Source organism: Streptomyces sp. NPDC006385 (assembly GCF_040612485.1).
Lineage (GTDB): Bacteria > Actinomycetota > Actinomycetes > Streptomycetales > Streptomycetaceae > Streptomyces.
In genome coordinates this window covers 170749-221902 of the sequence record NZ_JBEXQG010000007.1, presented here as the reverse complement: position 1 = coordinate 221902, position 51154 = coordinate 170749, and the positions used below count along the sequence as shown (strand labels likewise).

At 71.0% G+C, this 51154-nt stretch carries 43 protein-coding genes, 1 tRNA gene and 1 pseudogene; 17 read left to right on the top strand and 28 right to left on the bottom strand.

Translation table 11 applies throughout. From position 1 onward, the window contains the following. Positions 1–143: 143 nt before the first annotated feature. Positions 144–1466: an ABC transporter substrate-binding protein gene (locus ABZ078_RS08235; protein WP_356572838.1), complete on the bottom strand. Its 1323-nt coding sequence runs from the start codon at positions 1464–1466 to the stop codon at positions 144–146. 380 nt (positions 1467–1846) lie between these two features. On the opposite strand from ABZ078_RS08235, the gene ABZ078_RS08230 reads away from it, so the two are divergent. From ABZ078_RS08230 to ABZ078_RS08220, 3 genes are all read left to right on the top strand, one after another. Then, a complete protein-coding gene (locus tag ABZ078_RS08230; RefSeq protein ID WP_356572836.1) occupies positions 1847–2902 on the top strand; it encodes a LacI family DNA-binding transcriptional regulator in 1056 nt (351 codons plus the stop codon). 474 nt (positions 2903–3376) lie between these two features. After that, positions 3377–3922 (top strand): hypothetical protein, encoded by a 546-nt coding sequence (locus ABZ078_RS08225; RefSeq protein ID WP_356572834.1) that lies wholly within the window; start codon positions 3377–3379, stop codon positions 3920–3922. Further along, positions 3910–4185 carry an alpha/beta hydrolase gene (locus ABZ078_RS08220; RefSeq protein WP_356572832.1) on the top strand — a complete coding sequence of 92 codons (276 nt, stop codon included), beginning with the start codon at positions 3910–3912 and terminating at the stop codon, positions 4183–4185. The genes ABZ078_RS08225 and ABZ078_RS08220 overlap by 13 nt, the downstream gene beginning before the upstream one ends. A gap of 33 nt (positions 4186–4218) precedes the next feature. On the opposite strand, the gene ABZ078_RS08215 is transcribed toward ABZ078_RS08220, so the two are convergent. From ABZ078_RS08215 to ABZ078_RS08200, 4 genes are all read right to left on the bottom strand, one after another. Continuing rightward, positions 4219–4291 (bottom strand) — tRNA-His (locus ABZ078_RS08215). Positions 4292–4407: 116 nt separating this feature from the next. Further along, the gene (gene orn, locus ABZ078_RS08210) at positions 4408–5010 is read right to left on the bottom strand and encodes an oligoribonuclease (RefSeq protein WP_356572830.1); all 603 of its coding nucleotides are present in this window, start codon (positions 5008–5010) and stop codon (positions 4408–4410) included. A gap of 153 nt (positions 5011–5163) precedes the next feature. Next, positions 5164–6405: a helix-turn-helix domain-containing protein gene (locus ABZ078_RS08205; protein ID WP_356572828.1), complete on the bottom strand. Its 1242-nt coding sequence runs from the start codon at positions 6403–6405 to the stop codon at positions 5164–5166. A gap of 377 nt (positions 6406–6782) precedes the next feature. Beyond that, positions 6783–7097: a hypothetical protein gene (locus ABZ078_RS08200; protein WP_356572826.1), complete on the bottom strand. Its 315-nt coding sequence runs from the start codon at positions 7095–7097 to the stop codon at positions 6783–6785. A gap of 360 nt (positions 7098–7457) precedes the next feature. Between ABZ078_RS08200 and ABZ078_RS08195 the strand changes: the two genes are divergently transcribed. Together ABZ078_RS08195 and ABZ078_RS08190 are read left to right on the top strand one after the other, a co-directional pair. Then, positions 7458–7985 (top strand): universal stress protein, encoded by a 528-nt coding sequence (locus ABZ078_RS08195; RefSeq protein ID WP_356572824.1) that lies wholly within the window; start codon positions 7458–7460, stop codon positions 7983–7985. A 150-nt stretch (positions 7986–8135) separates the two neighbouring features. After that, positions 8136–8696, top strand: a complete 561-nt coding sequence (locus tag ABZ078_RS08190; protein ID WP_356572822.1) for a GPR1/FUN34/YaaH family transporter — start codon at positions 8136–8138, stop codon at positions 8694–8696. Between the two features lie 150 nt (positions 8697–8846). On the opposite strand, the gene glmS is transcribed toward ABZ078_RS08190, so the two are convergent. Beyond that, positions 8847–10664 carry a glutamine--fructose-6-phosphate transaminase (isomerizing) gene (glmS, locus tag ABZ078_RS08185; protein WP_356572820.1) on the bottom strand — a complete coding sequence of 606 codons (1818 nt, stop codon included), beginning with the start codon at positions 10662–10664 and terminating at the stop codon, positions 8847–8849. Positions 10665–10676: 12 nt separating this feature from the next. After that, on the bottom strand, positions 10677–10934 hold the full coding sequence (locus tag ABZ078_RS08180) for a hypothetical protein (protein ID WP_037673904.1): 258 nt from the start codon (positions 10932–10934) through the stop codon (positions 10677–10679). Positions 10935–11120: 186 nt separating this feature from the next. Between ABZ078_RS08180 and ABZ078_RS08175 the strand changes: the two genes are divergently transcribed. Continuing rightward, positions 11121–12686, top strand: coding sequence for a metallophosphoesterase family protein (locus ABZ078_RS08175; protein WP_356572818.1), 1566 nt, complete (start codon positions 11121–11123; stop codon positions 12684–12686). A gap of 13 nt (positions 12687–12699) precedes the next feature. On the opposite strand, the gene ABZ078_RS08170 is transcribed toward ABZ078_RS08175, so the two are convergent. Continuing rightward, positions 12700–13599, bottom strand: a complete 900-nt coding sequence (locus tag ABZ078_RS08170) for a DUF4429 domain-containing protein (RefSeq protein WP_356572816.1) — start codon at positions 13597–13599, stop codon at positions 12700–12702. A gap of 95 nt (positions 13600–13694) precedes the next feature. Between ABZ078_RS08170 and ABZ078_RS08165 the strand changes: the two genes are divergently transcribed. After that, entirely contained in the window at positions 13695–15284 is a 1590-nt protein-coding gene (locus ABZ078_RS08165) for a beta-N-acetylhexosaminidase (protein ID WP_356572857.1), read from the top strand. A gap of 63 nt (positions 15285–15347) precedes the next feature. Here the strand turns inward: ABZ078_RS08165 and ABZ078_RS08160 are convergent, their stop codons facing one another. The 10 genes from ABZ078_RS08160 to ABZ078_RS08115 form a co-directional block, all read right to left on the bottom strand. Further along, positions 15348–17120 carry an IucA/IucC family siderophore biosynthesis protein gene (locus ABZ078_RS08160; protein ID WP_356572814.1) on the bottom strand — a complete coding sequence of 591 codons (1773 nt, stop codon included), beginning with the start codon at positions 17118–17120 and terminating at the stop codon, positions 15348–15350. After that, on the bottom strand, positions 17117–17689 hold the full coding sequence (locus tag ABZ078_RS08155) for a GNAT family N-acetyltransferase (protein WP_356572812.1): 573 nt from the start codon (positions 17687–17689) through the stop codon (positions 17117–17119). Before ABZ078_RS08155 ends, ABZ078_RS08160 begins: the two co-directional genes overlap by 4 nt. Then, entirely contained in the window at positions 17686–18933 is a 1248-nt protein-coding gene (locus ABZ078_RS08150) for a SidA/IucD/PvdA family monooxygenase (protein ID WP_356572810.1), read from the bottom strand. The genes ABZ078_RS08155 and ABZ078_RS08150 overlap by 4 nt, the downstream gene beginning before the upstream one ends. 22 nt (positions 18934–18955) lie before the next feature. Beyond that, a complete protein-coding gene (gene desA, locus ABZ078_RS08145) occupies positions 18956–20398 on the bottom strand; it encodes a lysine decarboxylase DesA (RefSeq protein WP_356572808.1) in 1443 nt (480 codons plus the stop codon). 153 nt (positions 20399–20551) lie between these two features. Then, on the bottom strand, positions 20552–21361 hold the full coding sequence (locus tag ABZ078_RS08140; protein ID WP_356572806.1) for a siderophore-interacting protein: 810 nt from the start codon (positions 21359–21361) through the stop codon (positions 20552–20554). A 48-nt stretch (positions 21362–21409) separates the two neighbouring features. Continuing rightward, positions 21410–22450 carry an ABC transporter substrate-binding protein gene (locus tag ABZ078_RS08135; RefSeq protein WP_356572805.1) on the bottom strand — a complete coding sequence of 347 codons (1041 nt, stop codon included), beginning with the start codon at positions 22448–22450 and terminating at the stop codon, positions 21410–21412. Between the two features lie 257 nt (positions 22451–22707). Beyond that, positions 22708–23868, bottom strand: a complete 1161-nt coding sequence (locus ABZ078_RS08130; protein WP_356572803.1) for an acyl-CoA dehydrogenase family protein — start codon at positions 23866–23868, stop codon at positions 22708–22710. A 6-nt stretch (positions 23869–23874) separates the two neighbouring features. Continuing rightward, on the bottom strand, positions 23875–24810 hold the full coding sequence (locus ABZ078_RS08125; RefSeq protein WP_356572801.1) for a hydroxymethylglutaryl-CoA lyase: 936 nt from the start codon (positions 24808–24810) through the stop codon (positions 23875–23877). Continuing rightward, positions 24807–26735 (bottom strand): acetyl/propionyl/methylcrotonyl-CoA carboxylase subunit alpha, encoded by a 1929-nt coding sequence (locus ABZ078_RS08120; protein ID WP_356572799.1) that lies wholly within the window; start codon positions 26733–26735, stop codon positions 24807–24809. Before ABZ078_RS08120 ends, ABZ078_RS08125 begins: the two co-directional genes overlap by 4 nt. A gap of 14 nt (positions 26736–26749) precedes the next feature. Then, complete coding sequence (locus ABZ078_RS08115) at positions 26750–28366, bottom strand: carboxyl transferase domain-containing protein (RefSeq protein ID WP_356572797.1); 1617 nt, start codon at positions 28364–28366, stop codon at positions 26750–26752. A 95-nt stretch (positions 28367–28461) separates the two neighbouring features. Between ABZ078_RS08115 and ABZ078_RS08110 the strand changes: the two genes are divergently transcribed. The 4 genes and pseudogenes from ABZ078_RS08110 (at position 28462) to tesB (ending at position 31386) form a co-directional block, all read left to right on the top strand. Next, the gene (locus ABZ078_RS08110) at positions 28462–29055 is read left to right on the top strand and encodes a TetR/AcrR family transcriptional regulator (RefSeq protein WP_356572795.1); all 594 of its coding nucleotides are present in this window, start codon (positions 28462–28464) and stop codon (positions 29053–29055) included. Next, a pseudogene (locus ABZ078_RS08105) lies at positions 29055–29198 on the top strand (Uma2 family endonuclease); the annotation flags it as partial. The gene ABZ078_RS08110 and the pseudogene ABZ078_RS08105, both read left to right, overlap by 1 nt. Positions 29199–29295: 97 nt before the next feature. After that, a complete protein-coding gene (locus ABZ078_RS08100) occupies positions 29296–30453 on the top strand; it encodes an acyl-CoA dehydrogenase family protein (protein WP_356572793.1) in 1158 nt (385 codons plus the stop codon). A gap of 66 nt (positions 30454–30519) precedes the next feature. Continuing rightward, complete coding sequence (gene tesB, locus ABZ078_RS08095) at positions 30520–31386, top strand: acyl-CoA thioesterase II (protein ID WP_356572791.1); 867 nt, start codon at positions 30520–30522, stop codon at positions 31384–31386. A gap of 126 nt (positions 31387–31512) precedes the next feature. Here tesB and ABZ078_RS08090 read toward each other — a convergent pair whose 3' ends face one another. The 3 genes from ABZ078_RS08090 to ABZ078_RS08080 form a co-directional block, all read right to left on the bottom strand. After that, positions 31513–32163 (bottom strand): DedA family protein, encoded by a 651-nt coding sequence (locus ABZ078_RS08090; RefSeq protein WP_356572855.1) that lies wholly within the window; start codon positions 32161–32163, stop codon positions 31513–31515. Positions 32164–32281: 118 nt separating this feature from the next. Beyond that, entirely contained in the window at positions 32282–33070 is a 789-nt protein-coding gene (locus ABZ078_RS08085; protein ID WP_356572789.1) for a phosphatase, read from the bottom strand. Positions 33071–33132: 62 nt separating this feature from the next. Continuing rightward, complete coding sequence (locus tag ABZ078_RS08080; RefSeq protein WP_356572787.1) at positions 33133–34980, bottom strand: PucR family transcriptional regulator ligand-binding domain-containing protein; 1848 nt, start codon at positions 34978–34980, stop codon at positions 33133–33135. A gap of 152 nt (positions 34981–35132) precedes the next feature. Between ABZ078_RS08080 and speB the strand changes: the two genes are divergently transcribed. Beyond that, positions 35133–36113 carry an agmatinase gene (speB, locus tag ABZ078_RS08075; protein ID WP_356572785.1) on the top strand — a complete coding sequence of 327 codons (981 nt, stop codon included), beginning with the start codon at positions 35133–35135 and terminating at the stop codon, positions 36111–36113. Further along, positions 36110–37798 (top strand): thiamine pyrophosphate-binding protein, encoded by a 1689-nt coding sequence (locus ABZ078_RS08070; protein WP_356572783.1) that lies wholly within the window; start codon positions 36110–36112, stop codon positions 37796–37798. Before speB ends, ABZ078_RS08070 begins: the two co-directional genes overlap by 4 nt. Before the next feature lie 12 nt (positions 37799–37810). Here ABZ078_RS08070 and ABZ078_RS08065 read toward each other — a convergent pair whose 3' ends face one another. Both ABZ078_RS08065 and ABZ078_RS08060 read right to left on the bottom strand, forming a co-directional pair. Continuing rightward, positions 37811–38059: a hypothetical protein gene (locus ABZ078_RS08065; protein WP_356572781.1), complete on the bottom strand. Its 249-nt coding sequence runs from the start codon at positions 38057–38059 to the stop codon at positions 37811–37813. A 119-nt stretch (positions 38060–38178) separates the two neighbouring features. Then, positions 38179–38985 carry an endonuclease gene (locus ABZ078_RS08060; protein WP_356572780.1) on the bottom strand — a complete coding sequence of 269 codons (807 nt, stop codon included), beginning with the start codon at positions 38983–38985 and terminating at the stop codon, positions 38179–38181. Between the two features lie 361 nt (positions 38986–39346). Between ABZ078_RS08060 and ABZ078_RS08055 the strand changes: the two genes are divergently transcribed. The 4 genes from ABZ078_RS08055 to ABZ078_RS08040 all read left to right on the top strand — a co-directional run bounded on the left by ABZ078_RS08055 (position 39347) and on the right by ABZ078_RS08040 (position 45579). Continuing rightward, a complete protein-coding gene (locus ABZ078_RS08055) occupies positions 39347–40171 on the top strand; it encodes a serine hydrolase (RefSeq protein WP_356572853.1) in 825 nt (274 codons plus the stop codon). Positions 40172–40224: 53 nt separating this feature from the next. Next, entirely contained in the window at positions 40225–41259 is a 1035-nt protein-coding gene (locus tag ABZ078_RS08050; protein ID WP_356572778.1) for an esterase-like activity of phytase family protein, read from the top strand. A gap of 107 nt (positions 41260–41366) precedes the next feature. Beyond that, positions 41367–45098, top strand: coding sequence for an ABC transporter ATP-binding protein (locus tag ABZ078_RS08045; RefSeq protein ID WP_356572776.1), 3732 nt, complete (start codon positions 41367–41369; stop codon positions 45096–45098). Positions 45099–45189: 91 nt separating this feature from the next. Next, positions 45190–45579 carry a hypothetical protein gene (locus tag ABZ078_RS08040; protein ID WP_356572774.1) on the top strand — a complete coding sequence of 130 codons (390 nt, stop codon included), beginning with the start codon at positions 45190–45192 and terminating at the stop codon, positions 45577–45579. 19 nt (positions 45580–45598) lie between these two features. Here ABZ078_RS08040 and ABZ078_RS08035 read toward each other — a convergent pair whose 3' ends face one another. From ABZ078_RS08035 to ABZ078_RS08015, 5 genes are all read right to left on the bottom strand, one after another. Continuing rightward, entirely contained in the window at positions 45599–46243 is a 645-nt protein-coding gene (locus tag ABZ078_RS08035) for a hypothetical protein (protein ID WP_356572772.1), read from the bottom strand. Positions 46244–46384: 141 nt separating this feature from the next. Beyond that, positions 46385–48238 carry a glycoside hydrolase family 3 protein gene (locus ABZ078_RS08030; protein ID WP_356572770.1) on the bottom strand — a complete coding sequence of 618 codons (1854 nt, stop codon included), beginning with the start codon at positions 48236–48238 and terminating at the stop codon, positions 46385–46387. Positions 48239–48691: 453 nt separating this feature from the next. After that, positions 48692–49558, bottom strand: coding sequence for a GNAT family N-acetyltransferase (locus ABZ078_RS08025; RefSeq protein ID WP_356572768.1), 867 nt, complete (start codon positions 49556–49558; stop codon positions 48692–48694). Between the two features lie 247 nt (positions 49559–49805). After that, positions 49806–50390, bottom strand: coding sequence for a sigma-70 family RNA polymerase sigma factor (locus ABZ078_RS08020; RefSeq protein ID WP_356572766.1), 585 nt, complete (start codon positions 50388–50390; stop codon positions 49806–49808). Between the two features lie 159 nt (positions 50391–50549). Continuing rightward, the gene (locus ABZ078_RS08015; protein WP_356572764.1) at positions 50550–51104 is read right to left on the bottom strand and encodes a DUF4232 domain-containing protein; all 555 of its coding nucleotides are present in this window, start codon (positions 51102–51104) and stop codon (positions 50550–50552) included. Positions 51105–51154: the final 50 nt, after the last annotated feature.

Genomic DNA, 51154 nt, shown 5'->3' with positions numbered 1-51154 from the left:
CCGTCCGCCCGACGGCGAACCCCTATCTTGCCCGCGCTCTCGCCTAGGGGGACCATGACCTCACCCAAAGGCGGTACGTCCACGGGCACCGGGCGCGGCGTCGGCGCTCGACGCGGAGTGCGCGAGGGCCTGCTTGGGGCTGGTCACTGGCCGAGCACGTCCTTGATCTCCTCGGCGGCCGCGTCCCAGCCCTCGTCAGGGCTCTTGCCCTTCTGCTCGACCTGGAGGATGCCGACGTCGGTCAGCGCGGTGTTGATCGGCTGGTCCTTGATGCCGAAGTACTGGGTCGGGATGGTCTTCGCGGAGCCGGAGAATATCTCCGTGATCGGCGCGTTCGAGAAGTACTCCATGGTGGCCGCCGCCGGCTTCAGGGTCGGGTACGCCGACGGGGTCGACGGGAAGCTCGCCTGCTTGGCGAACACCTTCGCCTGCTGCTCGGGTGCGGTCAGCCACTTCGCCAGCGCGATGGCCTCCTTCTGGTGCTTGCTCGCCGTCGGCACGCCTATGAACGAGCCGCCCCAGTTGGCCGCGGTCGGCGCCGCCGCCACATCCCACTTGCCCTTGCCCGAGTCACCGGACTTCTCCAGGATGTAGCCCATCATCCACGCCGGGCAGGCCACCGTGGCGAAGGTGCCGTTCGCGTACCCCTGGTCCCACGGCTTGTCGAACTGCTTCAGCTTCGCCGACATGTCGCTGGTCGCCACGTCCATGGCGACGTCCCAGGCCTTCTTGACGCTCGCCGACTCGTCCCAGACGACGGTGCCGTCCGTCTTGTAGTAGCGCTCGGGCTCGCCGCCGAGGGCCGCGTTGTAGACCGAGGAGGCGGAGTCCACGAACTTGGTGCCGCTGGGCGCCTTCTTCATGTACTCCTTGCCCAGGTCGACGTACTTGCCCCAGTCGCCCTTCCACTGCGCGGCGAGCTTGGTGCGGTCGGTCTCCAGGCCGGCCTTCTCGAACAGGTCCTTGCGGTAGCAGATCGCCATCGGGCCGATGTCGGTGCCGAGCCCGATCAGCTTGCCGTCCTCCGTGGTGGCCTGGGCGTTCTTCCAGTCCAGCCACTGGGACTTGTCGACCTCCTTGCCGAGGTCCACGAACTTGTCGGCCTGCGTCTGCACGGCCTCGGTGATGTTCATGACCTCGATGGCCTGGATGTCGTCGGTACCGGCGCCGGCCTGCAGACGGGTGAGGACCTTGGGCCAGTAGACGTCGGTGCGGGTGGTGACGTTCTCCTTGATGGTGATGTCGGGGTTGAGCTTCATGTACTCGTCGTAGAGGCCGGCCTGCTTGTAGCCGAAGGTGCCGAAGGTGCCGACGGTGAGGGTGGTCTTGCCGCCGCCGTTGCCACCGCCCTCGTCCGCAGAGCCGTCGTCCGAGTCCTCGGCGCAGCCGGCGAGCAGCCCTGTCGTCAGCGCGGCCGCGGCCGCGAGGGCCACCAGCCGACGGGACCCGCGGGTACTCGTGCGCATTGCGTCCTCCTGTTGCCTGACGTGCCGACCCCCCGGCCAACGGCTTTGTTGGGCCCGTTGAAACGTCATCTTGCATCGCTGCGGCTCGGGCGGGGAACGTGCGGGATGTGTATGTGTCAGGTACCGTGGGAGCGCTCCCACATGTGATGTGTTGAAGGTTCGCCGGTCCGAGCGGGGGTGTCAAGGGAGTCGACGCGGAGAGATGCGTTCAGTTATCGGGCCGTTAGCTGGACCCACTTGAGCCCGTCCGGCGCTTGAGGGCGAGGCCGTCGAGGCCGGGGCGGGACCTGGGGGCGGCTGTCCCCAGGGGCGGTCACTCTCCCTGACGGGACTGTTAAATTCCAGGCCAGCGTGAAGACAACGGCGGAAGGCGGAGCCCAATGGCAAGCCACGGAGCGCGGGGCCGAAGCGGCGGCCGGCCCACCCTCGAAGAGGTGGCGGCCCGCGCGGGCGTCGGCCGCGGCACCGTCTCCCGGGTGATCAACGGTTCGCCACGGGTCAGTGACGCCACGCGCGCGGCGGTGCAAGCGGCGGTGGCGGAACTCGGCTACGTCCCGAACACGGCGGCCCGGGCCCTCGCGGCGAACCGCACGGACGCGATCGCGCTGGTCGTCCCCGAGCCGGAGACCCGTTTCTTCGCGGAGCCGTACTTCTCGGACATGCTCAAGGGCGTCGGCGCCGAACTCGCCGAGACCGAGATGCAGCTTCTGCTGATCTTCGCGGGCAGCGACCGGGAACGGCGCCGGCTGGCCCAGTACCTGGCGGCGCACCGCGTCGACGGAGTGCTCCTGGTCTCGGTGCACGCGGACGACCCCCTTCCCGACCTGCTGGCCCAGCTGGAGATCCCGGCGGTGATCAGCGGCCCCAGATCGGCCAGGGAGACCCTGACCTCGGTCGACTCGGACAACTACGGCGGCGCCCGCTCGGCCGTCGAGCACCTGCTGTCCCGCGGTCGCACCCGCATCGCCCACATCACCGGCCGCCTCGACGTCTACGGCGCCCAGCGCCGCGTCGACGGCTACCGCGACGCGCTGAGCGACTCCGGGTACGGCGTGGACGAGCGGCTGATCGAGGCGGGCGACTTCACGGAGGAGGGCGGCGTCCGGGCGATGGCGGCCCTCCTGGAGCGCTGCCCCGACCTGGACGCGGTCTTCGCGGCCTCCGACGTGACGGCGGCGGGCGCCCGCCAGGCCCTGCGCGAGGCGGGCCGCCGCATCCCCGACGACGTGGCCCTCGTCGGCTACGACGACTCGGCCATAGCCCGCCACATGGACCCGCCCCTCACCAGCGTCCGCCAGCCCATCGAGGACATGGGCCGCCGGATGCTGGACCTCCTCCTCGGGGAGATCGCCGACCGCCGCCCCGCGGTCGCCCGGGTCCTGGAGCGCCCGCAGGTGGTACTGGCCACGGAGCTGGTGACGCGGGCGTCGTCGTGACGAGGGCGTGCCCGAGGGGCCGTGCTCGTCACGTGCTCCGAGCGGCGCGGGCATGCCGTCTCCCGCATCGAGGCCCGGGACAAGCGGCACTGCCGTGGCGTCCTGCTCTCCAATCCGGGCGGCCCGGGCGGCACCGGTCTCGCCAGTACCCTCGCGCTGCGCCCGACCCTGGGGGGAGACGGCCGACCGGTACGACCTGATCGGCTTCGACCCGAGATACCTCGGTGCGAGCACCCCCGTGCGCTGCCTCCCGGCCGGTCCGCGGCCCTCCCCCGGCGAGTCGACGTCGCCCCGGCAGGACTTCGAGGCGTCCGTGCGCTCCGCCCGGGATCTCGCCGAGCGCTGCCGACCGGCGGCCGCCTTCCTCCCGCACGCGACCACGCGCAACGTGGCCCGTGACACGTCATCCGCGCCGCGCTGGGCGAGCGCAGGCTGTCGTACTACGGCGTCTCCTGCGGCGCGGACCTGGGCGCCGTGTACACCCAGCGCTTTCCCCGGCGCGTCGACCGCATGGTCATCGACTCCTCGACGGACCCGGCGCGCACCCAGTACGACCTGTTCCGCAGCGCGGGCGCGGCTCTGGAGGCGGGGCTCGACGAATGGGCCGTCCCGGCCGCCCGGGAGCACGCCCGCTACGGGCTCGGCCGCACGGCCCGTGAGGTGCGCGCCACCGTGCGGGGCATGCTCGCCGAGGCCGAGCGGCGTCCTCTCCGGGTCGCGGGCGGCCGTCTGAACGCCCCCGTCCTGCGTCTGCTGCTCCGTCAGCTGATCCAGCATCAGGAGTACGATGCCGCCCTCGCGTCCGTGGTCCGCGACCTGTCCGCCGCGGCGGCCGGCGACCTGACCGAACCCGGCCCGGACCTGTCCGCCCTGCTGGATCTGCTGTCCTCCCCGGAGCCGGCGGACAGCATGGTCGGCGGGGCGCTGTTCATGTGCGGTGACGGGGCTGGCCGGCCGGCGGCTGGCCCACCGCTCCGCGCGAGCCGGGGACCGCCGTCGCCAACTCCGTGCCCGTCCTGACGGTGCAGGCCCGTCGTGACAACAACGTCCCCTACGCCGGAGCGCTGGAGCTGCATCGCCGGCTCGCCGGGTCCCGTCTGGTCACGGCCGACATCCGTGCGCACGGGGTCTACGGCCGTGGGGCGGAAGGGCTGACTCCGGTGCCATGTGTCGACCGGCACGTCAACGACTTCCTGAGGACAGGGCGGCTCCCCGCCGACGACGTCCTGTGCGCGGCGCGAGACCGGGGTGTTCCCAACGGTGGGCACATGACTGAGGGCTGACCCGTTCGCACGGACCAGCCCTCAGTCGTTCAGGGTGAGTGACGGGACTCGAACCCGCGACATCCTGGACCACAACCAGGTGCTCTACCAGCTGAGCTACACCCACCATGACCGGTGATCGACTTTTGTGGAGTCCCCGACCGGCCGAGAAAAAGTGTACAGGGTCCGAAGGGGTGCTCGCGCACGGCTTTCGCGGCGCCCCCACGCGAGCCCCTCGCGCGCCTACTGAGCAGGCAGAACGTGCTTCGCGGCGATCGACTTCGCGGTCTCCGAGTCCGGCCCGGGCTGCGGTACGAAGACGGCCTCGCGGTAGTAGCGGAGTTCGGCGATGGACTCGCGGATGTCGGCGAGGGCGCGGTGGTTGCCGTTCTTCTCCGGGCTGTTGAAGTAGGCACGCGGGTACCAGCGGCGGGCCAGCTCCTTGATCGACGAGACGTCGACGATCCGGTAGTGGAGGTAGTCCTCCAGCGTCGGCATGTCGCGCAGCAGGAAGCCGCGGTCGGTGCCGACGGAGTTGCCGCACAGCGGGGCCTTGCCCGGCTCCTTCACGTGCTCGCGCACGTACGCCAGGACCTGCTCCTCGGCGTCCGCCAGCGTCGTGCCGCCGGGGAGCTCGGCGAGCAGTCCGGACGCGGTGTGCATCTGACGCACCACCTCCGGCATCGTCTCCAGCGCCGACTCGGGCGGGCGGATGACGATGTCCACGCCCTCGCCGAGGATGTTCAGCTCGGAGTCGGTGACGAGGGCGGCAACCTCGATGAGCGCGTCGTCGGACAGCGAGAGGCCGGTCATCTCGCAGTCGATCCACACCATGCGATCGTTCATGCGACCACCCTAAAGCTGACGTCCGCTTTTGGGATGCCCGGTGTCGCAGGCGGCGTACCAGGAGGCGCTGTCCCCCTGAACCCCCGCTTCGGCCTGAAGGGCCTCGTCCTCGAACGCCGGACGGGCCGCATACACCCGCCCGGCGTCACAAGGTCACGACCCGCTGCGCTGGCCCGGCAGGCTGGCCCTGCCCGTCGCGTACGCCTCGCGGCCGTTGTCCGACGCCACCGACAGGGGCGCGGAGCCGCCCACGGGTGCCGGGGAGCGGCGGGTCTGGAACGGGACCGGGCCGCCCTCCGGGTACGGGGACGGCGGCGGGCCCGACGGTGCCGCGGTCTGGCCCACCATGGACTCCGCGTCCGTCTGCCGCTCGCCCTGGGGGCGCCGTGCCCGGTACGCCGCCCGGTACGCGGCAGGCGACGAGCCGAGCTGGCGGCGGAAGTGGCCGCGCAGCGCCACCGGCGAACGGAAGCCGCAGCGGCCCGCGACCTCGTCCACCGAGTAGTCCGACGTCTCCAGCAGGCGCTGCGCCTGCAGCACCCGCTGGGTGATCAGCCACTGGAGCGGGGCGCTGCCCGTCAGCGAGCGGAATCTGCGGTCGAACGTACGGCGGCTCATGTAGGCGCGTGCCGCCAGCGTCTCCACGTCGAACTGCTCGTGGAGGTGCTCCAGCGCCCAGGCGACGACCTCGGCCAGCGGGTCGGCGCCGATCTCCTCCGGTAAAGATCGATCGAGGTAGCGCTCCTGACCGCCGGAGCGGCGCGGCGGGACCACCAGACGGCGGGCCAGGGCCCCCGCCGCCTCGTTGCCGTGGTCCGTCCGCACGATGTGGAGACAGAGATCGATTCCGGCCGCCGTACCCGCCGATGTGAGTACGTCGCCGTCGTCCACGAAGAGTTCCCGTGGATCCACGTGCACCGACGGGTAGCGCTTGGCCAGCGTCGGTGCGTACATCCAGTGCGTCGTCGCGGGTCGGCCGTCCAGCAGGCCGGCCGCGGCGAGGACGAAGGCGCCGGTGCACAGTCCGACGATGCGGGCGCCTTCCTCGTGCGCCCGGCGCAGTGCGTCGAGCGCGTCCTCGGGCGGCGGTGAGGTGATCGAACGCCAGGCCGGCACGACGACCGTGCCCGCCCGCGCGATCGCCTCCAGGCCATGTGGCGCGGTGAGTTCCAGGCCCCCTGTGGTCCGCAGCGGGCCGTCCTCGCCCGCGCACACCAGAAGGCGGTAGCGCGGCACGCCGGCGTCCTGGCGGTCGATCCCGAACACCGACAACGGTATGGAACTCTCGAAGATGGGACCGCCGCTGAACAGCAGCACCGCGACGATCTCCTTGCGGCGTCGCCCGGAAAGCTTCCGGGCCGCGGCTTCCGGCGCGGCAGTGGAGTCGTGGCTCATACTGCTAAGCCCCCCTCGGTGGTCGCGGCTCCTCGGTTGTGTCGCTCCTGCACGTTTCCCCTCGGTCCTGCACGAGTCCCCCGCCGTAGACAGTCAAGATCGAATCTACTGTGTCGCGTCGCGCCGCAGTGGCCGGTTCGGCACTCGGCACATTGTCGACTTGGCAACTTGGCGTGAAGCATTCGATCACGAAGCGTTGCACTCCCAGGCCGTGCAGGGAAGTGCGCCTTGTCGCAGTGGCCAAACCACGTAGGGTGCGCAGCACCCCGGGGACCCTTTCCGTGCAGGTGGAACGGGGGTTGGGGGGTGTCCTGAGGGGGTGGTGCGGGCACGGCGGAAGTTGGCTGAAAAGCAGCGTTCCTGTGCGCGGAAACCGGTCAACCGGCCGGTGTATTTCCCCCAGTGTGACGTCCGCCTCTATGCGCTCCGGTTCCGGTCCTGTGGTGACGGCCGCGGCGCGACGTCGACTGGGTGGCGCGATCCTCGTCCCTCATCCGCGCCGCACCGCGTTCCGACTCGCGCAGCAGCACACGGCAGACCGCCGTCACGGCCGCGAGGCCGAGGGCCGTGCCCGTGGCGCCGGCCAGGGAGGTGCCGTACCAAAGGAGGACCACCGGGACCAGGACACAGCTGAAGACCGCCCACCGGACCACGGTGGCGCTGTCCTCGGAGGGGGTGCGGGGTCCGGTCATGGATGCGTGCTCCTGGGCTCCCTGGGGGGTGGATCACGGGGATCAACGCCGGTTCGGGCGGTCGGTCACTGGTGCGGGGCCGTACCGGTGGCGGTCATGACCGTAGCGGTGAGTGAATCCTGTGCAAACCGCCTGTACACCGCAGCAACCATTGCGTTACGGGCGTCCCCTCGTGCATGCTCCCTGGAACCCGCAGCGACCGTGAGCGGGGATCTGGGTTTAAGGAGGCGTGCCGCCGTACCCTTGGGGTATGGGGTTGGGAAGACCATTCCCGGACACAGCTCCGCCGCACACTGCTGGATCCGTCAGCGAGCTCCGCTCGCGGGCCCACCCATAAAGGATCACTACGCCGAGACAGCCATGGCCGGTCACGAATTCTTCGAACCCGCGGACCGCAAGCGGCCGGTCGCCGACCCCACGGCGGCCGATCCCCTGGCGGCGGAAGAGGCACGCCAGTCCTGCGACCCCGCTTTCAAGCACGGCGTAGTCGTCGGCTTCGACGGCTCCACCTCCAGTGAGCGCGCCCTGGCGTACGCCATCGGCATGGCTCATCGCTCCGGGTCGGGCCTGATCATCGTCCACGTCGCCAACCGGCTGCCCACCACGGTGTGGGCCGGCTGCGAGCCGCCGGTCTTCGTCGACGTGCCGGACCACCGCACCGAGGTGCTCGGCCTCGAACTCGCCTGCGCCGACTATCTCGCCGAGGTGCCCTGGATCCTCGTCGAGCGCGGCGGCGACATCTGCCACGAACTCGAGGAGGTCGGGCGGGAGTACGAGGCGGACGCGATCGTCGTCGGCTCCACGCACGGGCTCGTCGGGCGGATCTTCGGCTCCGTCGCCGGGCGGCTCGCGAAGCGGGCGAAGCGGCCCGTCGTTGTCATTCCGTAACTCGTCGTTGGCCCAGGTGAGATGCCGCCTGGGAAGCGGCCGCCCCCTTTGTGCAGCGCACGAATCTACTCGCGCGTAGAGGTGTTTGTGCCCTTGTGAAGGGCATATAACGCTCACCGTACAACTGCACATGCATGAAGGGAGCCCGCCGTGGACAACGACGTCTCCGCGGGAAGCGGAATCACCACCGTGGTCGGCCGACTCGCCCTGGGCATCACCCTGCTGGCCTTCGGGCTCGGGTACACCGGCGTGATCGACGGTGTCTCGGCCGCTGACGCCGTATCAATCGCCCAGTACGTGGGCGGCATTGCCCTCTTCGTCGCCGGCCTGATGGCCCTCCGCGACCACGACACCGCGAACGGGACCGCGTTCGTGGCGCTCGGCGCCCTCTGGTTCACGTGGGCGGTCTCCGCCGAGGGCTCCGCCAACGCGGCCGGGTTGTTCCTGTTGCTGTTCGCCCTTGTGGTGCTGTCCCTCACGCTCGCGGGTGGGGACCAGCTCGGGAAGGGTGCGTACGGGTTGTTCTTCGTCGCCCTGTCGCTCATGGCGATCGCCGATTTCGCCGGCAATGACGGGCTCACCAAGGTGGGTGGCTGGTTCGCCGTCGCCGCGGGGGCGGTGGCCTGGTACGCGGCGACCGCGGCTCTGGCCCACTGGCCGACCGCGCTGCCTCGACGCGCTGCGGGCCGGGGAGTGACGGCCACCGGTTAGCTGCGCAGGCTGGGGAGTTGGGCGGCTCCCCGGCGATATGGGCGGACCCCCCGTGAATGGTGGCATCACGTGGGGGTCCGTTCTGTTTCGTTGGCCTGTGCGGGTGCGTGGGGGCTGGTCGCGCAGTTCCCCGCGCCCCTGACGGGGGCGCTACTCGACCGTTACCGACTTCGCGAGGTTCCTGGGCTTGTCGATGTCCCGGCCCAGGGCCAAGGCCGTGTGGTAGGCGAGGAGTTGGAGGGGGAGGCCCATCAGGATCGGGTCCAGCTCGTCCTCGTTCTTCGGGACCACGATCGTCTGGTCGGCCTTCTCCTGGTGCTGGTGGGCCACCGCGAGGATCTTGCCGCTGCGGGCCTTGATCTCCTCCATGGCGGCGCGGTTCTTCTCCAGCAGGTCGTCGTCGGGGACGATCGCGACCGTCGGGAGGGCGGGCTCGATCAGGGCCAGCGGGCCGTGCTTGAGCTCGGAGGCGGGGTAGGCCTCGGCGTGGATGTAGGAGACCTCCTTGAGCTTGAGGGAGGCCTCGCGGGCGACCGGGTAGCCCCGGACGCGGCCGATGAAGAGCATCGAGCGGGCGTCGGCGTACTGCTTGGCCAGCTTCTCGATCTCCTCCTCCTGCTTCATGATCTCGGAGATCTGCCCCGGCAGCTTGCGCAGGCCCTCGATGATGCGCTTGCCGTCGCGCACGGAGAGGTCGCGGGTGCGGCCCAGGTGCAGCGCCAAGAGCGCGAAGGCCACCGTGGTGTTGGTGAAGCACTTCGTGGAGACCACGCAGACCTCGGGGCCGGCGTGCACGTAGATGCCGCCGTCGGCCTCGCGGGCGATCGCCGAGCCCACCACGTTCACGATGCCCAGGACCCGCGCGCCCTTGCGCTTCAGCTCCTGCACGGCCGCGAGGACGTCGTAGGTCTCACCGGACTGGGAGACGGCGATGTACAGGGTGTCGGGGTCGACGACCGCGTTGCGGTAGCGGAACTCCGAGGCCGGCTCGGCGTCCGCGGGGATGCGGGCCAGCTCCTCGATCATCTGGGCGCCGATCATGCCCGCGTGGTACGAGGTGCCGCAGCCGAGGATCTTCACCCGGCGGATCCGGCGGGCCTCGCGGGCGTCCAGGTTGAGGCCGCCGAGGTGCACGGTGGAGAAGCGGTCGTCGATGCGGCCGCGCAGGACGCGGTCCACGGCGTCGGCCTGCTCGTGGATCTCCTTGTGCATGTAGGTGTCGTGGCCGCCCATGTCGTACGAGGCGGCCTCCCACTCGACGGTGGTGGGCTCGGCCGTGGTGCGGGTGCCCTCGGTCGTGTAGGTGCGGAAGTCGTCGGCCTTGAGGGTCGCCATCTCGCCGTCGTCCAGCGTCACTATCTGCCGCGTGTGGGTGACCAGGGCGGCGATGTCCGAGGCGACGAACATCTCCTTCTCGCCGATGCCGAGGACGACCGGGGAGCCGTTGCGGGCGACGACGATGCGGTCCGGGAAGTCGGCGTGCAGCACGGCGATGCCGTACGTCCCCTCGATGAGCCGGAGGGTCTCGCGGACCTTGTCCTCCAGCTTCTCCGCCTGCGAGCGGGCGATGAGGTGGACGAGGACCTCGGTGTCGGTCTCCGAGAGGAACTCGACGCCGTCCGCCTCCAGCTTGCGGCGCAGGTCGGAGGCGTTGTCGATGATGCCGTTGTGGACGACGGCGACCTTGCCCTCGGCGTCGAGGTGCGGGTGGGCGTTCACGTCGGAGGGGGCGCCGTGGGTGGCCCAGCGGGTGTGGGCGATGCCGGTCGTGCCCTTGAAGCGCGCCGGGACCTTGGCCTCCAGGTCGCGGACCCGCCCCTTGGCCTTGACCGTCTTCAGGCCCGCCGCCTTCGGGGAGGTGACGACGATGCCCGCCGAGTCGTAGCCGCGGTACTCCAGGCGCTGGAGGCCCTCCAGCAGCAGGGGTGCTACGTCACGCTTCCCGATGTAACCGACGATTCCGCACATATATACGTAGTCCTAGCCGTAGACGATGCGCCGCAGCTGCCTGAGCGAGAGCTCCGGCGGTGCCACCGCGCGATATTTGAGATCCGCCTCGATCCGCTCGAAGATCGCCGCGTTGACCAGGCCCTGGGCCTGGAGCTCGCGGTGGCGGCGACGGACGTATTCCTCGGTCGTCTCGTCGAAGTAGGCGAGCACGTCCTGGATCACGCGCAGCGCCTCACCCCGGTTGAGCGGGGTGGACCGCGTCAGATGATCAACGAGTTCGTCGTGCACCCGGTAGATCCTGGGGCACCGGCGGCGCTTTCGCAAGAATTCTGCCCGCTTTCGGGCAGAGGGCTGCGGGAATCCCTTGGGGGAACGTTGAACCCGTCATGAGGGCTTGTTCGTGAGGCGTCCACCGGACGTCCGGCATTCCGTTGCCCGAGGTGTCGATTTTTGGTCGCCATGGACATTCCTCGTATGGGCGTACCCCAGCGGCTCGCCGAGCGCATGAGCATGGCCGAGCAGCACGCGTACCTGCGCGCCGCGTTCTCCCGGCGCACGATGATCAGAGGCGGCGCCGTCACGCTCGGCGCCGTCGCGGGCGGCGCCTTCGTCCCGGGCGCCACCGCCCGGGCGGCCGTACCGACCGCCCGCACCGCTGCGGCGACCGAGTCGGTCGACGGCGCGCTCGTCGCCCCCTTCGGCCGCCACCTCGCCTACGGCAGCGATCCGCGGACCGAGATGACCATCTCGTGGCAGGTCCCGGTCGCGGTGCGGAAGCCGTTCGTCCGGATCGGCGCCCACCCCTGGGACCTCTCCCACCGGATCGAGGCCGAGGTGCGCACCCTCCACACCCCGGCCGGTGTCGGCGCGAGCGCCGACCACACCCAGTACTACGTGCACGCCGAGCTGACCCGCCTGCGCCCCGGCAGGACGTACTACTACGGCGTCGGCCACCCGGGCTTCGACCCCGCCGAGCCCCACCTGCTGGGCACCCTCGGCACCTTCACCACCGCCCCCGCGGACAAGACGCCCTTCACCTTCACGGCCTTCGGCGACCAGGGCGTCAGCTATCACGCGCTCGCCAACGACAGTCTCATCCTCGGCCAGAACCCGGCCTTCCACCTGCACGCCGGCGACATCGCCTACGGCGACCCGTCCGGCCAGGGCAAGGCATCCGACACGGGCTTCGACTCGCGCATCTGGGACCAGTTCCTCGCCCAGACCGAGACGGTCGCCAAGTCCGTCCCGTGGATGGTGAGTTACGGCAACCACGACATGGAGGCCTGGTACTCGCCCAACGGCTACGGCGGCCAGGAGGCCCGCTTCACCCTTCCCGACAACGGGCCGGACCGGAGGAACCTGCCGGGCGTCTACTCCTTCGTCCACGGCAACACGGCGATCATCTCGCTCGACCCCAACGACGTCTCCTTCGAGATCCCGGCCAACCTCGGCATCTCCGGCGGCACCCAGACCACGTGGCTGGAAGCGCGGCTGAGGAAGTACCGGGCGGCGCAGGACATCGACTTCGTCGTCGTGTTCTTCCACCACTGCGCGTACTGCACCTCCACGTCGCACGCCTCGGAAGGCGGCGTACGCCAGGAGTGGGTGCCGCTGTTCGAGAAGTACCAGGTGGACCTGGTCATCAACGGCCACAACCACCAGTACGAGCGCACCGACGTCATCAAGGCGGGCGAGGTCGCCAAGAAGCTCCCGATCGGCGGCACGGCCTACCCCGAGACCGAGGGCGTGGTGTACGTGACCGCGGGTGCGGCGGGCCGCGGCCTGTACGCGTTCAGCGCGCCGGACTCGTACGAAGGGCACGAGCACGAGGTCGACTCCGTGGCCTCGTTCGTCAACCTCAAGGACGGCAAGCGCGACGAGACGGTCGCCTGGTCCCGGGTGCGCTATCTCGACTACTCGTTCCTGCGCGTCGACGTCACGCCCGCGCCGCCGGGCCGGTACGCCACGCTGCGGGTCCAGGGCATCGCCGAGACCGGGGACCGGATCGACCACTTCACGGTGGCCCGCAGGGCCAAGTAGACCCGCAGGCCCGTTACATCCGCTTGAGGACGGCCTGCTTGGCCAGCGTGAACTCCTCGTCCGTCAGCACGCCCGCGCGGTGCAGCTCACCCAGTTCGCGCAGGCGGCGCAGGAGGGCGTCGTGGTCGTCCTCGGCGGGTGCGGCCGGCGCGGAGGACGCGGAAGGCGGTCGCGACCGTGCGTCCTGTACGTCCGCCGCGGTGGCCGTGGCCGTGGCCGGGTGCGGGAGGCGGGCCTGGACCGCCGCCGCGACCAGGGCCATCAGCGGGTCCTTCTTGAAGCCCCACAGCTCCACGCAGTGGGGGTCGTACTTGGGCGGGGTCTTGGTGCGCGCGTTCCGCACGACGAAGCGGAGGTAGCCGTTCTCCAGGCCCACCGCCGGCTGCCACTCCACGTCCGCGATGTCCGCCAGCGCGAGGGTGCGGGTGCCGGCGGCGGCCTTGGCGTCCTCCGTCTTCCAGTTCCACTCCAGGCGGACCTGGTCGCCGTCGAAGCTCGCGGTGCCGTCCCCGGCGGAGACCGACAGCGGCACGGAGGGGCCCGGCAGGAGGTACGCGTCGACCGGGTCGGCGGGGACCTGGTCCAGCAGCAGGGCTTGGCGCACCTCGTCCACGACGTACTCGGCGACGCCGTAGCGGTCGGACTCGACGATCAGCTGGTACGGGTCGTGGGGCTCGGTGAGGCGGCCGCCGGTGGCGTGCAGCAGCGGGTCGGCGCCGTCGCGCAGGCGGAGCCTGAGGCGCCCGGCCCTCTTGCCCTGCTCGAAGGAGACGCCCGCCAACGCCCCGAGCGGGACGACCAGTTCACCCAGCGCCTTGCGGAACAGGCTGACGTTCTTGTCCCGTCCGGGGGTCAGCCGCAGGGCGTCGCCGTCGAAGACCCACGTGCCGTCCTTCTGGAGGATTTCCGCCATGGGGTGGATTGTTCCACCCGTCTCACGAGAGAGTGGTCCAGACCTCTTGGGGCTCAACGGCTCATGGAAGGGACACGCTCGTGAGAGACGACCGTGTGAGACAGCACCACAGAACGCTCCGCCTTCTCGGTTCCCTGCTGCTGGTCGCGACGGGCGTCTCCGCTACAGGGGCCGCTCCCGCACGACCGGCACCGTCCACCCCGCTCGACCGCGTGGTCCCCGCGCCCGCGTCGGTCGCCCCCGGCGGATCCCCCTACCGCATCACCCCCGACACGCACATCCGCGTCGACGACTCCGGCGAGGCCCGCCGCGTCGGCGAGTACCTCGCGGCCGTCCTCCGCCCCTCCACCGGCTACCGCCTCCCCGTCACCACCCGCGGTGGCGGCGGCATCCGGCTGCGCCTCGCCAAGGGCCCGTTCGGCGCCGAGGGCTACCGCCTCGACAGCGGCCGCAAGGGCGTCACCCTCACGGCCGCCGAGCCCGCCGGCCTCTTCCACGGTGTGCAGACCCTGCGCCAACTGCTCCCGGCGGCCGTCGAGAAGGACTCCGTCCAGCCCGGCCCCTGGCTGGTCGCGGGCGGCACGATCAAGGACACCCCGCGCTACGGCTGGCGCGGCGCGATGCTCGACGTCTCCCGGCACTTCTTCACCGTCGACCAGGTCAAGCGCTACATCGACCAGCTCGCCCTCTACAAGATCAACAAGCTGCATCTGCACCTCAGCGACGACCAGGGCTGGCGCATCGCCATCGACTCCTGGCCGCGTCTCGCGACCTACCGCGGCTCGACGCAGGTCGGCGGCGGCCCCGGCGGCCACTACACCAAGGCCGACTACCAGGAGATCGTCCGGTACGCGTCCTCGCGCTACCTGGAGGTCGTCCCCGAGATCGACATGCCCGGCCACACCAACGCCGCCCTCGCCTCGTACGCCGAGTTGAACTGCGACGGCGTGGCGCCTGCGCTCTACACCGGCACCGAGGTCGGCTTCAGCTCGCTGTGCGTCGGCAAGGAGATCACGTACGACTTCGTGGACGACGTGATCCGGGAGCTCGCCGCGCTCACGCCGGGCGCGTACCTGCACATCGGCGGGGACGAGGCGCACTCCACCAGCCACGAGGACTATGTGAAGTTCATGGACCGGGTGCAGCCGATCGTCGCCGGGTACGGGAAGACCGTGATCGGCTGGCATCAGCTGACCGGGGCGACCCCGGCCAAGGGGGCGCTCGCCCAGTACTGGGGGCTGGACGGCACGGGTGCCGAGGAGAAGGAGCGGGTCGCGGCGGCGGCGCGGGGCGGGACCGGGATCATCCTGTCCCCGGCCGACCGGATCTACCTCGACATGAAGTACACGGCGGACACCCCGCTGGGCCTGGACTGGGCGGGCCTGGTGGAGGTGAAGCGCTCGTACGACTGGGACCCGGGCGACTACCTTCCGGGAGCACCCGCTTCGGCCGTCCGCGGCGTCGAGGCCCCGCTGTGGACGGAGACGATCAGCAAGTCCGCCGACATCGAGTACATGGCCTTCCCGAGGCTGGCGGGCGTCGCCGAGCTCGGCTGGTCGCCGGCCGCCACGCACGACTGGGACGCCTACAAGGTGCGGCTCGCGGCGCAGGGGCCGCGGTGGGAGGCGCTGGGGATCGGCTACTACCGGTCGCCGCAGGTTCCTTGGCCCGCTCAGCGGGGCTGACATGCTGACGGGCACCCCCGCAGGACCGTACTGCGGAGGTGCCCGTCTGTCTGTGGAGGGCCGTCACAGCCCCGCGATGGGGTTCTTCAGGTTGCCCACCAGCTGCAGGGCGCCGGCCGGGTCCGACAGGTCCACCATCTGCTTGTTGTCACGCAGTTGGAGGCGGTTGAGGCAGGACAGCGCGAACTCGGGGGCGAACATGTCGTACTGCTCGAACTTGTCGGCGAGTTCGGGCATCGAGTGCTGGTAGTCCCGGGTGACCTCGGCGACCGTCCGCCAGAAGTCGTCCTCCTCCAGGATCGCCTCGGCGGCGAGGTTCGCGGCGAGGAAGCGGAAGAAGCAGTCGAAGACGTCCGTGAACACGGACAGCAGCTTCTTGTCCTCCGGGACGTCCACGCGCAGCCGCTCGACCGTCGGCGGCAGCACCGCGTCCGGGTCCATGACGGCGATCTCCTCGGCGATGTCCTTGTAGATCGCGCGTTCGACGACACCGTCCTTCAGGACGAGGATGACGTTCTCGCCGTGCGGCATGAACACCAGGTCGTAGGCGTAGAAGCAGTGCAGCAGCGGCGTGAAGTACGCCCGCAGGTAGCGGCGCAGCCACTCCGTCGGCGTCAGCCCCGACTGCTCGATCAGCGCGCCCGCGAAGGACGCGCCCTCGTGGTCGACGTGGACGAGGGCGGCCATGGTGGCCAGCGACTCGCCCTCCTTCAGGGAGCCGACCGGGCTCTCCCGCCACAGCGCGGCCAGCATCTTGCGGTACGGCGAGTAGCGGTCCGTCGCCGCCTCGTACTCCAGGTGCCGGTAGCCGACGGCGGCACGCTCACGGATGATCGACAGTCCGGTGGACCTCAGCACCGGGTCGCCCTCGATGAGCTGGGCCAGCCAGTCGTTGATCGCGGGCGTGGCCTCCATGTAGGCGGCGGACAGCCCGCGCATGAAGCCCATGTTGATGACGGACAGGGCCGTCTTCACATAGTGCTTCTCGGGGCTGGACCGGTTGAAGAAGGTCCGGATCGACTGCTGGGCCAGGTACTCGTCGTCGCCCTCGCCCAGGCAGACCAGGTGCCCCCGGGCGACCTCGGCGGCGAAGGTGACGGCGAGCTTGTTCCACCACTGCCAGGGGTGGACGGGGATGAGGAGGTAGTCGGCGGGGTCGAGGTCCTGCTCGCGCAGGACGCCGTGGAAGCGCTCGACGGTCTCCTCGCCCAGCTCCTGCCGTACGAAGGACTCGTAGTCGATGCCGACACCGGCCGTGAACGCGGCACGCGAGCGGTGTGCCGCGAGCCAGACGAGCCGGACCGGGCTCGCGGTCTCGGGGGCGTACGACAGGTACTCGTGGATGCCGAAGCCGAGCCGCCCGTTGTTCGCGACGAAGCAGGGGTGGCCCTCGGTCATGCCGGTCTCGATGGCCTGGAAGTCGGACCTGGCCAGCTCGGCGACCGGGATCTGCGGTTTGGTGAGCTTGTAGCAGGTGCCGGAGAGAGTGGAGGAGATCTCCTCCAGGTAGACCGGCAGGATCTCGTCGCTCAGGCCCAGGGACTTCTGGAGCTCGATGAAGAAGTCCAGGGCGGCGAGCGGGAGTTCGGCCCCGTCGCGGTGGCGGGTGATCGAGTCGGCGTCGACCTGCCAGTGGTCGAGGGCGCGGATCACGGCCGTGAAGGTGTACCGGGTCAGGCCGTCGTCGCTGCGGACGACGTACGTGCCGTCGCCGGCGGCCTCCGGGGTGATGAGGCGCTCGTGGGTGAACTCGGCGAGCGCCTTGCGGATCAGGAGGCGGTTGGCCCGCGCCCAGCGATGGGGGGACAGATGCGCCACGGCGTCGGACAGGGTCATACGGCTACTCCTCGGGAAGCCAGGCTGTGCCTGTTGAAGAAGCGCTCACGCGTGCAGAAGCTCAGCAGCGCGCGCTTCTCCGGCTTGTCGATCTCGCGTACGGGCACGAAGCCGACGGCCTCGTTCAGCGCGTGCACGGCCTTGTTGCTCACGTCGGGCTCGACGACGACCCGGCGGGTGCGCGGGTCGGCGAACAGCTCGTCCATGACGGCGGTGATGACGGCCTTGGTGAAGCCGTGGATCGGGCGGTCGGTGGGGGCGACCAGGAAGTGCATGCCGACATCGCCGGGCTCGGGGTCGTACAGGCCGACCAACTCGACGTACCGCGGGTCGTACGTCTCCATCAGGAAGGCCGGTACGCCGTCGTGCAGGCCCAGGTAGGCGTGGTGGTGCTCGTGCGCCGCGATCCGCATGTACTCGCGCTCGACGTCCTGGAGCCTCGCGTCCTGCATCATCCAGAAGGCCGCCTTGGGGTCGGTGACCCAGCGGTGCAGCAGCTCGGCGTCCTTCAGGGGGTCGAGCGGGCGGATGGTGAACGTACCGATGCCGGTACCGGCTGTCGCGCTCATACGGCGAACTCCTGGAACGCGATGGTCTTCTCGACCGGGTAGTACTCGGTGCCGAGCAGCTCCCGGATGATGTACGCGTTCCGGTACGGGCCCATACCCAGGTCCGGGCTGGTGATGCTGTGGGTGTGGACGCCGGCGTTCTGGAGGAAGACGCCGCGGCCGGTGACGTCGACCGCGTAGTTGCGGGCGACGTCGAAGTTGCCCTGGGAGTCGTAGACCAGGCGGTCCTTGACGGGGGCGAGGAACTCCGGCTCGGTGTACTTGTAGCCGGTGGCCAGGACCAGACCCTGCGAGTACAGCTCGAAGTCCTTCTGCTGCTCCTCCTGGCGGAAGCCGAGGGTGTACGTGCCGTTCTCGTACGTCGCGCCGGTGAGCGCGGAGTTGGTGAGCAGCCGGGTGGGGACCGGGCCGCCGAGGTTCTTCTGGTAGAGCAGGTCGAAGATCGCGTTGATCAGGTCGCCGTCGATGCCCTTGAACAGGCCCTTCTGCTCGGCGGTGAGCCGGTAGCGGGTGGCTTCCGGCAGCTCGCGGAAGTAGTCGGCGTATTCCGGTGACGTCATCTCCAGCGTGAGCTTGGTGTACTCCAGCGGGAAGAAGCGCGGGGAGCGGGTGACCCAGTTCAGCCGGTAGCCGTGGACGTCGATCTCGCTGAGCAGGTCGTAGTAGATCTCGGCGGCCGACTGGCCGGAGCCGACCAGCGTGATCGAGTCCTTCTTCTGGAGCTCCGCCTTGTGCTGAAGGTAGCGGGAGTTGTGGATGAAGTCGCCGCCCAGGCCCTGGCACGCCTCGGGTATGTGGGGCGGGGTGCCGGTGCCGAGGACGAGGTGGCGGGCGCGGTAGGTGTCACCGGTGGCCGTCTTCACCACGTAGTGCTCGTCCTCGTACCGGACTTCCGTCACCGTCGTGTTGAAGCGGATGCTGCTCAGCTTGTTCGCGGCCCAGCGGCAGTAGTCGTCGTACTCGACCCGCAGGGGGTAGAAGTTCTCGCGGATGTAGAACGAGTACAGCCGGCCCTTCTCCTTCAGGTAGTTGAGGAAGGAGTACGGCGAGGTCGGGTCGGCCAGGGTGACCAGGTCCGACATGAACGGGGTCTGGAGGTGGGCGCCGTCCAGGAACATCCCCGCGTGCCACTCGAAGTCGGGCTTCGACTCCAGGAAGACGCCGTCGAGTTCGGCGATCGGCTCGGTGAGGCAGGCCAGGCCGAGGTTGAAGGGGCCGAGCCCGATCCCCACGAAGTCATGCATCGCAGAAAGGGGGGTCTGGTTGTCAGGACGCGCGGTCAAGGGATTCTCCCAGGTACTGCTCGGCGTGGCCGGCGATCAGGTCGAGGACGGCGGCGATGTCGGCCGCCTTCGTCTCGGGGTTGAGCAAGGTGAACTTCAGGTAGTGGCGGCCGCCCACCTTGGTGCCCGCGACCACGGCGTCACCGGAGGCGAACAGGGCCTTGCGGGCGTACAGGTTGGCGCGGTCGATCGCGGCGGGGTCGGTGACGGTCGCCGGGATGTAGCGGAAGACCAGGGTGGACAGGCTCGGCTCGACGACGACGTCGAAGCGGGGGTCGGCCGCCAGCAGCTTCCAGCCCTCCACCGCCAGGTCGCAGACCTCGTCGAAAAGCTGCCCGATGCCGTCGGCGCCCATCACGCGCAGGGTCATCCACAGCTTGAGGGCGTCGAAGCGGCGGGTCGTCTGCAGGGACTTGTCCACCTGGTTGGGGATGCGCTCCTGCACCATGCGCCGCGGGTTGAGGTACTCCGCGTGGTAGGTGGCGTGGCGCAGCGTGGCGGCGTCGCGGACCAGCACGGCGGAGGAACTCACCGGCTGGAAGAAGGACTTGTGGTAGTCGACGGTGACCGAGTCGGCGCGCTCGATGCCGTCGATGCGGTCGCGGTACTTCAGGGACGCCAGCAGACCGCAGCCGTAGGCGGCGTCTACGTGCATCCAGGCGCCGAACTGCTCGCACAGCTCGGCGATCTCGGGCAGCGGGTCGATGGAGCCGAAGTCGGTGGTGCCGGCGGTGGCGACGACGGCCATGGGGACCAGGCCGTCCTTCCTGCAGCGCTCCAGCTCGTGGGCGAGGGCGACGGTCTGCATGCGCTTGTCGTGGCCGACCGGGACGCAGACCACGGAGTCCGCGCTCAGCCCGAGGAGTTTGGCCGACTTCTTCACGCTGAAGTGGCTGACCTCGGAGGCGAAGATGCGCAGTTTCGCCAGGCTGTCGGTCTTGGCCTCCTCCCGGGCGAGCAGCAGCGCCTGGAGGTTGGACTGGGTGCCGCCGGAGGTGAACACGCCGTCGGCGTTCTCGCCGAGCCCTATGCGGTCGGTCGTCCAGTCGATGAGCTTGCGCTCGATGAGGGTGCCGCCGGCCGACTGGTCCCAGGTGTCGAGGGAGGAGTTGACGGCGGAGAGGATCGCCTCGCCGAGCACGGCCGGGATGACGACCGGGCAGTTGAGGTGGGCGAGGTAGCGGGGGTGGTGGAAGTAGATCGCGTCCCGGAGGTAGACGTCCTCCAGCTCGTCGAGGACCGCGGCGGTGTCGAGCAGCGGCTTGTCGAGGTCGATCGCGTCGATGGTGGGGGCGAGGGCGTCGACCGCGACGCCGGTGAACGGACGGTCGGTGGTGGCGAGTTTGGCCGCCACCCGCTCGATGCCTTCGGTCACGGAGCGGCGGTACTGCTCCGCGGTCGTGTCGTTGAGCAGGTGCGAGCGCATGGGGAGGTCCTCCGGTGGGGACGTGCCGTGAAGTGCCGTGGGGTTCAACTTAGGTAAGCCTAACCTAACTAACCTTGGTTTACGGCAGCACCAAGGGTGACTACGATCACTTCAGTCGCAGTGGATGCCCAATTGCCTTGCTTTCAGGGGCGGTCAGCCCTGCTCGCGCAACTGCTCCTCGGTGAGCCCCTGCCGCCAGTAGCCCACGAAGGTGACCCGGCGCCGGTCGACGCCGCGCTCACCGACGAAGTGCCGGCGCAGCGCCTTCACGCTGCCCGACTCGCCCGCGATCCAGACGTACGGGTGCTCGGCGGCGGGCAGTCGGGCGGCGCGGATGGCGTCGAGTGCCTCTTCCTGGACGAGCCAGGCGATCTCGGCGTCCGCCTCGGTCGCCAGGTCCTGGACGGTCCCGGCGTCCTGCACCTCCAGCCACACCCGGGCGCGGGTGCCGGCGGGCAGGGATTCGAGGATGGCGGCGACGGCGGGTACGGCGGTCTCGTCGCCCCAGATCACCACCAGGTCGGTGTCCTCGGGCGGCCGGAAGCGGATCGCCCGGTTGTCGGCGATCGCCGGGCCGAGCAGCAGGACCCGGTCGCCGGCGGTGGCGTGGGAGGCCCAGCGGGAGGCGGGGCCCGCCGGGGTGTGCAGGACGAAGTCGATGTCGATCTCGTCGGGGTGGCGGCGCAGGGCCCGAAGCGTGTACGAGCGCATCACGGCCCGCACGTCCTCGGGCAGTTCACGCCACCCCTGCCACCAGTCGTCACCGAGCTCGATCGGAACCTGCGGTTCGCGCTGGCCGGGATGCGGCAGGAACAGCGACAGGGACTGGTCACGCCCGTCGGAGAAGAAGTACCGCAGATCCTGCCCGCCGAAGGTGACCCGGACCATGGACGGACCGAGCCGCCGCGTCCGTACGACGTGCAGGGAGAAGAAACGGAACGGGGCGGCTACGGTCGTGCTCACGGGGTAACTCCTGAATCGGCGTCAGGGTGCCGGCCTCGGGGGCGCTGATCAGGCGACCTTCTTGGCCTTCTCGATCGCTTCCGCGAGGCTGGTCAGCAGGGGCGTGCACTTGTCGTACGACAGGATCGGCTCGGGTGAGCGCGCGATGATCTGCCCGGCCTTGACCGCGGGCAGCTTCTTCCAGGTGGCCTCGGTGATGTCGGCCGGCTGGATGGTCGAGGAGCGGTCGTCCATCATGATGATGTCGGCCGGGTACTTGTCGACGTTCTCCCAGCTCAGCGACTCGAACCAGCCGCCGGTGGCTTCCTTGGCCTTCTCGGAGGGCTCGACGAAGTTCACGCCGAGGGCCTTGAAGTACTCCAGGTCGACGGAGAGGTTGGTGCCGGAGACGTAGAAGAGGTCCTGGCTCGCGGAACCGGCCATCACCTTGATCTCGGGGCGGGCCTTCGCGGCCTTGCGCAGCCGCTCCGCGGCCGCCTCGAAGTCCTTCTTCGACTGGACGACCCTGTCGGCCTTCATGTCCGCGCCGAGGGACTCGGCCAGCTCCCACATCCGCTCCAGCGGCTGGGTGAGCTGGCGGTCGTAGGCGGAGACGGCGACGCTCGGGGCGAGCTTGGCGATCTTGTCCTTGGAGGCCTCGGGGACGTACCAGAGGGTGCCGGCGGCGTCGTAGGTCGTGGAGATGAGGACCTCGGGGGCGAACGCCGCGTACTTCTCGACGTTGAACTGGTCCCAGACGTTGCCGAAGACCGTCAGCTTGCTGATGTCCATGTCGCCGGCCTGCACGTCGGCCTTGCCGCTCTGCGTCTTGGTGGGGCCGAAGACGCCCTTGACGTCGATGCCGTAGTCGTACAGGGCGGCCGCGACGCCGACGAAGGCGACGATCCTCGTGGGCACCTTGTCCAGCTTCACGGTGGTGCCCCGGTCGTCCTTGAACGTCCAGGGGCCGGACTTGGCAGCGGTCGTGGCCTCGTTCGAACCACCGTCTTTCGCGTCGCCGTCCCCGCAGGCTGCGAGCACGGCCCCGAGACCGACGGCGCCGCCCGCGGCGAGGACGCCGCGGCGGGTGAGGTGGGTGGCGTTGGGCATGGGTACGCTGCTTTCGAACAGGGCGGATCACCCGCGGACAATTCGAAGGTAGGTTAGCCTAACCTCAGCTGATGTCCAGTGGCGGGTGCTTGCAATCGAAAGCCTTGGGTGCCCGTATGTTGGGATCGTACGGGTAGTCGGTCTCAACTCCCTTGCATTGGCCAGCCGTTGATGTCCAGCCGTGCCCCTTGCCCCCTGGTGCTCGACGTGCCGCCGCCCGCGCCCGCGCCCGGCCAGGCGCAGGCCGACGGCGGGGCTCAGCCCGCCAGCCCCAGCTCCCGGGCGATCAGCATGCGCTGCACCTCGCTCGTGCCCTCGCCGATCTCCAGGATCTTGGAGTCCCGCCACATCCGGGCGACGGGGTACTCGTTCATGAAGCCGTAGCCGCCGTGGATCTGGGTGGCGTCCCGGGCGTTGTCCACCGCCACCGTCGACGAGTACAGCTTCGCGAGGGCCGCCTCCTTCTTGAAGGGCTCCCCGGCCACGAGGCGCGACGCGGCGTCGCGCCAGGCCAGGCGGGCCGTGTGGGCCCTCATCTCCATGTCGGCGAGCTTGAACTGGATCGCCTGGTTGGCGCCGATCGGGCGGCCGAAGGCGTGGCGTTCCTTGGCGTACTTCACCGACTCGTCGACGCAGCCCTGCGCGAGGCCCGTCGCCAGCGCCGCGATGGCGATGCGGCCCTCGTCCAGGATGCGCAGGAACTGGGCGTAGCCGCGGCCCTCCTCGCCCAGGAGGTTGCCCGCCGGTACCCGGACGTCGGAGAAGGACAGCTCGCGGGTGTCGGAGGCGTTCCAGCCGACCTTGGAGTAGGGGGCGGCGACCGTGAAGCCCGGCGTGCCGGACGGGACGATGATCGCGGAGATCCGCGGCTTGCCGTCGGGCGCCCGGCCGGTGACGGCGGTGACCGTGACCAGGCCGGTGATGTCCGTGCCGGAGTTGGTGATGAAGCACTTGGTGCCGTTGATCACCCACTCGTTCGTCTCCGCGTCGAGCCGGGCCGTGGTACGGGTCGCGCCCGCGTCCGAGCCGCCGTCCGGTTCGGTGAGGCCGAAGGCGCCGAGCATCTCGCCGGAGCACAGGCGTGCCAGCCACTGCCGCTTCTGCTCGTCGGTGCCGAACAGATGGATCGGCATCGCGCCGAGCGAGACGCCCGCCTCCAGGGTGATGGCGACCGAGGAGTCCACCCGGGCCAGCTCCTCCAGCGCCACGCCCAGCGCCAGGTAGTCGCCGCCCATGCCGCCGTACTCCTCCGGGAACGGCAGGCCGAACAGGCCCATGCGGCCCATCTCCCGCACGATCTCGTACGGGAACTCGTGACGCTCGTAGAAGTCGCCGATCTTGGGCGCCACGACGTCGTGTGCGAACTCCTCCACCGTGCGGCGGAGTTCCTCCAGTTCGGGGGAGAGACGGTGGTCCATGGCTGTTCAGTGCTCCTTGTGGGAGAGGGCTCGGACGGTGCGGGACGGGCTGGGTCGGCCCAGTTGTTCGGCCATCCACGCGCTCGTGGCGACGAGGCGGTCGAGGTCGACTCCGGTGTCGATGCCGAGGCCCCGCAGCATCCACACGAGGTCTTCGGTGGCGAGGTTGCCGGTGGCGGACCTGGCGTAGGGGCAGCCGCCCAGGCCGCCGGCGGAGGCGTCGATCGTCGTGACGCCGTGTTCCAGGGCGGCGTAGGTGTTGGCGAGGGCCTGGCCGTAGGTGTCGTGGAAGTGGACGCCGACGACGTCCGTCGGCACGCCCTCCCCGTTGAGCGCGGAGAGGAGTTCCCGCACATGGCCGGGCGTGGCGACCCCGATCGTGTCGCCGAGGCTGAGCTCGTCGCAGCCCATGTCCCGCAGCGCCCCGCACACCCGGACCACCTGCCGGAGCGGGACCGCGCCCTCCCAGGGGTCGCCGAAGCACATGGAGACATAGCCGCGGACGTGCAGGCCCTCGTCCTTGGCCCGGGCCACGACCGGCTCGAACACCGCCAGCGACTCGTCCAGCGTGCGGTTGAGGTTGGCCTTGGCGAAGGACTCGGTGGCGCTGGCGAAGACGGCGACCCGCCGGGCGCCGAGCGCCAGGGCACGGTCCAGGCCGCGGGCATTGGGGACCAGCACGGGCAGATGCACGCCCTCCAGGCCGCTGACGAGCGGGAACAGCTGCTCGGCGTCGGCGAGTTGGGGCACCCACTTGGGGTGGACGAAGCTGGTGGCCTCGATGGTCGTCAGCCCCGCGTCGGCGAGCCGACGGACGAACTCCGCCTTGATCCCGGTCGGCACGGTCGACTTCTCGTTCTGCAGGCCGTCGCGCGCGCCGACCTCGTGGATCCGCACGCGGGTGGGCAGGTTCGGTGCCGGCACCGTCATCGGCAGCGTCATCGCTCCTCCTCCACCGGCTCGATGACCGCGAGCACCTGGTCCATGGCGACCGTGGCGCCCGGCGACACGTCCAGTTCGGCGACCGTCCCGGCGTGCGGCGCGGAGATGACGTGCTCCATCTTCATCGCCTCCACCACCAAAAGGCTCTGACCCGCGGTCACCTCGTCACCGACCGCCACCTTCACGACCGTCACCGTGCCGGGCATGGGCGCGGTCAGCGAGTCGGCGCCCGCGCGCGCGGCGCCGGTCAGGGACGCGGCCACCGGGTCGTGGTCGCGTACGTGCCACGCATCGCCGTCGCGGCCGAGCCAGTCGCCGGCCCGGTGGAAGGTGTGGCGGACGCCGTCCAGCAGGACGGACACCTGGTCCGGGGTGACGGTGTGCGTGCCGCGCGGGACGTACGCGACCGGCTCCTGCACCCGCAACGGGAAGACGACCGGCTTCGCGACGCCGCCCAGCCGCCAACCGCTGGGCACCGAGAACGGGTCCGTCCAGCCGTCGCCCCTCGGCCGCAGCGCCTCCAGCCGTACGGCCGCCGCCGCCTCGTAGACCTCGTCGGGCACGTCCGCGGAGACCAGGCCGGACGCCTCGCGCTCCACCAGGCCCGTGTCCAGCTCGCCCGCCACGACCGCCGGATGGGCGAGCAGCCGCCGCAGGAACCCCGCGTTCGTCTGCACGCCCAGCGTGACCGTCTCCGCGAGCGCAGCCCGGAGCTTGCGGATCGCCGTCTCCCGGTCCGGACCGTACGCGATCACCTTGGACAGCATCGGGTCGTACAGGCTGCCGACCTCCGTGCCCGGGCTGAGCCCGGAGTCGGTGCGGATGCCGTCGCCCTGGGGTTCGCGCAGCCGCAGTACCGTGCCCCCGGACGGCAGGAACCCGCGCGCCGGGTCCTCGGCACACACGCGCGCCTCGATCGCGTGGCCGGTGAGCGTGATGTCGGACTGGGCGAAGGGCAGCCGCTCGCCCGCCGCGACGCGCACCTGCCACTCCACCAGGTCGAGGCCGGTGATCAGCTCGGTGACCGGGTGCTCCACCTGGAGGCGGGTGTTCATCTCCATGAAGTAGTACGACGACGGGTCGCCGCCGGGGACGATGAACTCGACCGTGCCCGCGCCCCGGTAGCCGCAGGACCGTGCCGCCTGGACCGCGGCCTCGCCCATCGACGCGCGCGTGCTCTCGTCCAGCAGGACGGACGGCGCCTCCTCGATGATCTTCTGGTGGCGGCGCTGGAGGGAGCACTCGCGCTCGCCGAGGTGGACGACATGGCCGTGGCCGTCGGCCAGGACCTGGATCTCGATGTGCCGGGGGCGGTCGATCCACCGCTCGACGAGGAGGGTGTCGTCGCCGAAGGAGGCACGGGCCTCCCGGCGGGCGGCGGCGATCTCGTCCGTCAGCTTCTCCGGCTCCCGCACCAGCCGCATACCCTTGCCGCCACCGCCGGCGGAGGGCTTCAGCAGCACGGGCATGCCGATCTGCCGCGCCGCGTCCGCCAGTTCGGCGTCCGTCAGTCCGCTGCCGCTGGACCCGGGCACGACCGGCACCCCGGCCGCCTTCACCGTCTCCTTGGCGCGGATCTTGTCGCCCATCAGGGAGATCGCGTCGGCGGGCGGTCCGATGAAGACGAGCCCGGCGTCGGCGCACGCGCGCGCGAAGTCGGCGTTCTCCGCGAGGAAGCCGTAGCCGGGGTGCACCGCCTGCGCCCCGGTCCGCGCCGCCGCCTCCAGCAACCGCTCCACGGACAGATAGCTCTCGGCGGCCGGCGCCGGACCGATCCGTACCGCCGTGTCGGCCTCCCGCACATGCCGTGCGTCGGCGTCCGCGTCGGAGAAGACGGCCACCGAGCGGATGCCCAGCGAGCGGAGCGTACGGACGACCCGTACGGCGATCTCGCCGCGGTTGGCCACCAGCACTGTGTCGAACATGGGTTCCGTCCCCCTCACATCCGGAAGACGCCGAACTGGGGCTCACCCAGGGGCGCGTTGGCACAGGCGGTCAGGGCGAGGCCCAGCACCTGACGGGTCTCCAAGGGGTCGATGACCCCGTCGTCCCAGAGCCGGGCCGTGGCGTAGTAGGCGTTGCCCTGGCGCTCGTACTGCTCCCGGATCGGTGCCTTGAAGGCGTCCTCCTCCTCGGCCGGCCAGGACTCGCCGCGCGCCTCCAACTGGTCCCGCTTGACGGTCGCGAGGACGGAGGCGGCCTGCTCGCCGCCCATGACGGAGATCTTGGCGCCCGGCCACATCCACAGGAAGCGGGGCGAGTACGCCCGCCCGCACATGGAGTAGTTCCCCGCGCCGTACGACCCGCCGACCACGACCGTCAGCTTCGGCACGCGCGTGCAGGCCACCGCGGTGACCATCTTGGCGCCGTGCTTGGCGATGCCACCGGCCTCGTAGTCCTTGCCGACCATGAACCCGGAGATGTTCTGCAGGAAGACCAGCGGGATCCCGCGCTGGTCGCACAGCTCGATGAAGTGGGCGCCCTTCTGGGCGGACTCGGAGAACAGGATGCCGTTGTTGGCGACGATGCCGACCGGGTGGCCGTGGATCCGGGCGAAGCCGGTGACCAGGGTCTGGCCGAACTCGGACTTGAACTCCGCGAAACGGGAGCCGTCGACCACGCGCGCGATGATCTCGCGGACGTCGTAGGGGGTGCGGGAGTCGACGGGGACGGCGCCGTACAGGCCGTAGGGGTCGACCTTCGGTTCCGCGGCGGGCGTGACCTCCCAGGGAAGGGCTGCGCGCGCGGGGAGGGTGGCGACGATGTTCCGCACGATCTGCAGCGCGTGCGCGTCGTCCTCGGCGAGATGGTCGGTCACGCCGGACACCCGGGAGTGGACCTCACCGCCGCCCAGCTCCTCCGCGGTGACGACCTCTCCGGTGGCGGCCTTCACGAGCGGGGGGCCGCCGAGGAAGATCGTGCCCTGGCCGCGGACGATGACGGCCTCGTCGCTCATGGCGGGGACGTACGCGCCGCCCGCGGTGCAGGACCCGAGCACGGCGGCGATCTGCGGGATCCCGGCGCCCGACATGCGGGCCTGGTTGTAGAAGATCCGCCCGAAGTGCTCGCGGTCGGGGAACACCTCGTCCTGCATCGGCAGGAAGGCGCCCCCGGAGTCGACCAGGTACAGACACGGCAGCCGGTTCTCCAGAGCCACCTCCTGCGCGCGCAGGTGCTTCTTCACGGTCATCGGGTAGTACGTGCCGCCCTTGACCGTGGCGTCGTTGGCGACGATCACGCACTCGCGCCCGCTGACGCGTCCGATCCCGGCGATGACGCCGGCGGCCGGGGCCTGGCCGTCGTACATGCCGTCGGCGGCGAGGGGAGCGAGCTCCAGGAAGGGTGAACCGGGGTCGAGGAGGGTGTCGACCCGGTCCCTGGGCAGCAGCTTCCCGCGCGCGGTGTGCCGGGCGCGCGCCTTCTCGCCGCCTCCCAGCCGGGCGGCGGCGAGCTTGCCGCGCAGCTCCTCCACCAGTGCCCGATGGGCCTCCTCGTTGGCCCGCCAGGCCTGAGACGCGGGATCGGCCGCGCTCGCAAGCTCCGGTGCCTCGTGCATCCTGCGGTCCCCTCACCCAGTGATCGACCGTTAATGAGCGTTAACCATTTCCATCAGGTTAACGACCGCTAACCTCCCTGTCTAGAATTGCTTCCATGGCCACCAGAACCGATGCCCCGACCCGCCGCGAACAGATCCTCAAGGAGGCCGCGCGGCTGTTCGCCGAGCGCGGTTTCCACGGCGTCGGTGTCGACGAGATAGGCGCCGCCGTGGGCATCAGCGGGCCCGGCCTCTACCGGCATTTCGCCGGCAAGGACGCCATGCTCGCCGAGCTGCTCGTCGGCATCAGCGGCCAGCTGCTGACGGGCGCGAAGCGGCGTCTCGCGGAGGCCGACGGGGTGCCGCCCGAGGCGGTACTCGACTCCCTCATCGAGGGCCACATCGACTTCGCCCTCGACGACCGGCCTCTGATCACCCTGCACGACCGCGAGCTGGACCGCCTGCGCGACAGCGACCGCAAGCTCGTGCGGCAGCTCCAGCGGCAGTACGTCGAGCTGTGGGTGGAGGTGGTGCGCGAGGTGTACCCGGACCTGACGGAGCCGACGGCCCGCTCGGCGGTGCACTCGGTGTTCGGCCTGCTGAACTCCACGCCCCACCTGGGGCGCCCGGGGTCGCTGCCGGGGCGGGGGGTCACGGCGGAGTTGCTGCACCGGATGGCTCGGGGGGCGTTCGGGGCGGCGGGGGGCTGACCGGCACCATCGAAGTGCATTCCGACCCGTGTAAAGGGCGCTACACGCGCAAGGACGCCTACATCTACGGCGACGCGGTGCCGTTCGGCCCGTGGACCATCGCGACATCCGAGTTTCGCCGCTACGGCAGACCAGGAGAGTGACGAGCGTTACGGCCGTTCCACCCTGGACGCCGCTCGCTACCCGCCGGTACGGTTGAGTGAGCAAGCGCTTAGACATGTACCGGTGGAGGTGGACGGCGTGCGCCGTACGGTGTTCAACGAGGATCACGAGGCGTTCCGGGAGACCATCCGGGCCTTCATCGAGGCCGAGGTGGTCCCGGTCTACGACGAGTGGTTCGCGGCCGGCCAGGCGCCCCGCGACTTCTACTACAAGCTCGCCGAGCTCGGCGTCTTCGGCATCCGCGTCGACGAGGAGTACGGCGGCGCCGGCATCGACTCGTACAAGTTCGAAGCGATCATGTACGAGGAGACCGCCCGCGCGGGTGTGCAGTTCGGCGGCTCCGGCGTGCACGTGCTGCTCGGTCTGCCGTACATCAAGATGCTCGCCACCGACGAGCAGAAGAAGCGGTTCCTGCCGAAGTTCGTCTCCGGTGAGGAGATGTGGGCGCTGGCGATGACCGAGCCGGGCACCGGCTCCGACCTCGCGGGCATGAAGACCACCGCCAAGCTCTCCGAGGACGGCACGCACTACGTCCTCAACGGCGCCAAGACCTTCATCACCGGCGGCGTGCACGCCGACCGCGTGATCGTCTGCGCCCGTACCTCCGCCCCGACGGCCGAGGACCGCCGCCACGGCATCTCCCTGTTCGCCGTGGACACCAAGTCCGAGGGCTACTCCGTCGGCCGCAAGCTCGACAAGCTCGGCCTGAAGACCTCCGACACCGCCGAGCTGGCGTTCGTCGACGTCAAGGTCCCTGTCGAGGACCTGCTCGGCGAGGAGAACAAGGGCTTCTCCTACCTCGGCCACAACCTGGCCTCCGAGCGCTGGGGCATCGCCTTCGGTGCCTACGCCCAGGCCAAGGCCGCCGTGCGGTTCGCCAAGCAGTACGTCCAGGAGCGCACCGTCTTCGGCAAGCCGGTCGCCCACTTCCAGAACACCAAGTTCGAGCTGGCCGCCTGCCAGGCCGAGGTCGACGCGGCGGAGGCCGTCGCCGACCGCGCGCTGGAGGCCCTGGACGCCGGTGAGCTGACCCCGGCCGAGGCGGCCTCCGCCAAGCTGTTCTGCACCGAGGTCGCGCACCGCGTGATCGACCGCTGCCTCCAGCTGCACGGTGGCTACGGCTTCATGAACGAGTACCCGATCGCCCGCCTGTACGCCGACAACCGCGTCAACCGCATCTACGGCGGCACCAGCGAGATCATGAAGACGATCATCGCGAAGGACATGGGTCTGTAAGGCTCCGCGTCACCGGCCAACCGCACCGGCCACCGCACCACGTCACCGGCCCACAGAAAAGGTGCCATGAACCAGGCACTAGAGGATCTCCTCGATCTGCTCGACCTGGAGCAGATCGAGGAGAACATCTTCCGCGGCCAGTCCCGGTCCGCCGTCGTCCCGCGGGTCTTCGGCGGCCAGGTCGCGGCCCAGGCGCTCGTCGCCGCCGGGCGCACGGTCCCCGAGGACCGGCACGCCCACTCCCTCCACGCCTACTTCCTGCGCATGGGGGACCCGGGCGCGCCGATCGTCTACAACGTCGACCGCATGCGCGACGGCCGCTCCTTCACCACGCGCCGCGTCGTCGCGGTCCAGCACGGCAAGCCGATCTTCGCCCTGTCGGCGTCCTTCCAGACGTACGAGGAGGGGCTGGACCACCAGATTCCGATGCCGCCGGCGCCCGACCCGGCGACGCTCCCCACCTCCGAGGAGCGTCTGCGCGGGTACGGCCACCTTGACCCGGCGGTCGTCGAGAGGTTCCTGGAGGCACGTCAGGCGGTCGACCTGCGCTATGTCGACGAGCCGCCGTACGGCAGGTTCGGCGAGCCCCGCGAACCGCACTCCCAGGTCTGGTTCCGCACCAACGGCAAGCTCGCCGACGACCCCCTGCTGCACGTGGTGCTCGCCACGTACGTCTCCGACATGACCCTCCTCGACTCGGTCCTGCTGGCGCACGGCCGGGGCGGCTGGGCCGTCGGCGACGTGGTCGGCGCCTCGCTGGACCACGCGATGTGGTTCCACCGGCCGTTCCGGGCGGACGAGTGGCTGCTGTACGACCAGGAGTCGCCGTCGGCGCACGGCGGGCGTGGGCTCGGGCAGGCCCGGATCTACACGCAGGACGGGCGGCTCGCGGTGTCGGTGATCCAGGAGGGCGTGGTCCGGGTCCCGCGGTGACGGCTCGTCGTCGGTCGGATCGCTGTCCGGGGGCGGCGGGGGTGGCACGTCGTTCGTCGGATCGCTGTCGGGGGCCGCGGTGACGGCTGGCCGTTCGACCACCCGTCCCGGCCCGGCGTCGACGGCTCACCGTCCGCCCGACTGCCCCCCGCTTTCCGCGGTGACCGTCGGCCGCTCGGTCGGCCGGTTGCCGCCGCGGCGTCGGCCGCTGCCCGACCGGAACACCCGCAGGGCCAGGAACCCGACGACGACCAGGGCCACGAGTCCCAGGATGACCTTGGAGTACAGCCCCACCAGGTCGGTGACCTCGTGCCAGCGCGCTCCGAGGGCGTAGCCGGCGGAGATGAAGGCGGTGTTCCAGATGAGACTGCCCACCGCGGTCAGGGTGAGGAACACCGGCAGCCGCATGCGTTCGACGCCGGCCGGGATCGATATCAGGCTGCGGAAGATGGGCACGAAGCGGCCGAAGAAGACCGCCTTGGTGCCGTGCCGGAGGAACCACGCCTCCGTCCGCTCCACGTCCGCGACCTTCACCAGCGGCAGCCGGGCCGCCACCGCCATCAGCCGTTCGCGGCCGAAGACCGCCCCCAGCAGGTAGAGGGCCAGCGCGCCCACCACCGAACCCGCCGTCGTCCAGGCGACGGCGGCGACGACGTCCATCCGGCCCTGGCTCGCGGTGAACCCCGCCAGCGGCAGGATCACCTCGCTCGGCAGCGGCGGGAACAGGTTCTCCAGGGCGATGGCCAGTCCGGCCCCCGGGCCGCCCAGCTTTTCCATGAGGTCGGCGGCCCAGCCGGCGACTCCGCCGACGGGTGCGTCGGACACAGCAGCGATGATCATGCGCTTACTTTACGAACGCTTGACTAAAGGCGCGATGAGGAAGGCCACACTCCACCTAGGACAGCCCCGCCTCCGCGAGCAGGTACGCCGTCATCGGGTTGTAGTACCGGGGGCTCACCACATGGTCGTCCAGCGGCACCACCACCTGCACCGTCCCCTCCGCCTCCGCGAGGAACAGCGCCGGGTCGTTGCAGTCCGCGTAGCCGACCGAGTCGACGCCGTGCTGTCCGGCGTAGCCCGCCCAGCCGTGGTCGGCGACCACCAGGTCCGGCAGCGCACGCCCCTCGCGCTCGAGTCCCGTCAGGATGGCCTTCATCGGGTCGCCGGAGTGGGTGTGCCACAGGGTGGCGCCGTGTTCGAGGACCGCCACGTCGGCGAACTGCATGACGTAGCCCTCCTCCGTCTGGAGGCCCTCCGGGATCACGACGATCTCGCAGCCCGCCGTGCGCAGGGCGGCGGCGGTGGCGCGGTGGACGTCCAGCAGGCCGCCCGGGTGGCCGGTGGCGAACAGGACGCGCTGCCCGCCGTCCGCCGCCTTGCGCAGGCGGGCCGCCATCCGCTCCAGCGCGGCCACGGTCAACTCGGGGTCGATGGTGTCCTGACCGTGGCGGTGCTCCGCGTCGTCGTTCACGCCGACACGCTCCGCCATCACCGCGAGCACGTCCTGCTCGTCGGTCCAGCGGTCGCCGAGCTCCAGGCCGAGCCAGTAGTGGCGGTTGCCGTTCGCCAACTGGCGGTAGTGGGAGAGGTTGTTCTCGCGGGGCGTCGCGACATCGCCCGCGATACGGGTTCTGACGAGGTGGTCGACGAGCTCGGCGCGGCTGGGTGTCCCGGGTATCGGCATGGTTCCCATTGTGAGGCAGACAACTGCGGGAACGTCCGGGTCCGGCGCGCGTGCGACGCGGGTCACTGTACGGGCCGGCGTTCGCCGTGCCGCAGCGCGAACCACAGCTCCATGCGTACGTCCGGGTCGTCCAGGTCGGTGTCCAGCAGCGCCGCGCACCGGGCGATCCGCTGGCGGACGGTGTTGCGGTGGACGGACAGGGCCACCGCCGTGCGGTCCCAACTGCCGTGCAGGGAGAGCCAGGTGCGCAGGGTCTCGGTGAGCGGGGCCGTGAGCGGCGCGAGGAGGGTGCGGGCGTGGGTCTCCGCCTCGCCCGGGGAGAGCAGGTCCGTCAGGGCCGGGCGGTGGCTGCCGTGCCGGACCAGGGGGGTGCGGGTGGCCCTCGCCCGGGACAGCGCCCGGGCCGCCTGGGTGTCGGCCGCCGGCCAGTCCCGGGGCTCCGCGGGGGCGCTGACGCCCAGGGTCCAGCCGGACTGCGGGGCCGGTTCACGGTCCGCCGGGACGAGGACGCGTACGACGTCCGGCGCGAGGTCGACCAGCGGGGAGCCCAGGGTCGCGCCCAGCGCCGCGGCCGCCACCGGATCGCAGGGCCGGGCGTCGGGGCGGGCGTGGACCACGAGCCGGCGGTCGCCGCCGAGGAGCGGGGCCACCGTCTCCGGCTCGGCCCCCAGCAACAGCCGCACGAGCGCCGAGGACCGGGCCGCACCGGAGCCGCTCTGCTGCTCGCCGGTGAGGAGGGACAGGAGCACGGCGGCGACGGAGGCGATCGTGTGGTCACCGGGCTCACGACGCGGGATGGCGACCCCGAGCACGAAGCCCTGGCGAGCGCCGAGGGCGTAGGCGGCGAGGTGGATGCCGGAGGGGGTGGTGTCGGTGGCGGACGCGGGGGCGGGCCTGGGTCCGGCGGTGGCGGTCGGGTGGGTGGTGGCACGGTGGGGGTGGTCGGTGGCGGTGGAGACGGCGGGAGCCGGGCCGATGGTCGGGCGGGAGCGGTCGGCCTCCGTCGGACGGCCTGTCGCGGCTTTCGCCGGCCCAGTCGTCGCCGCGGCGGCGGACGCCGCCCCGGTCGTCCCCCCAGCGGACGCCGATCCAGTGGATGCCGCTCCAGTCGTCGCTGTCCCGGCTGTCGTCGTCTCGGTCTTCGCGGCACCAGCCGCCGCTCCACCCGCAGCCGCCCCATCTGCCGCCGCTCCACCCGCAGCCGCCCCATCCGCCGCCGCTGCCTCCCCCTCCCTCGCCGAGTCGCCGCTTCTCAGATCCACACGCCCCGGCCGTACCACCTCCGCCAGCTCGCGCAGCGCCCCCCGTACCTCGCCCGCGGGGCCTCGCCCCGCCTCCCCGATCACCGCCCCCTCCGGTCCGTAGAGCACCGCCCGGCCGCCGACCCGCTGGGCCAGTTGCCGCAGGACCGCGTGGACGGGATCGGGGCGTGCGGCGGCCGCCGCCAGGCTCTGCTGGGCCTCCGTCACGCGGCGGAGTTCGGCGAGGCGGGCCCGGGCCATCAGTTGCCAGACCGCGCGGGCGACGCCCGAGAAGGTCGTCCGGGGCGGGACCTCCAGCAAAGGCAGCTCGTACGCCTCGCAGGCCGCGACCAGGGCGTGCGGCACCGTGTCGTGGACGGGGGCGAGGCCAAAACCGAGCGCCGCACCGCCCGCCGCCACGATCCTCGACACGTAGTCGTCGAAGTAGGTCCCGGAACCCGCCGCCTCGGGGATGTGCACCCCGGCCGTCAGCAGCAGCTCGCCGCCCAGCAGATACGGGTACGGATCGGCCATCTCCGAGGTGTGCGCCCAGTGGATCACCGTGTCCGCGTCCGTCGGTCCGGCGATCTGGCGCAGGCCCAGGTCCTCGCGGGCCAGGAGGGCCGAGAGCGGGACCGGTGGGGTGGGGGGAACAGTGGGTTCCGGCATGGACGTTTCCTATAGTCGGGCGCTCTCCGATGGATGAAACGTACACTCCCGGGGCACCTGCCGAGCCATCTAGGGTCAGTTCCGGACCACCGGAGCCATCGGCTGAGGAACCGCACACACACCCGATGACGCGCAGGAAAGAAGGCACCACCATGACCGGCAACGAGACGCCCCGCGGCCCCGTCGACTCCTCCCGCATCCCGCGGTACGCCGGCCCCGCCACCTTCGCCCGGCTGCCCCGCCTCGACGAGGTCGGCCGCGCCGACGTCGCCGTGGTCGGTGTGCCGTTCGACTCGGGGGTCTCGTACCGGCCGGGCGCCCGCTTCGGCGGCAACGCGATCCGCGAGGCGTCCCGGCTGCTGCGCCCGTACAACCCGGCGCAGGACGCCTCCCCCTTCGCCCTCGCGCAGGTCGCCGACGGCGGTGACATCGCCGTGAACCCGTTCGACATCAACGAGGCCGTCGAGACGGTCGAGGCCGCCGCCGACGAGCTGCTCGGCACCGGCGCCCGCCTGATGACCCTGGGCGGCGACCACACCATCGCCCTGCCGCTGCTGCGCTCGGTCGCCAAGAAGCACGGCCCGGTCGCCCTGCTCCACTTCGACGCCCACCTCGACACCTGGGACACCTACTTCGGCGCCGAGTACACCCACGGCACGCCCTTCCGGCGCGCGGTCGAGGAGGGCATCCTCGACACCTCCGCCCTGTCCCACGTCGGTACGCGCGGCCCGCTGTACGGCAAGCAGGACCTCACCGACGACGAGAAGATGGGCTTCGGCATCGTCACCTCGGCGGACGTCTACCGACGCGGCGCCGACGAGGTCGCCGACCAGCTCCGCCAGCGCATCGGCGACCGCCCGCTGTACATCTCCATCGACATCGACTGCCTCGACCCGGCGCACGCCCCCGGTACCGGCACCCCCGAGGCGGGCGGCATGACCTCCCGCGAGCTGCTGGAGATCCTGCGCGGGCTGGCGTCCTGCCACCTGGTCTCCGCGGACGTCGTCGAGGTGGCGCCCGCGTACGATCACGCGGAGATCACGTCGGTGGCCGCGTCCCACACGGCCTACGAACTGACCACGATCATGTCCCGCCAGATCGCCGAGGCCCGTAAGGAGAACGAGGGCAAGTGACCCACGACCACGACCTGGTGCTCCGCCCGACCGAGGCGCAGATCGCCGCCGCCCTGAACCCTCCGGCCGGCCGCAACGGTGGAGACCTGGTCGTGGAGACGCTGGCCGGGCTCGGCGCGACGACGGTGTTCGGCCTGCCCGGCCAGCACGCGCTGGGCGTGTTCGACGCGCTGCGGCGGTCCGACCTGCGGTACATCGGGCTGCGGGTGGAGAACAACGCCGCCTTCGCGGCGGACGCGTACGGCCGGATCACGGGCGAGGCGGCGCCGCTGCTGCTGTCGACGGGACCGGGCGCGCTGACCTCCCTGGCCGCGCTCCAGGAGGCGGCCGCGGCCTCCGCCCCCGTCCTGGCGATCAGCAGCCAGGTCCCGACAGCCGGACTGGGGGGCGGCAGGCACGGGTATCTGCACGAACTCCCCGACCAGGCGGCCTCCTTCCGGGGCGTGGTGAAGTCCGTCCACACGGTCCGCACCCAGTCCCAGATCCCCTCCGCGATCGAGGCGGCCTGGAAGTCGGCGCTGACCGCCCCGCACGGCCCGGTGTGGGTGGAGATCCCGCAGGACGTGCTGCTCGCGCCGACGGCGATCCCGGTGGTGACGGGCGGTGACGCCTTTCCCGAGGAGCTGCCGCCGCGCCCCGAACTGACCGCGGTGGCCGCCGACCTGCTGTCGAAGGCGACCCGTCCGGCGATCATCGCGGGCGGGGGAGTGGTCCGGGCGGACGCCTCGGGCAAGCTGAGGCAGTTGGCGGAGCGGCTCCGGGCGCCGGTCGTCACGACCCCCGGCGGCAAGGGCGCGTTCCCGTGGACGCACCCCCTGTCCCTCCAGTCCTGGCTGGAGGACCGGCACACCACGGACTTCCTGGAGGACGCCGACGTACTCCTGGTCGTCGGCTCGGGCCTCGGTGAACTCTCCTCGAACTACCACACGTTCAAGCCGCGCGGCCGGGTCATCCAGATCGAGGCCGACCTCGGCAAGCTGGAGTCCAACCACCCGGCGCTCGGCATCCACGCGGACGCCCGACTGGCGTTGCAGGCGCTGCTGGAGACGGTGTCGGCACGTGAGGACGCGTCAGCGGCGGACCGGGTGCGGGAGCTGCTCGCGAAGGTCGCCGACCGCATCGCCGCCCAGGAACTCACCCTGGAGCAGGAGGTGCTGGCGTCCGTGCGCCGTGCCCTCCCCGCCGACTCCCCGTCCTTCTGGGACATGACCATCCTGGCCTACTGGGCCTGGTCGGCCTTCGACGCCAAGGGCCCCAACCACATGCACTCCGCCCAGGGCGCCGGCGGCCTGGGCTACGCCTTCCCGGCGGCGCTGGGCGCGGCGGTCGCGGATCCGACCTGCCCGGTCCTCGCGGTCTCCGGCGACGGCGGCGCCCTGTACTCGATCGCCGAACTGGCGACGGCCCGCCAGTACGACCTGAACGTCACCTGGCTGATCGTCGACGATGGCGGCTACGGCATCCTGCGCGAGTACATGACGGACGCGTTCGGGAAGGCGACGGCGACGGAGCTGACGCGGCCGGACTTCGTGGCGCTGGCCGCGTCCTTCGGCGTCCCCGGGGTCCGTGCGACCCCGGAGACGCTGGAGTCCGACCTGGCGAAGGCGCTGTCCGCGCCGGGGCCCTCGGTGGTGGTACTCCCGGCGGTGCTGCGGATGTTCGCGCCCACGCATCTGACGGGGTGACGCCTCGGCGGTCTAGCCGCGCGTGTCGTCGATGTGGTCGCGGTTGTAACAGGCGTCGTCCAGGGCGGGACCGGTCCACGGTGCGGCTACCGGGACGAGCGCGAGTGCCTGCCTGCACAGGGAGGCGGTGGAGAAGTCCCGGTAACCGGCGATGGTGATGCGGCCCCGCTCGCGGTCGTGGTCGTGTTCGTCGGCGTGGGCCGGACCGGCGAGTACGAAGGCTGCCATGGTGAGCGCGGCGAGCGCGCTGATCTTTTTCATAGCCGGGTCAACGGCGCCGGATCGGCGCAGGTCACTCCGCTGCACAGGTGGTTGGCGAGCGCGCCAGGGGCCGCCGAAGCCCCTGGCGCGGCATCGGCGGCCCGACGGGGACCGCTCGCTTACCAGATCGCCTCGACCCACTCCGGGTGGTCGATGAACGGGTTGCGGTTGCCCTGGTAGTTGTCGTGGATGACCTCGTTGCGGCGCTCCTCGAAGGCGTCCGGCGGGTCCTCGTCGTTCCACTGCTTCAGGACCGACAGGCGGCCGTGGTACGGGACGCTGCCGTTGGTGACGGCGTCGTTGGGCTCCAGGTCGGGCCAGCTGTCCGTGCCCTCGTAGCGGACGGCCATGTACAGGATCATGCGGGCCACGTCGCCCTTGACGGCGTCGCGGGGCTCGAAGGAGTTGGAGTCGGTCAGGCTGCCGCCGGAGTTGGTGAAGCCGCTGCCGCCGTTGTCGAAGTCCTTGTTGCCGCGGATGGAGTTGACCTGGACGTCCTCGGGGCGCAGATGGTGCAGGTCGGTGCCGGGGCCCGCGGAGGTGCCGAAGTCGCCGTGGGACTGCGCCCACACGTGCTCGCGGTTCCAGTTGCCGGTGCTGCCGCCGTTCAGCGACTTGCTGCGGGAGATACCGCTGTACAGCAACTTCACGTTGTTGCTGTTGTTCGGGTCCTGGTCGGTGACCTTCAGGGCGTTCCAGACGGCGGAGTACGAGATCGCCGTCTGGTCGCTGATGATCGTGTGCAGCGAGTCCTTCAGGGCCGTGCCGGTCTTGCCGATCGCGTCGGCGTAGTACGTGTCGTCGTACGCCGTCGTGGTCGCCGCGGCCGGGGTCGCCGTCAGCGCCGGGGTGGTGAGGCCGACCAGGACGGCGGCCGTCGTCAGCGCCACTGACTTCCAGCGGCGGCGTATGCGTGTCGCCAGCATGTGGGGTGTCCCATCTACGCGGGTTGAATGGAGGCGGCACTCGGGAGCGTGACATGGACATGTGGCGGTGTAAATGGACTTCGCGTGTCCATCGGGTGACCGGGACCGGCAAATACCCGCTTTTCCACACGAGTCCGGGCCGGCCGCCGCCGATCCGGACGTCTGCCTGCGCCTTTTGGAGCAAGGACAGGACGGCCGATACGCCGGCCGTGGTCATCGTGCGTACAACCTTTCACGTGAGCTCGTTGGTCAACAGGACATGACTCACGGGACAACGAGCGAGAACTCAACGAGCGGGAACTCAACGAGCGGGAACTCGACGGGCGGGAACTCAACAGGCGCCGCCAGGCGGGCGAGAGCGCTGGTGGCGGTCGGTGTGGGCGCGGGGATCCTCATACCGTCCATCGCCGCCGCCACCCCCGCCGTGGCGGCCGCCGCGCCCACCGTCAGCTGCACGTCCGCCAAGGCGGGCCTCGCCGACAAGTTGAAGAGGGACATCACGGCCGCGCTGGCCAACCGCAAGGGCACCGTCGCGGTCGGACTGTACGACCGTTCCACCAACACCACCTGCGCGCTCAGGGCGTCCAGCGCCTACGACTCCGCCAGTATCGTCAAGGTGACCGTGCTGGCCACGCTGCTGTGGGACGCGAAGAAGCACGACCGGTACCTGACCGACCGTGAGGTGTCCCTGGCCAAAGCCATGATCACCAAGTCGGACAACGCCGCCACCAGCACGCTCTGGAAGCAGCTCGGCATGACGAAGATCAAGGGCTTCCTGGCCGCCGCCGGCATGACCCAGACCAAGCCCGGCGCGAACGGCTACTGGGGCCTGACCCAGATCACCGTCACCGACGAGCAGAAGCTGCTCAAGCTCGTCACGGCCAGGAACGCGGTGCTCAGCGACAACTCCCGCGCCTACATCCTGAAGCTGATGGGCCAGGTCGTCTCCTCGCAGCGCTGGGGCACGCCGTACGGAGTGCCGTCCGGGGTCACCGTGGCCGTCAAGAACGGCTGGCTGCAACGGTCCACGCACGGCTGGCGGGTGCACAGCGTCGGCGCGTTCAAGGGCGGCGGGCACGACTACGTGATCACGGTGCTCACGCACGGCAACAGCACCATGAACTACGGCATCGCCACCATTCAGGGCGTCGCCAAGGTCATCCACAAGGACCTGGCGGCGAGCTGACCCTTCACGCGGCGGCCCACCCCACGTCACCCACCCGACCTACGGTGACCCCCATGCGCCTGAGAACCGTACTAGCGACCGCCACCGCGGGCCTGGCGGCAGCCACCTGCCTGACCGCCGCCGGCCCCGCGAACGCCCACCCCGACGCGCGGGGCGGTCACCACGCCTGTTCCCCCTCCGTCTCCATCGACCGCTTCTCCGACGCGCTCGACAAGACGACGTACGAGGGCACCTTCGTCGGCAACTTCTCCGCGCTCGCCGCGGACCGGGACGGCTCGCTCGTGGCCGTCTCCGACCGCTCCTCCCTCTTCCGCCTGGACGGCAGGACGCTCACGCCCGAGGGGGTCGTGCCGCTCGCCGACGAGAGCGGCGCCGCCCTCGACTCCGAGGGTGTGGTCGTCGACCGGGACGGCACCCGGCTGATCTCCTCCGAGACCGAGCCCTCCGTACGCCGCTACTCCCGTGACGGCAGGATCCTCGACCGCCTGCCGGTGCCGGACGCGCTCAAGGTCGCCCCGGCGGGCCGTGCCGTCTCCAACGGCACCTTCGAGGGGCTGACCCTGCTCCCCGGCGGACGCACCCTGCTGGCGTCGATGGAGTACGCCCTCTCCGGCGACAGCGCCGGCCTCGTCCGCCTCCAGACCTGGCGGAAGACGAAGGGCGGCCACTTCGAGCTCGGCCCGCAGTACGCCTACCGCACCGACACCGGGCTCGGCGTCCCCGAGATCCAGGCGACCCCCGACGGCCGCCTCCTCGTCCTGGAGCGCGGCTTCACCGCCGGCGTCGGCAACACCGTCCGCCTCTACCTGGCCGACCCGCGCCGCGCGACGGACACGAGCGGCATCGAGAACCTCACGGGCCAAGGCGGCGTACGTCTGGTCGGCAAGACGCTCCTCGCCGACCTCGTGAACTGCCCGTCCCTGGGAGCGACCGCCGGGCAGCCCCAGCCGAACCCGCTGCTCGACAACATCGAGGGCATGGCGATCACGGGACGGACGAGCGATCGCCTGCGGGTGCTGCTGGTCAGTGACGACAACCAGAACGCGGTGCAGACCACGCGGTTCTACCACCTGCGGGTGCGCGTCTGACCGTCGCCGACCGTGCACCGACCGTTGCGGAGGGATGAAATCCGCTTCGGTACGCGTTGGTGCCTTCCGGTAGATCAGGTGGAGCAGGTCTGACGGAGGGCACCGACGTGGCAGCGCAGCCGGGATGGGCGCGAAGACTGGCCGGATACGCGTGGCGCCATCCGAAGGACGTGATCCTCGCCCTCGGCTCCTCCCTGGCCGGCATGGCCGTCATGGCGCTCGTCCCGCTGATCACCAAGGTGATCATCGACGATGTGATCGGCGACCACAGCCGGTCCATGGCCGTCTGGGCGGGCCTGCTGATCGCCGCGGCCCTCGCCGTCTACGTCCTCACCTACATCCGCCGCTACTACGGCGGCCGCCTCGCCCTCGACGTCCAGCACGATCTGCGGACCGAGATGTTCGGGACGATCACCCGGCTCGACGGGCGGCGCCAGGACGAGCTGTCCACGGGACAGGTCGTCGGCCGGGCCACCAGCGACCTCCAGCTCATCCAGAGCCTGCTGTTCATGCTCCCGATGACCATCGGGAACCTCCTCCTCTTCCTGATCTCCCTGGTCGTCATGGCGTGGCTGTCGCTGCCGCTCACGCTGGTCGCCCTCGCGGTCGCCCCCGCGCTGTGGTGGATCGCCAAGCACAGCCGGACCAGGCTGCACCCCGCCACCTGGTACGCCCAGGCCCAGGCGGCGGCCGTCGCGGGCGTCGTCGACGGTGCCGTCAGCGGCGTACGCGTGGTGAAGGGGTTCGGGCAGGAGGAGCAGGAGACCGGGAAGCTCAGGGAAGTCAGCCGGCGGCTTTTCGCGGGGCGGCTGCGGACCATCCGGTTCAACTCCAGGTACACCCCGGCGCTCCAGGCCGTCCCGGCGCTCGGCCAGGTCGCCATGCTCGCGCTCGGCGGCTGGCTGGCGGTGCGCGGGCACATCACCCTGGGCACGTTCGTCGCCTTCTCCACCTACCTCGCCCAGCTGGTCGGGCCGGTCCGCATGCTCGCCATGGTCCTCACCGTCGGGCAGCAGGCCCGGGCGGGCACCGAGCGCGTCCTGGAGCTGATCGACACCGAGCCGTCCATCGAGGACGGCACCAAGACGCTCCCGGCCGACGCCCCCGCGACCGTCGAGTTCGACGACGTGTCCTTCGGCTACGACGGCGCCTCCGGCACCACCAGCCCGGTGCTCGACGGGCTCAGCTTCGAGATCCGCCCCGGCGAGACCCTCGCGGTCGTCGGCTCCTCGGGCTCCGGCAAGTCCACGATCTCCCTGCTCCTCCCGCGCTTCTACGACGTCACGCGCGGCGCCGTCCTCGTCGGCGGCCACGACGTCCGCGAGCTGACCCTCGACTCGCTGCGGGCCGCGATCGGGCTGGTGCCCGAGGACTCCTTCCTCTTCTCGGACACCGTGCGCAACAACATCGCCTACGGCCGTCCCGACGCGACCGACGAGGAGATCGAGGCCGCCGCACGCGCCGCGCAGGCGGACCGCTTCATCGCCGAGCTGCCCGACGGCTACGACACCAAGGTCGGCGAGCACGGCCTCACCCTCTCCGGCGGCCAGCGGCAGCGCGTCGCGCTCGCCCGCGCGATCCTCACCGACCCCCGCCTCCTCGTCCTCGACGACGCGACATCGGCGGTGGACGCGCGCGTCGAGCACGAGATCCACGAGGCGCTGAAGCACGTCATGGAGGGCCGCACGACCCTCCTCATCGCCCACCGCCGCTCCACCCTGAACCTCGCGGACCGCATCGCCGTCCTGGACGCCGGCCGCCTCGCCGACATCGGCACCCACGAGGAACTCCAGGAACGCTCCGCCCTCTACCGCCGCCTCCTCACCGACCCCGACGAACTCGGCGGCGTCTCGCCCGGCCACGCCCAGCCCGCCTGCCCCCAGGAGGACACTTCCGTACGTGACGAGCTGGACGCCGAGTTCGACGCCGAGCGCGGGGTGACGCCGAGGCTGTGGACCGGGGACCGCGAGCGCAAGGACCTGGCCCTCTCGGAGTCCCCGGCCACCCCCGAACTCCTCGCCCAGGTCGAGGCGTTGCCCCCGGCGACCGACGCCCCCGACGTCGACGAGGCGCGCGCGGTCCGGCCGGAGGAGTCGTACGGCCTCAAGCGGCTGCTGCGCGGTTTCGGGCTCCCCCTGCTGATCAGCCTCGGCCTCGTCGCCGTGGACGCCGGGATGGGCCTGCTCCTGCCCGTCATGATCCGGCACGGCATCGACGAGGGCGTCACGGCGGCGTCCCTCGGCGCGGTCTGGGCGGCGTCCCTGCTCGCCCTCCTCGCCGTGACCGTCCAGTGGGCGGCCCAGATCGGCGAGACCCGGATGACCGGGCGCACCGGCGAACGCGTCCTGTACTCCCTGCGCCTGAAGATCTTCGCCCAGCTCCAGCGGCTCGGACTCGACTACTACGAGCGGGAGTTGACCGGCCGGATCATGACGCGGATGACCACCGACGTCGACGCGCTGTCGACCTTCCTCCAGACGGGCCTGGTCACCGCCTTCGTCTCGGTCGTCACCTTCTTCGGCATCATGGTCGCCCTGCTGGTGATCGACCTCCAGCTCGCGCTCGTCGTCTTCGCGACCCTGCCGCCGCTGATCATCGCGACGTACTTCTTCCGCCGGGCCAGCGTGAAGGCGTACGAACTCGCCCGTGAACGCGTGTCCGTGGTGAACGCCGACCTCCAGGAGTCGGTGTCCGGGCTGCGCATCGTGCAGGCCTTCCGGCGCGAGCGGGACGGCGGCGCGCGGTTCGCCGAGCGCAGCGACAGCTACCGCAGGGCCCGGATCCGGGGACAGTGGCTGATCTCCATCTACTTCCCCTTCGTGCAGTTCCTCTCGTCGGCCGCCGCGGCGGCGGTGCTGATCGCGGGCGGCGCCCGGATCGAGGCCGCGACGCTGACGACCGGCGCGCTGGTGGCGTACCTGCTCTACATCGACCTGTTCTTCGCCCCGGTCCAGCAGCTCTCCCAGGTCTTCGACGGCTACCAGCAGGCCACGGTCTCGCTCGGCCGCATCCAAGAACTGCTGAGGGAGCCGACGTCGACGCGGGCGGCCGAGGAGCCGCAGGAGGTGCGGTCCCTGCGAGGGGAGGTCGCCTTCGAGGACGTGCACTTCGCGTACGGCGGTGACGAGGAGGCTCTCAGCGGCATCGACCTGCGCATCCCCGCCGGCCAGACGGTCGCCTTCGTCGGCGAGACCGGCGCGGGCAAGTCGACGCTGGTCAAGCTGGTGGCCCGCTTCTACGACCCGACGGGCGGCCGGGTCACGGCCGACGGCACGGATCTGCGCTCCCTGGACCTCACGTCGTACCGCCACCGGCTCGGCGTCGTCCCGCAGGAGGCGTACCTCTTCCAGGGCACCGTCCGCGACGCCATCGCCTACGGCCGCCCCGACGCGACGGACGCCGAGGTCGAGGCCGCGGCGCGCGCGGTCGGCGCCCACGAGATGATCGCGACCCTCGACGGCGGCTACCTCCACGAGGTCGCCGAGCGCGGCCGCAACCTCTCCGCCGGGCAGCGCCAGCTGATCGCGCTGGCCCGCGCCGAGCTGGTCGACCCCGACATCCTGCTCCTCGACGAGGCGACGGCCGCACTGGACCTGGCCACGGAGGCCCAGGTCAACCAGGCGACGGACCGCCTCGCGGGCCGCCGTACCACCCTCGTCGTGGCCCACCGCCTCACCACGGCCGCGCGGGCGGACCGGGTGGTCGTCATGGATCACGGGCGGGTCGCCGAGGACGGCACGCACGACGAACTGCTGGCGCGCGGCGGTCGCTACGCCGAACTGTGGCGGACCTTCCTCGGCCGGTCCGAGCCGGAGGAGCCGGTCGCCGCGTCCCGATAGAGGTGTCCTCGTGACGGCCGTGCAACCATCCGGCATACGCCGTGCGTCCGTACACCAGTACGCTCATTGCCGGTGTACGGGGAGGACAACAGTGGACAGAGGTGCGATACGTCGGCGACTGGCGGTCGGTCTGGCGTTGCTGACCGCGGCCGGACTGCTCGCGGTCGCGGCCCCGACCCAGGCGCAGGCCGCCCCCTCGCGTTGCGAAGGGCGCAAGGTCAAGACGTACCCGTTCTCCACCGGCACGCTCTACGTCTACAAGAAGCGCGGCTACGTCTGTGCCGTCACGGTCCCCAAGAACCCGGGCCGCCAGCAGAAGATGAGGGTCAGCGTGCAGGCGTACCGGGCCAACCCGGTCACCGACGAGGGCCTGTACAGCTACCGGGCGGGCCCGGTCACGGTGCACGCCGGGCACCGGTGCGTGTGGGTGAAGGGCAAGGTGGGGCGGGGGTCGGTGAGCAAGGGGTGGATCCTGTGCTGACCGGTGCGGCGGACGGCGCTCACACCCGCCGCGCGCACCCCACCGCCTTCTCGCCTCCCAGCCGGACGTACAGGGCCGTCGACCGCGGGCACTGCGCTCGCCTGTCCACGGCCTTGGTCACCTCGTACTGCGGCTGCTGCTCGCCCGTGCCGTCGCACGGCGTCTCGCGGACCCGGCCGTCGCCGGAGCCGTAGACGCAGTCACCGACGATCGTGCGGGGGCCGCCTCCGCCGCCGGGGTCGCCGGGGTGGGGCGGGGTCAGGTTCCGCATACAGGCGTAGCCCTGGGGGACGGCGCCGTCGCCGTCCTCGTCGGAGGTCCGGCTCTGTGCGCTGATGTGCAGGACGAAGTCCGTGGTGCCGGGACACGGCGGACCGTCGCCCACCTTGCCGTCATGGCGGGCCACGACCCGCGCGGCCGCCCGCTCGCCGGCGCAGGGCACCTCGGTGAAGCTCGTCGTCCCGAAGGAACTGCACTCGTCGACGCCGAGGAACACCGCGCCGTTCCCGCTCCCGTCCCTGCTGTCGCTCGTGCTCGCGCTCTCGCCTTCTCCGAGCCGGCCGTCCTCCGCCGCCGCTCCCGACGGACTCTGGCACCCCGTCAGCAAGGCGGCCAGCAGCGCCAGCAACGCCCCCACCGCCCCCACGGATCTGCTCCCGCGCATCGCACTCCCCCCGGGTACCCCGGTCCAGCGTGGCCCGCCGCAGCGGGTGCACGCCAGACATGCGGGGTGCTTTGCGTACGTTGGGGGTGAGTGCGGTCGGTATATGGCGTACGGGCGGTACGCCCACGGTGATACCGCGTGTTAGCTGCCGCGCCCGTACGACAACCCGTGGCCGACCGGATACAGCACCCGCGTCGGATCGTCCGCCCGCTGCACCGGAACCGGCAGCCTGCCGCGCGGTGCCACCCGGCCGGCGATCACCCGCGCGGCCGCCCGCAGTTCGACGTCGGTCCAGGAGTAGGACGCCAAAAAGGCGGGGACGGCGGGCAGTTGGGCCACGTCGTACGGGTTGCGGATCGCGACCGCGACCACCGGCCTGCCGGTCGCGAGGAGTTGCTCGACCAGCGCCTTCTGCGCGCTGCCCGCCGTGACGTTGTACGTCCCGACCACCACCGCGTCCGCCTCCCGCGCCGCCGCGACGGCCCTGGCGATCGTGGTGGCCGAGGGCGCCGTCCCCGTCGACAGGGCGGTGGCCGTGAACCCCAGCTCGGTCAGGGCGGCGGCGAGGACGCCGGTCGGCGGGCCCGTCGTGCCGGACGGGGAGGCCGGGTCGGCGCCGACGACCAGGACCTTGGGGTGGGTGCGGCGGGAGAGCGGCAGCAGCGGACCGTCGTTGACGAGCAGGGTCGTCGTGCGGTCGGCGACGCGGTCGGCGGTCCTGAGGTGGGAGGCGGTGCCGACGTTCCGGTCGACCCCGCCCTGGCTGACGTACGGCTCGTCGAACAGCCGCAGCTTCGCCTTCAGCCGCAGGATCCGCAGGATCGACTCGTCGAGCCGCGCCTCGGTCAACTCGCCGTCCCGGACGGCCTTCAGGACGGCGTTCCACGCGATGTCGAGGGAGGGCGGGTTGAGGAGCTGGTCCACGCCCGCCTTGAGCGCGAGGACGGGGACGCGGTCGTCGCCGTACTTCGTCCGGACGCCCTCCATCCCGAGGGAGTCGGTGACCACCACGCCGTCGTAGCCCAGTTCCTCGCGCAGGATGCCGGTGAGGATCGGGTGGGAGAGGGTGGCCGGGTCGCCGGAGTCGTCGAGGGCCGGGACCATGATGTGCGCGGTCATGATCGAGTCGATGCCGGCGCGGACGGCGGCCCGGAAGGGCGGCGCGTCCAGGGTCTCCCACTGCTCACGGGTGTGGGTGATGACCGGGAAGCCGTAGTGGCTGTCGACGGCCGTGTCCCCGTGCCCGGGGAAGTGCTTGGCGGTGGCCGCGACCTGCAGCGCGCGCTGGTATCCGGCCACCTCGGCGGCGACCATGCCCGCCACCGCGTCGGGTTCGGCGCCGAAGGAGCGGACGCCGATGACCGGGTTGGCCGGGTTGACGTTCACGTCGGCGACGGGGGAGTAGTTCTGCCGGATGCCGAGCGCTTTGAGTTCCTGCCCGGCGATACGGCCGAGGGTGCGGGCGTCGGTGCGTGAGCCGCCGGCGCCGATGGCCATGGCGCCCGGGAAGAGGGTGGCGGGCTTGCCGACGCGGCAGACGATGCCGTGCTCCTGGTCGGTGGAGATCAGGACGGGCAGGCCGCGGGGCTGGGCGAGGGACGCCTTCTGGATGCCGTTCGACAGGTCGGCGATCTGGTGGGGGTCGCGGGTGTTGTGCGCCCAGGTGAAGTAGATGATGCCGCCCACGCGGTACCGGGCGACCAGTTCGGCGGCCGTGCGGACGCCGATCTCCTTGAGGTTGGCGTCGATGTCGACCTGGTCGGGGGCGGTCGCGGAGTGGCCGTAGACCCGCATGACGAACAGCTGGCCGACCTTCTCCGGCAGCGTCATCCGGGCGGTGAGGGCGCGCAGCTTCCTGTCGTCCGGGGTGGGGACGCCGGCGTGGGCGGTGCCGCCGACGGCCAGTGCGGTGGTGAGGCCGGCGGTGGCCGCGAGGACCGTACGTCTCGAAGGTGGTGCGGTGTTCCCCGTGCTTCCCGTGCTGGTGTCGGGCACGTGCGCTCCTTCCGGAGGTGGTGCGCTGAAGGAAACTTCCGAGAAGTCAGCAATAACCGGGAAGTTTCTGCCAGTCAAGGGAACGGGCCGCAACCGAAGAGGGGCCGCCATCGGCGCAGTTGGAGGGGGGCGCGCCGATGACGGCGTGCTGCCGGCCGTGGTACGGCGGAGAGGGTGGTCAGCTATCGCAGCCAGCAGCGAGGCCGACACCGCACCACGGTGACTCTCCGGCAGCTCGCGGATTGGACGAGCAGGGGTGGGGCTGGGTTCCCCGGGATGGCCGGAATCCGCGAAGTCGGTGCACGGGAGGGCGAAGTGACGCGTGGGCGACGAGCGGGGGTCCGGTGCCGGTCCATCCCATGGACGCCACGGCAGCGGGGCTCTGAGGAGTTCGGGGCGCCGCGCGCGCGGTTGTGACGGGCGGGGCGGTGGGAAGGTCCGCGGACCCCGACGTCAGACCTTCCGGATCCGGTCGGCGATCTCCGGCCTCGCCGCGAACCCGGCCGCCTTGTACGTCGCGACGCCGCCGACGTTGGAGCTCGGCGTGCACACGCGCACGCTCGACGAGCCCGTCTCCCGCAGTGCGGCTGCCCCGGCGAGGGTGATCGCCCGGCCGTAGCCGCGGCCGCGGTGGTCCGCGTGGACGCCCATCGGCTCGACCAGTCCCGGCTTCCCCGGGCCGGCCGACCAGACCGTCACCACCGCCGCCGGGTTGCCCTGGTCGTCGTAAGCACCCAGGCATCGGGCGTCGGCGTAGAAGGGTCCCGCGGACATCTCGTGCCGGTACTCGCGCGTGGGTTTCGTGGTGTCGAACGCGGACCGCAGGACGTCGGCGAAGTCCTGTGCCTGCTCCAGGCCGATCGCCTCGATCCGCACGCCGGGGTCCTCCACCGGTTCGGCGAGGTCGCGGAAGAGGGGCGTCCACGGCTCGTCGACACCCCAGCCCTCCTTGGTCAACAGGTCGTGGAGCAGGAGGCCCTGCGGCGCCTCGACGGACACCGCTCCTTCCGGCAGCACGCCGCGCTCAGGCAGCGAGAAGTCCTCGACGAGCCGCCGCGCCAAGTCCTCGTCCTGGAAAGCGTCGGGAGCGGCCGTCATCCGCACCAGCGTCGGCGAATCCAGCATCCCGACAGCGAGGATCCGTCCGTTCCGGCTCCAGGTCCGGACCGCCGCGGCCGTCTCGGCCGTTCCGAACCGGTAGTTCCAGCCGATGTCCCCGGGATGCAACTGCATCGGCGCTTCGTCGTGCTGCCACTCCCACAGCGCCGCGACAGCCTCGCGCACCTCGTCGGCCGTCGGCGTACTCAGCACCATCGTCATAGCCGGGATCTGACACCCCGTCTCGGTGGCGTGCAACCGATTAACCGACCAAGCGCTTCAGGGGGAGGGCGGCGGGAGGTCGATGGCGAGTCCGGTCCCAGCCGGTGCAGCAGCCGCTTGCGCAACTCGCCGCGCTGCCAAGGCGGCCGCGACGACTTCAGGGCTGTTCGGGGCATAGGTGTCGGGGAAGAACCCGTAGTTCGTACGGCCCACCGGTTCACCATGTCGGTCACTTCGCGAGCGGGTGTCAGCCCTGGACGCCGCGGGCGGCCAGGGCTCTGTGCAGGGCACGCATCGCGTAGTACGTACGGGACTTCACCGTCCCCTTCGGGATGCCGAGCAGCTCGGAGACCTGGGCCACGCTGCCGCCGTCGAAGTACATGTGCCGGAGGATCTCGCGCTGCCGCTCGGTGAGGTCTCCCAGAGCCTCCGTCACCACGTGCCCGGTCAGCAGCCGGTTCACCTCGTCGGCCACGGGGATGTCCGTGTCCTCCAGTGCCTGCGGAGTCGTCGGGCGCAGCGTCCGCGCGCGGTGTTCGTCGATCAGCAGGTTCCGCACGACCGTGAACAGCCACGGCCGCAGCTCCTCCGGCGCGGCGCCCAGCGCCCCGGCGTGCCGCCAGGCCCGGACCACCGCCTCCTGCAGGAGGTCCTCGGCCTTGTGCCAGTCACCCCGCAGCCTCCGGGCCGCGTGCCGCAGCAACACCTTGCCGTACTGTGCGTACACCGCCCGGACGAACGTCTCGGCGTCCGCGCCGCTCCGCTCGGGGGCCGCCAGGGCCCCGCCCGCCATGGCCGGTGTCCCGGTCGGCCGGACGTCTGCGACAAGCATTACGGCGCCTCACACTTGTTCACGCGAATCCCCCGAAAGTGGAAAGAAAAGAACGGATACAACGGGCGTAAGGGCACGTGCGCGCGGTGCGCGCCTCCCGTGCTCCGCGTCCCACGGCACCGCCGCGCCACCGGCGGTGCCATGGGACGCCGGGACGGCTCAGCCGAGCAGCGCGTCGTAGACGTCGCTCTGCCAGTAGGTGACGTGGTTGGAGCTGTCGAAGTACACGCCGCCGTTGGGCAGCTTCAGCGTCACGGACTTGCCGATCGAGCCGTCGAGGTTCCTGTTCGAGAAGCTCACGCCCAGGGTCTTGGCGGTGTAGCCCTCGTAGCCCTCGGGGGAGGAGGTCATGATGCCGGCGTACCCGGACTCTCCGGGAGCCAGGGTCACCACGGCCTGAGGCCGGCTGGACTCCAGCCACGGAACGGCGGCCTGGGCGCCTTCGCCGGCGCCCAGGTAGGGCGCGGCGTAGAGGTTGCAGAGCTTGGTGCCGGTGTTGGTGGCCGTGAGCAGCAGGTGGTTGATGGGTCGGGAGACCTGCTGGACGGTCAGCTCGGTGTTCGCCGCGGTGCAGTCGACGACCGAGGCCGCCTTCTTGGGAGTGGCGGCCGAGGCGGTGTGGCCCGCGGCCTGGACACCGACGAGGGCGAGAGCTGCGGCGACGACCATGGAGGAGGCGGTCATGCGGGTGGTGAAGCGGTGTGCGATACGCATGGAATGAACTGCTTTCTGTGAGTTCCGAAGGATGGACGGAAGAGGGATCT

Bases quoted from the DNA above. Each gene is read 5' to 3' on its own strand.
- ABZ078_RS08235 (WP_356572838.1), bottom strand. From the start codon at position 1,466: ATGCGCACGAGTACCCGCGGGTCCCGTCGGCTGGTGGCCCTCGCGGCC.
- ABZ078_RS08230 (WP_356572836.1), top strand. From the start codon at position 1,847: ATGGCAAGCCACGGAGCGCGGGGCCGAAGCGGCGGCCGGCCCACCCTC.
- orn (WP_356572830.1), bottom strand. From the start codon at position 5,010: ATGAACGATCGCATGGTGTGGATCGACTGCGAGATGACCGGCCTCTCG.
- ABZ078_RS08205 (WP_356572828.1), bottom strand. From the start codon at position 6,405: ATGAGCCACGACTCCACTGCCGCGCCGGAAGCCGCGGCCCGGAAGCTT.
- ABZ078_RS08200 (WP_356572826.1), bottom strand. From the start codon at position 7,097: ATGACCGGACCCCGCACCCCCTCCGAGGACAGCGCCACCGTGGTCCGG.
- ABZ078_RS08195 (WP_356572824.1), top strand. From the start codon at position 7,458: ATGGCCGGTCACGAATTCTTCGAACCCGCGGACCGCAAGCGGCCGGTC.
- glmS (WP_356572820.1), bottom strand. From the start codon at position 10,664: ATGTGCGGAATCGTCGGTTACATCGGGAAGCGTGACGTAGCACCCCTG.
- ABZ078_RS08175 (WP_356572818.1), top strand. From the start codon at position 11,121: ATGGGCGTACCCCAGCGGCTCGCCGAGCGCATGAGCATGGCCGAGCAG.
- ABZ078_RS08170 (WP_356572816.1), bottom strand. From the start codon at position 13,599: ATGGCGGAAATCCTCCAGAAGGACGGCACGTGGGTCTTCGACGGCGAC.
- ABZ078_RS08160 (WP_356572814.1), bottom strand. From the start codon at position 17,120: ATGACCCTGTCCGACGCCGTGGCGCATCTGTCCCCCCATCGCTGGGCG.
- ABZ078_RS08155 (WP_356572812.1), bottom strand. From the start codon at position 17,689: ATGAGCGCGACAGCCGGTACCGGCATCGGTACGTTCACCATCCGCCCG.
- ABZ078_RS08150 (WP_356572810.1), bottom strand. From the start codon at position 18,933: ATGCATGACTTCGTGGGGATCGGGCTCGGCCCCTTCAACCTCGGCCTG.
- desA (WP_356572808.1), bottom strand. From the start codon at position 20,398: ATGCGCTCGCACCTGCTCAACGACACGACCGCGGAGCAGTACCGCCGC.
- ABZ078_RS08135 (WP_356572805.1), bottom strand. From the start codon at position 22,450: ATGCCCAACGCCACCCACCTCACCCGCCGCGGCGTCCTCGCCGCGGGC.
- ABZ078_RS08130 (WP_356572803.1), bottom strand. From the start codon at position 23,868: ATGGACCACCGTCTCTCCCCCGAACTGGAGGAACTCCGCCGCACGGTG.
- ABZ078_RS08125 (WP_356572801.1), bottom strand. From the start codon at position 24,810: ATGACGCTGCCGATGACGGTGCCGGCACCGAACCTGCCCACCCGCGTG.
- ABZ078_RS08120 (WP_356572799.1), bottom strand. From the start codon at position 26,735: ATGTTCGACACAGTGCTGGTGGCCAACCGCGGCGAGATCGCCGTACGG.
- ABZ078_RS08115 (WP_356572797.1), bottom strand. From the start codon at position 28,366: ATGCACGAGGCACCGGAGCTTGCGAGCGCGGCCGATCCCGCGTCTCAG.
- ABZ078_RS08110 (WP_356572795.1), top strand. From the start codon at position 28,462: ATGGCCACCAGAACCGATGCCCCGACCCGCCGCGAACAGATCCTCAAG.
- tesB (WP_356572791.1), top strand. From the start codon at position 30,520: ATGAACCAGGCACTAGAGGATCTCCTCGATCTGCTCGACCTGGAGCAG.
- ABZ078_RS08090 (WP_356572855.1), bottom strand. From the start codon at position 32,163: ATGGAAAAGCTGGGCGGCCCGGGGGCCGGACTGGCCATCGCCCTGGAG.
- ABZ078_RS08085 (WP_356572789.1), bottom strand. From the start codon at position 33,070: ATGCCGATACCCGGGACACCCAGCCGCGCCGAGCTCGTCGACCACCTC.
- ABZ078_RS08080 (WP_356572787.1), bottom strand. From the start codon at position 34,980: ATGCCGGAACCCACTGTTCCCCCCACCCCACCGGTCCCGCTCTCGGCC.
- speB (WP_356572785.1), top strand. From the start codon at position 35,133: ATGACCGGCAACGAGACGCCCCGCGGCCCCGTCGACTCCTCCCGCATC.
- ABZ078_RS08065 (WP_356572781.1), bottom strand. From the start codon at position 38,059: ATGAAAAAGATCAGCGCGCTCGCCGCGCTCACCATGGCAGCCTTCGTA.
- ABZ078_RS08060 (WP_356572780.1), bottom strand. From the start codon at position 38,985: ATGCTGGCGACACGCATACGCCGCCGCTGGAAGTCAGTGGCGCTGACG.
- ABZ078_RS08050 (WP_356572778.1), top strand. From the start codon at position 40,225: ATGCGCCTGAGAACCGTACTAGCGACCGCCACCGCGGGCCTGGCGGCA.
- ABZ078_RS08035 (WP_356572772.1), bottom strand. From the start codon at position 46,243: ATGCGCGGGAGCAGATCCGTGGGGGCGGTGGGGGCGTTGCTGGCGCTG.
- ABZ078_RS08025 (WP_356572768.1), bottom strand. From the start codon at position 49,558: ATGACGATGGTGCTGAGTACGCCGACGGCCGACGAGGTGCGCGAGGCT.
- ABZ078_RS08020 (WP_356572766.1), bottom strand. From the start codon at position 50,390: ATGCTTGTCGCAGACGTCCGGCCGACCGGGACACCGGCCATGGCGGGC.
- ABZ078_RS08015 (WP_356572764.1), bottom strand. From the start codon at position 51,104: ATGCGTATCGCACACCGCTTCACCACCCGCATGACCGCCTCCTCCATG.